At 71.0% G+C, this 57671-nt stretch carries 48 protein-coding genes; 21 read left to right on the forward strand and 27 right to left on the reverse strand.

All coding sequences use genetic code 11. From position 1 onward, the window contains the following. Positions 1-411: 411 nt before the first annotated feature. Positions 412-1419, reverse strand: a complete 1008-nt coding sequence (locus QQM72_RS35030; RefSeq protein WP_314224827.1) for a stage II sporulation protein M — start codon at positions 1417-1419, stop codon at positions 412-414. 130 nt (positions 1420-1549) lie between these two features. On the opposite strand from QQM72_RS35030, the gene QQM72_RS35035 reads away from it, so the two are divergent. Then, positions 1550-2647 carry an RDD family protein gene (locus tag QQM72_RS35035; RefSeq protein ID WP_314224828.1) on the forward strand — a complete coding sequence of 366 codons (1098 nt, stop codon included), beginning with the start codon at positions 1550-1552 and terminating at the stop codon, positions 2645-2647. Between the two features lie 36 nt (positions 2648-2683). On the opposite strand, the gene QQM72_RS35040 is transcribed toward QQM72_RS35035, so the two are convergent. The 7 genes from QQM72_RS35040 to QQM72_RS35070 all read right to left on the reverse strand — a co-directional run bounded on the left by QQM72_RS35040 (position 2684) and on the right by QQM72_RS35070 (position 9767). Continuing rightward, complete coding sequence (locus QQM72_RS35040) at positions 2684-3298, reverse strand: hypothetical protein (RefSeq protein ID WP_314224829.1); 615 nt, start codon at positions 3296-3298, stop codon at positions 2684-2686. 202 nt (positions 3299-3500) lie between these two features. Next, positions 3501-4958: an adenosylhomocysteinase gene (gene ahcY / locus QQM72_RS35045; RefSeq protein WP_314224830.1), complete on the reverse strand. Its 1458-nt coding sequence runs from the start codon at positions 4956-4958 to the stop codon at positions 3501-3503. Positions 4959-5306: 348 nt separating this feature from the next. Further along, positions 5307-6287: a cation diffusion facilitator family transporter gene (locus QQM72_RS35050; protein ID WP_314224831.1), complete on the reverse strand. Its 981-nt coding sequence runs from the start codon at positions 6285-6287 to the stop codon at positions 5307-5309. Between the two features lie 135 nt (positions 6288-6422). After that, entirely contained in the window at positions 6423-7574 is a 1152-nt protein-coding gene (gene manA, locus QQM72_RS35055; RefSeq protein ID WP_314224832.1) for a mannose-6-phosphate isomerase, class I, read from the reverse strand. Positions 7575-7713: 139 nt separating this feature from the next. After that, positions 7714-8847: an SIS domain-containing protein gene (locus tag QQM72_RS35060; RefSeq protein WP_314224833.1), complete on the reverse strand. Its 1134-nt coding sequence runs from the start codon at positions 8845-8847 to the stop codon at positions 7714-7716. Between the two features lie 195 nt (positions 8848-9042). Then, positions 9043-9216, reverse strand: a complete 174-nt coding sequence (locus QQM72_RS35065) for a Trm112 family protein (protein ID WP_314224834.1) — start codon at positions 9214-9216, stop codon at positions 9043-9045. Positions 9217-9362: 146 nt separating this feature from the next. Next, positions 9363-9767: a DUF3499 domain-containing protein gene (locus tag QQM72_RS35070; RefSeq protein WP_399079832.1), complete on the reverse strand. Its 405-nt coding sequence runs from the start codon at positions 9765-9767 to the stop codon at positions 9363-9365. 290 nt (positions 9768-10057) lie between these two features. Here QQM72_RS35070 and QQM72_RS35075 point away from each other — a divergent pair, with 290 nt between their 5' ends. Further along, complete coding sequence (locus QQM72_RS35075; RefSeq protein WP_314224836.1) at positions 10058-10516, forward strand: metallopeptidase family protein; 459 nt, start codon at positions 10058-10060, stop codon at positions 10514-10516. Positions 10517-10534: 18 nt separating this feature from the next. Here QQM72_RS35075 and QQM72_RS35080 read toward each other — a convergent pair whose 3' ends face one another. The 4 genes from QQM72_RS35080 to QQM72_RS35095 all read right to left on the reverse strand — a co-directional run bounded on the left by QQM72_RS35080 (position 10535) and on the right by QQM72_RS35095 (position 14593). Continuing rightward, positions 10535-10981 carry an NUDIX hydrolase gene (locus tag QQM72_RS35080; protein ID WP_314224837.1) on the reverse strand — a complete coding sequence of 149 codons (447 nt, stop codon included), beginning with the start codon at positions 10979-10981 and terminating at the stop codon, positions 10535-10537. Between the two features lie 115 nt (positions 10982-11096). Beyond that, the gene (locus QQM72_RS35085; RefSeq protein ID WP_314224838.1) at positions 11097-11876 is read right to left on the reverse strand and encodes an HAD-IIB family hydrolase; all 780 of its coding nucleotides are present in this window, start codon (positions 11874-11876) and stop codon (positions 11097-11099) included. A gap of 64 nt (positions 11877-11940) precedes the next feature. Then, on the reverse strand, positions 11941-13110 hold the full coding sequence (locus QQM72_RS35090; RefSeq protein WP_314224839.1) for a fructose-bisphosphatase class II: 1170 nt from the start codon (positions 13108-13110) through the stop codon (positions 11941-11943). A 79-nt stretch (positions 13111-13189) separates the two neighbouring features. Next, the gene (locus QQM72_RS35095; protein ID WP_314224840.1) at positions 13190-14593 is read right to left on the reverse strand and encodes a hypothetical protein; all 1404 of its coding nucleotides are present in this window, start codon (positions 14591-14593) and stop codon (positions 13190-13192) included. 218 nt (positions 14594-14811) lie between these two features. Between QQM72_RS35095 and QQM72_RS35100 the strand changes: the two genes are divergently transcribed. After that, a complete protein-coding gene (locus QQM72_RS35100) occupies positions 14812-15756 on the forward strand; it encodes a GDP-mannose 4,6-dehydratase (protein ID WP_314224841.1) in 945 nt (314 codons plus the stop codon). Between the two features lie 36 nt (positions 15757-15792). After that, complete coding sequence (locus QQM72_RS35105; RefSeq protein WP_314224842.1) at positions 15793-16851, forward strand: DegT/DnrJ/EryC1/StrS family aminotransferase; 1059 nt, start codon at positions 15793-15795, stop codon at positions 16849-16851. 15 nt (positions 16852-16866) lie between these two features. On the opposite strand, the gene QQM72_RS35110 is transcribed toward QQM72_RS35105, so the two are convergent. From QQM72_RS35110 to QQM72_RS35120, 3 genes are all read right to left on the reverse strand, one after another. Continuing rightward, positions 16867-18399: a DUF5719 family protein gene (locus QQM72_RS35110; RefSeq protein ID WP_314224843.1), complete on the reverse strand. Its 1533-nt coding sequence runs from the start codon at positions 18397-18399 to the stop codon at positions 16867-16869. Next, positions 18396-22115: a glycosyltransferase family 2 protein gene (locus QQM72_RS35115; protein WP_314224844.1), complete on the reverse strand. Its 3720-nt coding sequence runs from the start codon at positions 22113-22115 to the stop codon at positions 18396-18398. The genes QQM72_RS35110 and QQM72_RS35115 overlap by 4 nt, the downstream gene beginning before the upstream one ends. Positions 22116-22331: 216 nt before the next feature. After that, positions 22332-22601 (reverse strand): WhiB family transcriptional regulator, encoded by a 270-nt coding sequence (locus QQM72_RS35120; protein ID WP_020128551.1) that lies wholly within the window; start codon positions 22599-22601, stop codon positions 22332-22334. 735 nt (positions 22602-23336) lie between these two features. Between QQM72_RS35120 and QQM72_RS35125 the strand changes: the two genes are divergently transcribed. From QQM72_RS35125 to QQM72_RS35140, 4 genes are all read left to right on the forward strand, one after another. After that, a complete protein-coding gene (locus tag QQM72_RS35125; protein ID WP_314224845.1) occupies positions 23337-23876 on the forward strand; it encodes a cysteine dioxygenase in 540 nt (179 codons plus the stop codon). Between the two features lie 120 nt (positions 23877-23996). Further along, a complete protein-coding gene (gene cofD, locus QQM72_RS35130; RefSeq protein ID WP_314224846.1) occupies positions 23997-24956 on the forward strand; it encodes a 2-phospho-L-lactate transferase in 960 nt (319 codons plus the stop codon). Further along, positions 24953-26338 (forward strand): coenzyme F420-0:L-glutamate ligase, encoded by a 1386-nt coding sequence (locus tag QQM72_RS35135; RefSeq protein ID WP_314224847.1) that lies wholly within the window; start codon positions 24953-24955, stop codon positions 26336-26338. The genes cofD and QQM72_RS35135 overlap by 4 nt, the downstream gene beginning before the upstream one ends. 348 nt (positions 26339-26686) lie before the next feature. Further along, a complete protein-coding gene (locus QQM72_RS35140; RefSeq protein WP_314224848.1) occupies positions 26687-27691 on the forward strand; it encodes a DNA-3-methyladenine glycosylase family protein in 1005 nt (334 codons plus the stop codon). 167 nt (positions 27692-27858) lie between these two features. Here the strand turns inward: QQM72_RS35140 and QQM72_RS35145 are convergent, their stop codons facing one another. Together QQM72_RS35145 and QQM72_RS35150 are read right to left on the reverse strand one after the other, a co-directional pair. Beyond that, a complete protein-coding gene (locus tag QQM72_RS35145) occupies positions 27859-28941 on the reverse strand; it encodes a mannose-1-phosphate guanylyltransferase (RefSeq protein ID WP_314224849.1) in 1083 nt (360 codons plus the stop codon). A 230-nt stretch (positions 28942-29171) separates the two neighbouring features. Then, positions 29172-30845: a peptidoglycan recognition protein family protein gene (locus tag QQM72_RS35150; protein ID WP_314224850.1), complete on the reverse strand. Its 1674-nt coding sequence runs from the start codon at positions 30843-30845 to the stop codon at positions 29172-29174. Between the two features lie 139 nt (positions 30846-30984). On the opposite strand from QQM72_RS35150, the gene QQM72_RS35155 reads away from it, so the two are divergent. The 4 genes from QQM72_RS35155 to QQM72_RS35170 all read left to right on the forward strand — a co-directional run bounded on the left by QQM72_RS35155 (position 30985) and on the right by QQM72_RS35170 (position 37298). After that, the gene (locus QQM72_RS35155) at positions 30985-31743 is read left to right on the forward strand and encodes a TIGR03089 family protein (protein ID WP_314224851.1); all 759 of its coding nucleotides are present in this window, start codon (positions 30985-30987) and stop codon (positions 31741-31743) included. 583 nt (positions 31744-32326) lie between these two features. Then, entirely contained in the window at positions 32327-33556 is a 1230-nt protein-coding gene (locus QQM72_RS35160) for an LCP family protein (protein ID WP_314224852.1), read from the forward strand. A 241-nt stretch (positions 33557-33797) separates the two neighbouring features. Then, positions 33798-35582, forward strand: coding sequence for an LCP family protein (locus tag QQM72_RS35165; protein WP_314224853.1), 1785 nt, complete (start codon positions 33798-33800; stop codon positions 35580-35582). Positions 35583-35681: 99 nt separating this feature from the next. After that, positions 35682-37298: an LCP family glycopolymer transferase gene (locus QQM72_RS35170; RefSeq protein WP_399079792.1), complete on the forward strand. Its 1617-nt coding sequence runs from the start codon at positions 35682-35684 to the stop codon at positions 37296-37298. 97 nt (positions 37299-37395) lie between these two features. Here QQM72_RS35170 and QQM72_RS35175 read toward each other — a convergent pair whose 3' ends face one another. After that, complete coding sequence (locus QQM72_RS35175; RefSeq protein ID WP_314224854.1) at positions 37396-38439, reverse strand: glycosyltransferase family 2 protein; 1044 nt, start codon at positions 38437-38439, stop codon at positions 37396-37398. 133 nt (positions 38440-38572) lie between these two features. Between QQM72_RS35175 and QQM72_RS35180 the strand changes: the two genes are divergently transcribed. Together QQM72_RS35180 and QQM72_RS35185 are read left to right on the forward strand one after the other, a co-directional pair. After that, on the forward strand, positions 38573-40036 hold the full coding sequence (locus QQM72_RS35180) for an LCP family protein (RefSeq protein ID WP_314224855.1): 1464 nt from the start codon (positions 38573-38575) through the stop codon (positions 40034-40036). Positions 40037-40166: 130 nt separating this feature from the next. Then, entirely contained in the window at positions 40167-40529 is a 363-nt protein-coding gene (locus QQM72_RS35185) for a four-helix bundle copper-binding protein (protein ID WP_314224856.1), read from the forward strand. A gap of 69 nt (positions 40530-40598) precedes the next feature. On the opposite strand, the gene QQM72_RS35190 is transcribed toward QQM72_RS35185, so the two are convergent. Further along, complete coding sequence (locus QQM72_RS35190; RefSeq protein ID WP_314224857.1) at positions 40599-41879, reverse strand: LCP family protein; 1281 nt, start codon at positions 41877-41879, stop codon at positions 40599-40601. A 120-nt stretch (positions 41880-41999) separates the two neighbouring features. On the opposite strand from QQM72_RS35190, the gene QQM72_RS35195 reads away from it, so the two are divergent. Both QQM72_RS35195 and QQM72_RS35200 read left to right on the forward strand, forming a co-directional pair. After that, a complete protein-coding gene (locus QQM72_RS35195) occupies positions 42000-42560 on the forward strand; it encodes an acyl-CoA thioesterase (protein ID WP_314224858.1) in 561 nt (186 codons plus the stop codon). Between the two features lie 99 nt (positions 42561-42659). Continuing rightward, positions 42660-43964, forward strand: coding sequence for a M48 family metallopeptidase (locus QQM72_RS35200; protein ID WP_314224859.1), 1305 nt, complete (start codon positions 42660-42662; stop codon positions 43962-43964). Positions 43965-44123: 159 nt separating this feature from the next. On the opposite strand, the gene QQM72_RS35205 is transcribed toward QQM72_RS35200, so the two are convergent. Further along, entirely contained in the window at positions 44124-45281 is a 1158-nt protein-coding gene (locus QQM72_RS35205; RefSeq protein WP_314224860.1) for an acyl-CoA dehydrogenase family protein, read from the reverse strand. Between the two features lie 198 nt (positions 45282-45479). Between QQM72_RS35205 and QQM72_RS35210 the strand changes: the two genes are divergently transcribed. Beyond that, complete coding sequence (locus QQM72_RS35210; protein ID WP_314224861.1) at positions 45480-46823, forward strand: UDP-glucose dehydrogenase family protein; 1344 nt, start codon at positions 45480-45482, stop codon at positions 46821-46823. A 204-nt stretch (positions 46824-47027) separates the two neighbouring features. Here the strand turns inward: QQM72_RS35210 and QQM72_RS35215 are convergent, their stop codons facing one another. After that, positions 47028-47564 carry a CGNR zinc finger domain-containing protein gene (locus QQM72_RS35215; protein ID WP_314224862.1) on the reverse strand — a complete coding sequence of 179 codons (537 nt, stop codon included), beginning with the start codon at positions 47562-47564 and terminating at the stop codon, positions 47028-47030. 93 nt (positions 47565-47657) lie between these two features. On the opposite strand from QQM72_RS35215, the gene QQM72_RS35220 reads away from it, so the two are divergent. Both QQM72_RS35220 and QQM72_RS35225 read left to right on the forward strand, forming a co-directional pair. After that, positions 47658-48017, forward strand: a complete 360-nt coding sequence (locus QQM72_RS35220) for a VOC family protein (protein WP_314224863.1) — start codon at positions 47658-47660, stop codon at positions 48015-48017. 209 nt (positions 48018-48226) lie between these two features. Continuing rightward, positions 48227-48556 carry a VOC family protein gene (locus QQM72_RS35225; RefSeq protein WP_314224864.1) on the forward strand — a complete coding sequence of 110 codons (330 nt, stop codon included), beginning with the start codon at positions 48227-48229 and terminating at the stop codon, positions 48554-48556. On the opposite strand, the gene QQM72_RS35230 is transcribed toward QQM72_RS35225, so the two are convergent. Genes QQM72_RS35230 through QQM72_RS35240 form a run of 3 tightly spaced genes read right to left on the reverse strand, consistent with a single transcriptional unit; the run spans position 48505 to position 51379 of the window. After that, positions 48505-49683, reverse strand: coding sequence for a dipeptidase (locus tag QQM72_RS35230; protein ID WP_314224865.1), 1179 nt, complete (start codon positions 49681-49683; stop codon positions 48505-48507). The two genes, QQM72_RS35225 and QQM72_RS35230, sit on opposite strands and share 52 nt — an antisense overlap. Before the next feature lie 5 nt (positions 49684-49688). Beyond that, entirely contained in the window at positions 49689-50210 is a 522-nt protein-coding gene (purE, locus tag QQM72_RS35235; protein ID WP_078615627.1) for a 5-(carboxyamino)imidazole ribonucleotide mutase, read from the reverse strand. Then, positions 50207-51379, reverse strand: a complete 1173-nt coding sequence (locus tag QQM72_RS35240) for a 5-(carboxyamino)imidazole ribonucleotide synthase (protein ID WP_314224866.1) — start codon at positions 51377-51379, stop codon at positions 50207-50209. The genes purE and QQM72_RS35240 overlap by 4 nt, the downstream gene beginning before the upstream one ends. 198 nt (positions 51380-51577) lie before the next feature. Between QQM72_RS35240 and QQM72_RS35245 the strand changes: the two genes are divergently transcribed. Next, positions 51578-52093, forward strand: coding sequence for a GtrA family protein (locus QQM72_RS35245; protein WP_314224867.1), 516 nt, complete (start codon positions 51578-51580; stop codon positions 52091-52093). Between the two features lie 84 nt (positions 52094-52177). Here QQM72_RS35245 and QQM72_RS35250 read toward each other — a convergent pair whose 3' ends face one another. Together QQM72_RS35250 and QQM72_RS35255 are read right to left on the reverse strand one after the other, a co-directional pair. Further along, entirely contained in the window at positions 52178-53452 is a 1275-nt protein-coding gene (locus QQM72_RS35250) for an ATP-binding protein (protein ID WP_314224868.1), read from the reverse strand. A 139-nt stretch (positions 53453-53591) separates the two neighbouring features. Then, positions 53592-54269, reverse strand: a complete 678-nt coding sequence (locus QQM72_RS35255) for a response regulator transcription factor (protein ID WP_314224869.1) — start codon at positions 54267-54269, stop codon at positions 53592-53594. Positions 54270-54796: 527 nt separating this feature from the next. Here QQM72_RS35255 and QQM72_RS35260 point away from each other — a divergent pair. Beyond that, the gene (locus QQM72_RS35260) at positions 54797-56302 is read left to right on the forward strand and encodes a peptide MFS transporter (protein WP_314224870.1); all 1506 of its coding nucleotides are present in this window, start codon (positions 54797-54799) and stop codon (positions 56300-56302) included. A gap of 78 nt (positions 56303-56380) precedes the next feature. On the opposite strand, the gene QQM72_RS35265 is transcribed toward QQM72_RS35260, so the two are convergent. After that, the gene (locus QQM72_RS35265) at positions 56381-57652 is read right to left on the reverse strand and encodes a hypothetical protein (protein WP_314224913.1); all 1272 of its coding nucleotides are present in this window, start codon (positions 57650-57652) and stop codon (positions 56381-56383) included. Positions 57653-57671 lie beyond the last annotated feature (19 nt).

Consider the following 57671-nt stretch of genomic DNA (forward strand, 5'->3'; position numbering starts at 1 on the left):
GCTGTTGAGTTCTCAAGGAACGGACGCTTCCTTTGTACTCACCCGAGAGACTCTCTCAGGCTTTCCTCCGGGCGCTTCCCTTCGGTCTTGCGTTTCCGACTCTATCAGATCTTTTCTCGACCCGATTCCCTCGGTGCTTTCCAGGTTCCCGCTTTTGTTTCGCGGATTCCTTTCCGGCGGTTCCGACTTTATCAGAAGTTCCTGGCCGGTCTGACCGGCCATTCGTTTTCCGATTTATCGGGAGTGCCTCGGTGGAATCATCGATTCACGAGGCTGACAGATACTAACCGCTACCGACCGGACTCTGTCCAGTTCCAGGCAACTGTTCGAATCTACCTCCCCACGCGCTCCGTGTCAACGGTTTTTGTGGGGCGAAGAGGAGACTAGCAGGCCAGCGGGGCCCTCCGCACATCAGGCGGCCGTCGGCACCTCGGCGCTGCGCTCGGCAGACTCGAGGTCGCCCGTCTCCCCGGCACGGACGGCTCTGCCGCCCAGAACGTAGACGTATGCGAGGAAGGCCAGCTCGGCTGTGATGCCGATGGTGATGCGGGCCCATGTCGGTAGGCCCGACGGGGTGACGAAGCCTTCGATGGCGCCGGAGACGAAGAGGACCAGCGCGAGGCCGATCGCCATGCCGACCGCGGCTCGGCCCTCTTCTGCGAGGGCGGTGCGCCGGGTGCGTGGGCCCGGGTCGATCACTGTCCAGCCCAGGCGGAGCCCGGTGCCGGCCGCGACGAAGACCGCGGTCAGTTCGAGCAGGCCGTGCGGGAGGACGAGGCCGAGAAAGGTGTCGAGCCGGCCCGCCGAGGACATGAGGCCGGCCCCTATACCGAGGTTGAGCATGTTCTGGAAGAGGATCCAGAGGACCGGAAGGCCCAGGAAGACACCCAGGACCAGGCACATCGCTGCGGCCTGGGCGTTGTTCGTCCAGACCTGGGCGGCGAACGCCGCGGCCTGGTGGCTCGAGTAGTACGTCTCGTACAGGCCGCCGGGTCGGGTGAGCTCGCGCAGTTCGTCGGGGGCCGCTATGGAGGACTGGACTTCGGGGTGGGTGCCGATCCACCAGCCCAGGAGGGCGGCGACGGCGGTGGAGACGAGCGCCGTGGGCACCCACCAGTGGCGTGACCTGTACACCGCGGCGGGAAAGCCCTGTGTCAGGAAGCGCGTCACGTCGCGCCAAGAGGCGCGACGGGTTCCTGTCACCGCGCTACGCGCGCGTGCCACGAGCTGGGTGAGCCGACCGGTGAGCTGTGGATCGGGCGCGCTGGACTGGATCAGGGACAGGTGGGTGGCGGTGCGCTGGTAGAGGGTGACGAGTTCGTCGGTCTCGGCGCCGGTCAGGCTGCGCTGGCGGCGCAGGAGGGCGTCGAGGCGGTCCCATTCGGCTCGGTGGGCGGAGACGAAGACGTCGAGGTCCATCGGTGTGCCTGCTCCTCGGCTGTTCGTCGGCGGCCGGTGATGGATGTCAGCTTGTCGTACTGCGGCGCGATGTGCCCTCAGCTTGGCAGACTGGCCGTTCTCGGGGCGGGCCACGGAAGGGACGACGGGCGTGAGTGAGCTGGTGACGGGTGAGGCCGTGGCGTTGGAGCTGCGGCCCGCCAGGCTGCCCAGCCGAGCGCTGGCCACGCTGCTGGACCTGACCGTGGCCTTCGTGGTCTACGTCGTCGTGAGCATCGGTCTGGTGGCGGCGACGGCATCCCTGGACGAGGCGGCTCAGATCGCGCTGTCGATCGCGGCGTTTCTGCTGGTACTGGTGGGCGGGCCGATCGCGGTGGAGACGCTCAGCCACGGGCGGTCGCTCGGGAAGATGGCGTGCGGGCTGCGGGTGGTGCGGGACGACGGTGGGCCGATCCGGTTCCGGCACGCGTTGGTGCGGGGTGCGCTCGGGGTGGTGGAGATTCTGCTGACGATCGGGGTGGTCGCCTGTATCGCCTCGCTCGTGTCGGCGCGGGGGCGGCGGCTCGGGGATGTCTTCGCCGGGACACTGGTGGTGCGGGAGCGGGTGCCCGTGGCGCGCTCCGGCTTCGTGCCGCCGCCCCCGCCTTGGCTGGCGGGTCGGTTCCAGGCGGTTGATCTTTCGTCGGTACCGGACGGCTTGTGGCTGGCGGTTCGCCAGTACCTGGGGCGGATGAACCAGCTGGATCCGCAGGTCGGCTGGGCCATGGCGGAGCGGCTGGCCGGAGATCTCGCCGCGCGTACGGGGACGCCGATACCGCATGGGGTGCCGGGGGCGGCGTATCTGGCGGCGATGACGCAGGAGCGGCAGGTCCGGGAGGCACGGCGGGCCTTCGGAATCGGTCCGGTGGCGGGGTGGCCCGCGGGGCGGGGTGAGGCCGGAGGTATGGGCGGTGCGCCCGGGGCCTACGGGCCGCCGACGCCATACGGCCCGACGCCATACGGCCCGCCGGCATATGGGCCGCCCGCTCCATACGGGCCACCGACGCCGTACGCGCCACCGACGCCGCCGGTGCCTTACGCGCCGCCGTACGGGCCGTCTGTGGCGTACGGGCCTGCGGCGGGACAGTCGTCTGCTGCGGCTCCTGGGGTCCCGTCGGCAGGTGAGGGACGGCTCGGGGGGCCGCCTGTGGAGAAGTTGCCTGACGAACCGTCGCAGGGCCCGGCCACGGGGTTCGCGCCGCCGGCGTAGCGCCGGCCGGGGTGGCGCCGGCCGGGGGGGGTGGCTTCAGTCGAAGGTCGACGGGGGTGTTTCGAGGTCTTCCAGTTCGATGCCGGGGGCCGCGAGGACGACGTCACCGGCGATGTGCACCGCGTGCTGCTCCCCGGTGTCCAAAGCTGTGACCTGGTATTCGTCCACGGTCAGAGGGCCGTTGTCAGTGGCGTGTGTTTCTCTTCTGAGCAAGGCCCAGGACTGGTCCACGGTGCGCGGGGCGAGGACCGGATCGGTGAAGGCCACGAGGCGTACTCGGGTTGCCGAGGAGGAGGGGGTGAGGCGTAGGAGCCGCGTGGTGGCGACGAGGAATGCGGGGGATGTGCCGGTGAAGGCGTGGGCGGGGACATTGCCTTCCGTGGCCTGAGTGCCCGTGGGGTCGGTGCGGACCCAGGTGACGCCGTCGAGGGCCGCACCGCGGACCTGCCAGCTGCTCGCGTGGAGTTCGAGGCGGAGCGGGCGGCCGAGATCGTCGAGGGTGAGGTCGACGGAGCCGGTGTGGTCGCCGGTGGCAGTGGTCAGTCGGGAGACGTAGCGCCAGCCGGAGGGGCCGGGGGCGCATTGGAAGTGCTCGTGTGCGAGGGGGGTGTGATCGTGCGGATCGTGGAGCGAATATCGGCCGCGGGGCATCGGGGTCCTGGGGTGTGACGGGCCGGTCGGGTCCGTCTCGACGGGTCGGCCAGGCAGGCTGACGGCCGGTCCGGCCGTGGGCCGAAGGGGCAGGCCCCCGGCACGGGGGTGCGGGGGCCTGCCTCGGAGGACCTGCTGACCTACCTGGTGCCGAGAAGCGCGTCAGTGCACGGACGCGCTTTCAGCGGGTGGAGCTGCGGGCTCAGTAGCGGTAGTGGTCCGACTTGTAGGGGCCCTCGATGTCGACACCGATGTACGAGGCCTGTTCGGGGCGCAGGGTGGTGAGTTTGACGCCGAGTGCGTCCAGGTGGAGGCGGGCGACCTTCTCGTCGAGGTGCTTGGGCAGCACGTAGACGTCGACCGGGTACTCGTCGGGCTTGGTGAACAGCTCGATCTGGGCCAGGGTCTGGTCGGCGAAGGAGTTGGACATCACGAAGGACGGGTGGCCGGTGGCGTTGCCCAGGTTGAGCAGGCGGCCCTCCGACAGCACGATGAGGACCTTGCCGTCGGGGAAGGTCCAGGTGTGGACCTGCGGCTTGACCTCGTCCTTGACGATGCCCTCGATCTTCGCCAGGCCGGCCATGTCGATCTCGTTGTCGAAGTGGCCGATGTTCCCGACGATCGCCTGGTGCTTCATCCGGGCCATGTCCGCGGCCATGATGATGTCCTTGTTGCCGGTCGTGGTGACGAAGATGTCCGCCGTCTCGACGACCTCGTCGAGGGTGGTCACCTGGTAGCCGTCCATCGCCGCCTGCAGCGCGCAGATCGGGTCGATCTCGGTGACGATGACCCGGGCGCCCTGGCCGCGCAGCGACTCCGCGCAGCCCTTGCCGACGTCGCCGTAGCCGAAGACGACCGCGGTCTTGCCGCCGATCAGGACGTCGGTGGCGCGGTTGATGCCGTCGATCAGGGAGTGCCGGCAGCCGTACTTGTTGTCGAACTTCGACTTGGTGACCGCGTCGTTGACGTTGATCGCCGGGAACAGCAGGCTGCCGTCGCGGTGCATCTCGTACAGGCGGTGGACACCCGTCGTGGTCTCCTCGGTCACACCGCGGATCTCCGAGGCGAGCTGCGTCCACTTCCGCGAGCCCTCGGTGATCGTGCGGTTCAGCAGCTCGAGGACGACCCGGTGCTCGTCGTTCTCGGCCGTCTCGGCCGGCGGAACCTTGCCGGCCTTCTCGTACTCGACGCCCTTGTGGACCAGGAGCGTGGCGTCACCGCCGTCGTCCAGGATCATGTTCGGGCCGCCCGTCGGGCTGCCCGGCCAGGTCAGGGCCTGCTCCGTGCACCACCAGTACTCCTCCAGCGTCTCGCCCTTCCAGGCGAAGACCGGGACGCCCTGCGGGTCGTCGGGCGTGCCGTGCGGGCCCACCGCGATCGCGGCGGCCGCGTGGTCCTGCGTGGAGAAGATGTTGCAGGACACCCAGCGGACCTCGGCGCCCAGGGCGACCAGGGTCTCGATCAGCACGGCGGTCTGCACCGTCATGTGCAGCGAGCCCGTGATCCGGGCGCCGGCCAGCGGCTGGGTGGCGGCGAATTCCTTGCGGATCGCCATCAGGCCGGGCATCTCGTGCTCGGCGAGGGTGATCTCCTTGCGGCCGAAGGCGGCCAGGGAGAGATCGGCGACCTTGAAGTCCTGTCGGTTGTCGACAGTCGTCATGGTGAGCTGCTCCTCGGGGTTTTGGTCGAGAGAGTGGGTACGGCTGGTCTGCGCGGCGGCGGACACAGGGGTGCCCGATGAAGGGCATGGGCATGCCCAGGTGCGCGCAGCGCAGTCCGTCGGAGGCCCTCTCTCCCTCGGACGGTCCGCACTGGGACCGCCCGACCGCCATCAGCAGCGACGTCTGGCTTCCGTTCCAAGCTACACCGGAGTGGCGGGGCGGCCCCAGTCCACCTCCGATCAGATCGAGCCGATCACGATCGGAGATGGACCGGGCCGAAGGAGATGGGGGGTGGAACGGCGACAGGGCCCGCCTGGTGTGGGCGGGCCCTGTCGGGGTGGTGCGGGTCAGTGCTCGGCCGGGTGCTGGGAGGGGCCGCCCGGGGTCGCCTCGCGGTCGGATCCCTTGGCGGCCTCGGCCTCGCTGTAGACGTCGGGCTCGAGGTAGATGACGCGGGCGATGGGGACCGCGGTGCGGATGCGGGCCTCGGCGGCGTTGATGGCGGTGGCGATCTGGGCGGCGGTGTCGTCGTGCTGGACGGCGATCTTGGCGGCGACCAGGAGTTCCTCGGGGCCGAGGTGGAGGGTGCGCATGTGGATGACGCGGGTGACGGTGTCACCGTCGACGACCGCCGCCTCGATCTTCCGGAGGTCTTCGGCGGTCGCGGCCTCGCCGAGCAGGAGGGACTTGGTCTCGGCGGCCAGGACGAGCGCGATGAGGACCAGGAGGACACCGATGCAGAGCGTGCCGATGCCGTCCCAGACGCCGTCGTCGGTGAGCAGCGCGAGGCCGACGCCGCCGAGCGCGAGGATCAGGCCGACGAGGGCGCCGAGGTCCTCCAGGAGGACGACCGGGAGTTCGGGGGCCTTGGCGCGGCGGACGAACTCCGTCCAGGTGTGTTCGCCCCGCAGGGGGTTGGACTCCTTGATGGCCGTGCGGAACGAGAAGCCCTCGGCGATGATCGCGAAGACGAGGACTCCGACGGGCCAGTACCAGTGCTCGATCTGGTGCGGGTGCTTGATCTTCTCGTAGCCCTCGTAGATGGCGAACATGCCGCCGACCGAGAAGAGGACGATGGAGACGAGGAAGGCGTAGATGTAGCGCTCGCGGCCGTAGCCGAAGGGGTGTTGCGGGGTGGCCTCGCGCTGGGCCTTCTTGCCGCCTACGAGGAGCAGGGCCTGGTTGCCGGAGTCGGCGAGCGAGTGCACGCCTTCGGCGAGCATCGACGACGAGCCGCTGAACGCGAACGCCACGAACTTCGATGCCGCGATCGCGAGGTTGGCCCCCAGTGCCGCCACGATCGCCTTGCTGCCGCCTGACGCGCTCATGTTTTCGCGTTGTCCCTTCGCCTACGTGCGTACGCCGTGCAGGGCGGGGCCGACTTCGGCTTTGCCCCTCCTTTGCCGGGGGGCCATTCTTGCAGCCCTGTTCGGCAGCGGTGCGTCAGGTCGTCACGACAGGAGTCATACGACGACCGTGGCCCGGAAGACCGTACCCGCCCCCGCCACTTCGGCCTTGTGCCCAGCGGGGACGAAGACAGACGTGCCGGGTGTCAGCGCGTGCTCGCCCGCTCGGACGGTGCCCGCGGTGCAGAGCAGGATCTGCGGGGTGGGGAGGGTGAGGTCGTGGGCGGTGGCGCCCGGCGAGAGGACGTAGCGCGACAGGCGGAACTCGTCGATGGGGGTGTCGTAGACCTCTTCGCCGTCCGGGGCGGCTTCGGGGCGCAGGACGCCGGGGTCGGCGGGCTCGAAGCGGACGATGCGCAGGAGTTCGGGGACGTCGACGTGCTTGGGGGTGAGGCCGCAGCGCAGGACGTTGTCGGAGTTGGCCATGATCTCGACGCCGAGGCCGTCGAGGTAGGCGTGCGGGATGCCGGCGCCGAGGAACAGGGCCTCGCCGGGCTGGAGTCGCACGTGGTTCAGCAGCATCGCGGCGATGACGCCGGGGTCGCCGGGGTAGTGGTGGGCGATGCCGGCGTAGGGGGCGTAGTCGCCGCCGAGGCGGTCGCAGGCGGCCGCTGCCTGGGCGACGGTGTGGGCCATCTCCTCGCGGTCGGCGCTGAGGATCGCGGTGAGGACCTCGCGCAGGGCGGCTTCCTCCGGCTGGGCGTGCAGGAGGTCGACGTACGGCTTGAGGGAGTCGACGCCGAGGCCGTCCAGCAGGTCGGCCGCGTGTGCGGGGGCGCGGAAACCGCACAGGCCGTCGAACTCGGTGAGGGCACAGATGAGTTCGGGCTTGTGGTTGGCGTCCTTGTAGTTGCGGTGCGGTGCGTCGACGGGAATGCCTCGGCGTTCCTCGTCCTCGTATCCCTTCTGGGCCTGTTGCAGGTCGGGGTGGACCTGGAGGGAGAGGGGGGCGCCGGCGGCGAGGATCTTGAGGAGGAACGGGAGGCGGGGGCCGAACTTGGTGACCGTCGCCGCGCCGAGTTCCTGGTGCGGATCAGCCTCGATGATCTCGACGAGGGTGCCTCGGTCGGTGCGTGAGGGTGCGCCCGGGTGGGCGCCCATCCACATCTCGGCCTGCGGTTCGCCGGTCGGCTCGGTGCCGAGCAGGTGCGGGATCGCGGTGGGGGAACCCCAGGCGTAGGGGCGGATGGTGTTGTCGAGGCGGTCCATGCGGTTCTCTCTGCCTGCCGGTCTGCCGGTCTCTCGGTCTGTCGGTCTTCTGCCGTCCGTCGCGCGTCTTCTGCCGTCTGCCGTCGGCTGGTGTCCGCCGTCTGTGTCCGGTGACTCTCGGGTGACGGTCGGGGTCGGGTCAGGCTCCTGAGGCGAGGGCCAGGTAGACGGCGGCGAAATCCGTGGTGGCGATCAGTTCGGCGAGGGTGACGAGTTCGTCGCCTGCTTCGGGCTCGAGTTCGCTGATCGGCGTGTCGTGGCTGAGGGCCAGTTCGCGGGCGGCCGAGGCGGCGGTGAGGCCGCCGATCGGACGGTCGCGCAGCAGCACCACGCGTGCGTGCAGCGCGGGCGCTTCCTCGACGCGGTCGCGGAAGAAGTCGTCCGGGTCGGCGCCGGCGGCGAGGGGGCCGGCCAGGATCGCGTTGTGCTCGGCGAGGGCTTGGGGGAGTTCGGCCACCAGGGCGGGGCGGCCGGCGAGTTCGGCGAGGGCGGCGGCGAAGCGGCGGCCCGCGGGGCCGGCCGAGGTGCCTTCGGTCCAGATCACCGGGAGGGAGTCGGCGAGTTCGCCGGCCAGGGTCTTCGCCGGGTTGCTGTAGGTCGCGACGGCGGGGCCGCAGCGTTCGGCGACCTGGTCGAGCCGGTCGGCGACCCGTTCGAGTTCCTCGGGCGGGGCGGAGAGCAGGGCGACGCGGTCGAGGAGGGCGAGGAGGGGAGTGAGGAGGGCCCAGAGGATTCCGGGGGCGGAGGCCGCGTCCGGTACTCCCTCGTCCTGTTCGTACGGTGCGGTCGCGAGCGGCACGAACAGTCCGTGGGCGGCGCCGGCCGCTTCGGTGAGCGGGGAGTCGGCGGGGGCCACGGCGGCGACCGTGCAGCCGCGGCGGTAGGCCTGTTCGGCGAGGAGGGAGAGGCCGGGCTCGCTGCCGTCGGGGGTGGCGATGAGGAGAAGGTCCACGGAGCCCGCCCAGCCGGGGAGTTCCCAGCGCAGGGCGCCTGCGGCGGGGGCTACGCCGGTGGGTGTCAGGCGGATGACGGGGCAGGCGGCGCCTGCGAGCGTGCCGAGGAGGTCGGCGACGCAGGTGGCCGCCGCGCCGGGGCCCGCGATGAGGATCGCGCGGGGGCGGCCGTCCGGCTGGAGGTCGTGGACGCCGGCCTCGGCCGCGTACCGGGCGGCGGTGCGGACGCGGGCGCCGGCTTCGGCCGCGCCGCGCAGGAGGGCCCGGTGATCGGCCTCGTCCAGGGCCTCCGGCGTGTCGAGCAGCGAGTCGTCGAGCATGTCGGCAGTCTCCGATCGCCTGGGGCGTCGTCGGTGTGCGGGCCGGGTGGGATGTGGCGGGGCGTCGCCCGGCAGGCGTGGTGCTCGGCGCCGGGCGCGGCCGGGCGCCGGGGTGCTCGGGCGGGGGCGGCAGCCGGCCCGGGGGCGGCGCGGTGTGCGGTCGCGCGGCGCGGTGTGCGGTCGCGCGGAGCGCTGTTACGCGGGGCGGCGGGCCTCGTCGACGAGGAGGACGGGGATGCCGTCCCGGACGGGGTAGGCCAGGCCGCAGTCCTGGCCCGTGCAGATCAGCTCCGTGTCCTGCTCCTCCAGGGGGGAGTGACAGGCGGGGCAGGCGAGGATGTCCAGCAGGCTGGATTCGACGAGCGGCATCGTGGTGTGTCCTTCGCAGGTCAGACGCGGAGATTCGGCGGCTCTGATCAGCCTATAGCCGGGCGGCAAAATAACTCGCGCGGGGCATTGCCGAACCAGTCGCGGGCCTCCACGTGATCGGCCGGTGAAGCCGGTGCCGCAGTGGTCTACGGCTCGGGCGAGCGCAGGACGCGCAGATGGCCGCGCCGGGGGATTTCCCGGGATTTGACCTCCCGCTCCTCCCCGCGCTGCTGGGGGCGGGCAGCCTCCCGGACAGCGTTGGCCAGGGCTTCGAGGTCGTCGCCGGTGGGGCGAGCGGGGCCGACGTCGTTTGCCAGTCTGACGACCTCCCAACCGCGCGGGGCGGTCAGGCGCTCGGAGTGCTCGGCACACAGGTCGTAGCAGTGAGGTTCGGCGTAGGTGGCCAGAGGGCCGAGGACGGCGGTGGAGTCCGCGTAGACGTACGTCAGTGTCGCGACGGCAGGACGGCCACACGCGGTGCGCGAACAACGACGGACAGGACTCACGACGTTGGACCGTACCGCACTCTTGAGCGGGCCGCGACGACGCATCACGACGTCAGTCCGTCGTGTCGCCCGGTTCGCCGGGATGATCACATTTCCGTGTCCGAGGCCCGAACTACGGTAGGCCGAAAATGGCTTCTATCCCGCCGAGAGCAGAGCCGGACGAATAAGGGAAAAAAGCGATCACATTGCGAAATATAGACCGTTGAAACATAGAAGGCGGGCTTTTATGGACGATCACGGAGTGTGCACGGACGGTCGATGAGCGGGCGGACAGCCGCCACGCATTGCCGGACGGCACCACATGGCCGGGCGCCTCGACGGATACGCTCTGAGGGATGGACACCCCTACGCCGCCGCCCCAGCCCACGCAGCGCCAGCGCCGCCGCGATCGCCACGGCCGCGGCATGCGCGGCCCCATCGCGCCGCCCCAGGTGCCCCTGTCGCTGAGCCGGGCGGACGCCTTCGACGACCTCGTCCGCGACGCCGCCGAGCGTCTGGAGCGACGCTGGCCGCAACTGGCGGACGTGCAATTCGTCGTGCAAGAGGTACCCGATCATCTGGATGCGGCCGTGGCGGGCGGACCTGTGCCGGAGGACGGCGTGCCGCTGGGCAGGCTCGTGGCGGCGACCAAGGGCCTTCCGCCCCGCATCGTCGTCTACCGGCGTCCGGTGGAGATCCGCAGCAAGAACCGTGAGGAGCGTGCGCTGCTGGTGCACGACGTGCTCGTCGAGCAGGTCGCAGAGCTGCTGGGCCTGTCGCCGGAGAACGTCGACCCCCGCTACGGCGAGGAGTGACGGCTCGCGGCCGTGGCGTCACAGCAGACCGAGGGCGTCCAGTCCCAGGTAGGCAAGGTCCACGTCGGTGACATCACCGGAGCGAAGCAGCCGGCGCAGTTCGCCCGGCGAAACCTTCAGCACCTCGATGAACTCCGTGTCGTCGGGCTGAGGCGGCTGCCGAGGGCTGCACTGTCGGCCGATCACGCAGAATTTCGTGGATGAGCTGTACGAGTCGCCGAAGCACTTTCCCACCACCTCGAGGTCTCCGCCGTATCCCGTCTCCTCGAGCAGCTCACGCTCCGCGGCGGCCAGCGGGGTCTCCCCCTCGCCCACATAGCCCCCGGGCAGCTCGTACACGAGCTGCCCGGGGCCGGGCCGGAACTGCCGGGTGACGAGAACCTCGCCCGCCGCGGTAAGAGCGAGCACGGCGACGCTCGGCAGGTCCTCGCGGACGCTGAAGGTATCGATCTTGCCAGACGGCATGCGGTATCTGACCTCCACCACAGACCTGCCGTACGCCTCGTAGACCGTGGTCCTGGACAGCGTCTGCCAGTGCCTGTCGCGGTCCGCCGACGGGCTCACGAGTGACAGGGCCTGTTCATCTCAGGTCCAGCGGGGCCAGCAGCGGGGGTGCTGCCGGGGCCCCCTCCGGCGCCAGGAGGGCCTCGACGTAGTCGGCGGTCTGCTCCCACCCGGTGACGGCCACGCACGGCACACCCATCTGCCGGACCGGGTAGTCGTTGCCGCCCTCGTCGAGTCGGTCGCCGATGAAGAGCACGTCCTCCACGCGCAGGTCGAGGTACTCCAGCAGCCGCTGCATGCCGTAGGCCTTGTCGATGCCCTTCTTCGTGACATCGATGGAGGTCGAGCCGCCGCTGCGGACCTCCAGGTCGGGAAGTCGCGCCGCCGCGTACGCCCACAGAGCCCTGCGGCGGGAGCCGTCGGGGTCCCAGGCGACCTTCGCGTGGTGGGGAGCCTGCTGTCCCAGGGCGGAGAACGTGACCTGGCTTCCGCGATCTTCGATCACTTCGCCCCACGTGTTCTCGGCCCACAGCCCCAGGGACTTCGCGCCCTCGGTCAGGACACTGATGATGAGGGCCTTCTCCTCGTCGGCAAGGTTCTCGCAGTACACGTCCCGCCAACCGCTCGCATCCCATCTCAGGTAACGCGTACCGCAGGTCGGCATGAGGTGGAGGCGTTCGGCGAGTTCCGGAGTGAGCGGCAGTTCCTCCAGAACCTGAGTCTGGAACTGCTCATACCGGCCACCCGAGATGATGCAGACGTTCTTTTGGGAAAGAAGGCGCAGCAGGCACTGGGACATCCGAGGGGTGATCTTCGCCTTGGAGAGGGCGAGAGTGTCATCCAGATCGAACACCACTATGCGATTCGACAGTACCAATGCGCCATCCTTTGCTTCATCCAGCTCGTCGGCCGGGACAGGTTCATCTGCGGTAGCCAAGCCTGATTCTGCCGACCCTCGCCGATGGCTTGACCAGGAACCCCTCCACGTGAGCCACGCCCTCCCCCTCTGGTTCCGGTCCACGAATACCGAGAGCAGGGTTGTCCGTCACAGCGAACAGGGCCGCGGCCCTGCTGGTTCCCGGCCGGACCAGCTCCCCGCTCGTGTATTGGCGATCCTTGTCCCAGCCACTGAAACTCAGCGCAGCCTCCTCATCCTCGGAAAATTTGAACAGCGCGTCAAGGCGCGCCAGGTCCGGCTCGGCTCGTGGTCCCGACACGGAGGCCAGCCGAAACGCAAAGCCGAGCTCGGGTGCCACAAGGTCCACCAGACCAGCGGCGAACGCGAGTTCCGACAGGCCGATGGCCCCGATCATGCTGTCGATCCGGGGCTCGCTCAGGCCGACGAGCGACAGGAGATACGGCGGCTCCACGGTGACGCTCTCCGGGACGAGCACCGCGCGCACCCGGCCCCGCATGAGGTCGATCAGTGTGTGGTGCATCGGGTTGGAGGCGATCGAGTGTGTGGACACGGTCAAGTCGGCCGGGAGCTTCCCCACGGACGCGGCGATGCGTTCCAGCAGAGGAACGACGCCGTCCTCCGGCCTGGGCATCATGTCGAGGTCATGGAGCACCTCGACCGGGGCCAGAACGGCGTACGCCTGGAGGTCGGGGACCGGTCGGACGCCGATGCCGAAGCCGCCCAGAGTCAAGGCGCCCGGCTGAGCCGTCGCAGCCAGTTCCGTCCCGTCGACGTAGTCGAAGACGCCGTCGACGACACAGGAGGCCTCGCTCTCCGGCAGGCCGAGCCACTGTCCGCTGTGGGCTCCCGGGCTGTCGTCGCGTTCCCCTTCTCCCGCGGCGACACGGATTCCGAAGGGGGCTTGGCGCAGGATCTTCTCCGCTGCCTCGGTGGCCGCGCCGTCGACGGCGACCTTGCGGTCGTTCAACGTCATGCCGTCCGTGAAGCCCGTACGGGCCTGCGCGGCCGCGAGGGCGGCGGAGGCCATCGCGGCGACCAGAGTGGCGTCCTCGTCCGGGTTCGCGCCCCCCGCCGCGTCGCCGTCCGCGCCATCGTGCGATCCGGACGTGTCTAGCCAGGTGACGGAGACCTCGGTGATCCGGTCATCGACCGCCTTGATCGCGTTGCGCAAAATCTCGTTCATCTTCTCTCTCCAGTTGTCCCCGGGGCTCCAAGGAGAGCCTCCGGCGCGGCAGCGGTCGTGACCGACATCACCGTGACCTGCGGCGCCGCACGCGCAGGAGCACCGCGAGCGGCACGACGATCAGCAAGGCCGAGATGCCCAACAGCGCCCATCGGCGGCCGTCCAGCCAGCCGGCGACCTGGTCCACGAAATCGGGAATCTGCACGACGGCCAAAACGACTCCCATGACGGCGATCAAGGAGTCCCGCCGATTCTTCTCCTGGTCTTCGCGAACCCTGAGAAGGCTCAGCGAGACGGTTTCGCATTTCTCCATGTCCCGGTTGAGGGTGGCCATCACCTCTGCGGCAGGACGCTCCCTCACCGCCCATTCGTCCAGGCTCCGGTTCCTGCCCTCGATGAGCTTCTCCCGGAAGCCGACGCAGCGGTCTAGTAGCGCCGCGTGCTGGACCCTCCGGCGCGTCAGCTGCGACTGCTCCGCCGGGGATATCTCGTTCAGCATGGCAAGCGCCGCGAGCGCCGCCCGGTAGCGCGAGCCCAGATCGTCGTAGACGATCCTGCGCAGGATGCCCACCGTCCACACAAAGATGGACGAGGAATCGAATCCGTATTCCGACAGGCGGAATTGAGACCTGCCTCGCAGCCAGGCGGGCAGATGCGCCATCTCCAGGCAGCAGTCCGAGTTGACGAACACCATGTGATCGTCGAAGAACGCCATGCCGGTGCCCACATGGCCGAAGACGCTCTGCGGGCTGCGCCGCAACCACAGGCCGTCCTCCACAAGATGGTCCGTCGCGTAGGAGAGAAGGGCCGCTATCTCCCAGGCGTATCTGGCGGACTCGTCCACACCCGCGTAGAGGCTCGTGGTCGCGCGGTTCTGTGTGCCGTCGAGGTTCCATACCTGGACGGCGACGGATCCCTCCACGGCCCAGGTCTTCTCGATGTCCCCGGGCGCGATGCCGACGGTTCGTGCCAGTGCTCGGGCGCATTGCTCGGCGAGGGTGCGGGAGATCTCCGGAGCACCGAGCAAGGAGACGAAGCGCAGAAGCGTGTCGGTGGTCAGCGGAGTGGTCAGCTCGATCGCTGCGGTCTCGCGGGTGATCGGACCGGGGACGGACAGCAGAAGGGGCAGGGCGGTCAGCACATACTCTCCGCCGAGGGAGACCGCGGCCTGCCGCAGTCCGGCGGCGTGGTTGCTTCCCACTACGCGAGCAAGCGCGGCGGGCAGTGGGCCGGAGTCGAACAGTGCGGAGTACACGAGACCGGAACCGGGCCGCACTTTGGTCTGGTACGAGCGGTCGTCGTCGATCTCCGGCAGCCCGCCGGACGAGGACACGTGTGAGAAGTCGACGCCCTCCCGGAGGCGGTGGGCGAAGTGCACGACGACCGAACAGCCACTGATGCGCAGCCGCTCAGGTGCCGGGGGCTCAGGAACGTCGCTGAGGTCAGTGAGGACGGCGAACTGGTGGTCCACTTCTGTCTCCTCCGGCATCTGCGGCAGACGGGCAGTGGCCCCGTCCCGGGCCCGCGTCGAAGATATCTCTACCCGGGTGGACTGACGCGACGACTGACATTCCGTCACCCTCCTGATGTCAACGCCCTGTTGACCGATCACCGTGTCGACGTCCTATGATTCCAGCCCCACTCGACGGGCACGGGCTGGAGGGGCATGTTCTTTCCGAGTAGCTACCGATGAGGGTCGTCGTCACCGGGGCATCGGGATTCATCGGCTCCCAGCTCTGCGCCTTCCTCCGCTCCATGGGCGAGGACGTGACGGAGGTCGACCTCCCGTACTGCGACATCGGTGACACGGCGCGCCTGGCACGAGTGCTGGACAGGGCCCGCCCCGATCACATCTATCACCTGGCGGCCCAGGCCAGTGTCGGGCTGTCATGGCAGGACCCCGCCCACACGTGGCGCACGAACGCGCAGGGCACTCTCTCGCTCCTGAGAACCGTCCGCTCCGTGTTCCCCACCGCGAAGATCATCGTCATGAGCAGTGCCAGTGTGTTCGACGGCACCTGCTTCGACGTGCCCATCGAGGAGAGCAGGACGCCCGCCCCGATCTCGCCGTATGCGGCGAGCAAGCTGGCGGTCGAGTCGGCGGCCCGCCACTACCTCGCCGCGTACAACCTGCCGGTTGTCATCGTGCGGCCCTTCAACGTCATAGGTCCCTCCCAAGGTGGGGGGTATCTGGTCCCCTCGCTCTCCCGCCGTGTCGTCTCAGCGGCCCGAACCGGGCAGACCCGGATCACAGTCGGGAACCTCGAGGCACGCAGGGACTTCCTGGATGTGCGGGACGCGGTGGGCGGGCTGCGGCTGCTCATGACGGACGGACGGCCCGGCGAGGTCTACAACCTCTGCACCGGTCGCGGCGTCTCGGTCCGCACTCTGGTCGAGACGATGATCTCCCTCGTCGACGGTTCACTGGATTACCGCCAGGATCCCGCGCTGGTGCGCGGGGCGGACGCACGGAACCTGATCGGGGATCCGGGGAAGACACAGGCACAAACGGGGTGGCGGGCCGTCATCCCCCTCGCGACCAGCCTCGGCGACGTTCTCGCCGAAGCCCGCGCGCACGAGTCCGTGAGGCGAGAACTGCCGGTCACCTCCTCAGGTGACGCGACGCTGAACTGAAGCGCATGAACTGCGACGACAGCCTGCGAGGTGTGGATGAGGTTCCCGTTGTCCCGGCCGACCCTGGGCAGCCAGGAGTCCCGGAACGTACAGGACGCGATGGCGTCGGGCTGGATCTCCGGAACCGGCCCGTACGTCGGTGCATTGGAACGGGCTCTGGAACAACGAATCGGCAGGGCGTACGCGACGGCCGTCTCCAGTGGCACCACAGCTCTGGAGATCGTGTTGTCGGCGTTGGGTGTCGGCCCCGACGACGAGGTCATCCTCCCCGCGCTGACCTTCGCCGCGCCGGCGGCCGCGGTACTGACCGTGGGTGCCGTTCCGGTGCTGTGCGACATCGACGCCGCGAACTGGACCATCGACCCCAGCGCCGCCCGCGCGCTGCGCACACGGCGCACAAAGGCTGTCATAGCGGTCGATCTGATGGGGCATCCCTGTGACTATGAACGGCTCGCCGAGCTGGAGGTGCCGATCGTCGAAGACGCGGCGCAGGCCCATGGAGCGAGGACTGCCAAGGGTCAGGCCGGCGGTTTCGGTGTCGCGTCGATCTTCAGTTTCCATGTGAACAAGGCCATCACCTCAGGGGAGGGTGGGGCCGTCCTCACGGATGACGCGGAACTGGCCGCCAGGGTCCGGCTTCTTGCGCATCACGGCATGGAGACGGACCAGCCCTACCACCACACCGTGGCCGGCCGGAACGGAAGGATGACCAACCTGAGCGCGGCCGTCGGCACCGCCCAGACGGAGCGCTGGGAAGAACTGGTGGCCGGCCGTCTGGAAGCCGCGCGCCTCTACGACGTCCGTCTCGCGGGGCGAGGCTTCTCTCCGCGCCCGAAGGAACCGTGGGCCTCACCGTCCTGCTGGCTGTACTGCGCCACCACTCGCGAACGGGACGCCGTAGTGCGGCGGGCGCGACAAGCCGGGGTCGACGCCCGCGCCGTCTGGCCGGCTCTGAGTGACCTCGACCTGTACCGCCCGTACGCGCCCCGGCCCTGCGTGCACGCCTCCGAGGTTTCCAGGACGGCGATGTGGCTGCCGACCTGGTCGCACATGACCCCGGCCGAGATCGATGCGGTGGCCGAACATCTCGTGTGATCCGGCCGACCGTCGTCAGTTGAGGATCGACGGATCTTGCTCGGCCTCCGGGACGTCCACCGTGCCGCGGTCGTCCGGCAGGGTCTGGATCGTGAAGCCCGGGACGCCCTCCGTGGTGGCCGTCAGGGTGCGGGAGGCGTAGACCGGGGTGTCCGTGAGGGGTTCCACGGTCAGCGCGTAGGTGCCCTTCAGGCCTGCCGGTACCGGGAGTTCGACCTCCTGGGTGGTGCCGGCCTTGACCGTGTACGTCTGGGAGGCGGCCGTGCCGCCGCCGCTGCCTGCGGACGCGGTGACCTTGACCTTGGCGGTGCCCTTGGGGGCGGTCAGGGAGAGGGTGGCGCCCTTGGCGCTGTTGCCGACGGCGGACGCGCGCGTGCCGACCGGGGCGGTGGCGGTGATGAACGCCGACTCCTGCCGGTCGCCCTTGCCGCGCAGGACCCGGACGGCCGCGACGACGGGCACCGACTGGTCCGTCGGGGTCAGGACCAGCGAGCCCGCTTCCCCGCGCGTGACGTCACCCAGGTCGACCGAGGCCGTCATGCCCGCCTTGACGTGCAGCGTCTCGTGTCCGGCGGGGGTGATCAGGCCCGAGGGGGAGGCGAGTTGGACCTTCAGGTCGGCGTCCGCGTCACCCGGCGCGTAGGCGATGAGGCGGACGGCCGTGGCGTCCTTGGGGATGCCCGGGACGACCTGGGTGCCCGCCGGGTCGGTGGAGGCGGCCAGCCAGTCCCCGCCGAGCTTCTCGTCCAGGGCCTGGACGGCGGCCCCCACGCGGCCGCTGCGGACGTTGACGTGGACGGTGAGGTCCTCCTGCTTCTCGCCGGTGAGCGTGGACAGCAGGATCGGCTCGCTGGAGTGCGCCGGGATCGTGATGCCCTCCCCCACCGTGGTCTGGAGGGCGCCGTCCTTGCCGTAGAGCTCGATGTCGGCGACGGCGGCGGAGTCGTCCGGATTGGTGAGGTGGACGTAGTCCGTGCGGTCGGCGACGGTGCTTACGCCCGGGAACCAGAACTCCGTGTCCGGCGCGGTGCAGGTGACGCCCTGGAGGCCGCGGCCGCTGCCTGCGGTGACCTCGGTGGTCTCCTGGACGGTCCAGCCGGGCGCGAACTTCCCCTCGGCGGTGCCCACCAGCGCGGGCGCCTCGCCGCCGGAGGTCTCGCCGACGGCCGGGGTGCCGGGCGCCTTGGGCGCGACGACGGGCTTCGCCGCCTTCTTCTTGTCGCTGGCCTTGTCGCTGGCCTTGTCGGTCGTCTTGTCGGTCGTCTTGTCGGTCGTCGCGGCCGCCGACTCGGCGGTGGCCGCCACGAGTTCGGCCGTGCCGTCGCCGTCCGTGCCCTTGGTGACGGGCGTGAAGGACGTGTACGACGTGTCGGCGAGGTCGGACGTGCTGGGCGAGGGGCAGAGCAGGCTCGTGCGCTCCACGGGCAGTTCGGCGGCCGCCTGCGCGGTGTCGGCGGTGGACGCGTCCGGCTGGTTGAGCGTGGCGAACCCGGTGACCGCGGCGAGCGCGGCCGTGCCGGCGATCAGGGACAGGGTGGTGCGGTTCACTGCTGGCTCCCGTCGGGGCGCTCGCTGCCGGTGCCGTGGGGGTGCCGGTCCGGGTCGTAGGCGGGGTCGTAGCCGCTCTGGTCGTAGGCCGACGGGTCGTAGCCCTGCTGCTGCGGGTAGGTCTGCTCGTACGGCGCCTGCTGGGCCTGGCCGTCGTAGGCGTACGGGTCGTACTGGCCGGGCTGGTAGGGGTCGTAGGCCTGCTGGTCGTAGCCGCCCGCCGGGTACTGCTGGGTGCCCTGGTACTGCTCGCCCGCGTAACCGCCGTACTCGGCGTTCGCGTAGCTCGCCCGGTCCCCGCCCCAGTCCCCGCCCTGGCCGTCCGGGGCGACTCCCATGTCGTACGACTGCTGCGGGGGGACCGCGACCGGGGTCTCCCCCTGCGGCGGTGACGGGAATTCCTCGTGGTGGCCGGGCTCTTCGGCTTCGGCCTCGGCCTCGGCCTGGGCGCGCAGGCGGCGGGCGCGGCGGCCCTCGCCGTCGACCGCCTGGGCCGGGATCGGCTCCTCCTCGGGAAGGTCGTCGTCGACGTCGCGGCGGCGGCCGGGAAGGGCGAGGACGACGAGGACGAGAGCGAGGAAGCCCTGCGCCCACAGCCAGGCGGTGTGGGTGAAGGGGTCGTCGTAGGTGACGTCCAGCTTCCCGCCGGTGGCGGGGAGTTCGAAGCCCTGGGCCCAGCCGTCGACGGTGGTGGGGGTGAGGGGCTTGCCGTCGAGGGTGGCCGTCCAGCCTTCGGCGGCGGTGTCGGCCAGGCGCAGGACGCGGCTGCCGGAGCCGTCGGGGACGGTGGTGTGGATGTCGACGGGGCCCGCGGCGACCGGGGTCGCGGTGCCCTTGCCGGAGTCGGCGACGACGGCCGCGCGGGAGACCTCCTGGTCGACCCGCCACAGGGCGCTGCCGCCCTGCTGGCTGAGCCGCTTCAGGCCGGGGGTGGCGTCCAGGACGCGGGTGACGTCGCGGGGCGCGCCCTTGTGGACGAGGACGTAGCCCACGGCGAAGTTGCCGAGCTGGTCGGCCTGGTCGGCGCCGGAGCCGGCGACGAGATTGGCGACGACCTTGTCGAGCTGCTTGTTCTCGCCGTCGGCCGCGGCGAGTTCGGCGTCGCCGAGGCGGGCGCCGGAGCCGCGGACCAGCATGTAGGCGACGTGGGCGGCGGAGTCGCTGTCGAGGACGAGGGTGCGGGCCTGGTCGCGGTTTCCGGCCTCCTCGGCGACGAACGCGGGCACCTGTACGGGATCGCGGCGCTCCAGGGGGCCGTCGGCGCCGCCGATCATCCAGCCGGCGGCGACGAGCAGCGGGCCGGCGGCCGAGGCGAAGGCGATGAGGGCGGCCACCGGCTGGCGCCAGCCGAAGCTCTGCTCGGCGACACGCGTGCGTGCTCCGTCGGCGCCGATGACGGCGGCGGCGAGGAGGGCGATGCCGTAGACGAGGGTGGCGGGCCCGGCCCAGGTGGAGCTGTTGGACAGGATCGCGAAGACGAGGCCCACCAGGGCGACCGCCCAGGCCGCCCAGACGCCGAAGTGACGCTCGGAGCGCAGCAGCGCGGCCAGCGCGGCCAGCACGATGCCGATGAGCATCAGGCCGTCGACGGTGCCGGGGCCGCCGGGGCTGGCGCCGAGCAGGTCGAGCGCGGTGGCGGTCGACGCGCCGTAGTCGAGGCCGGCCTGGGTGAAGAAGCCGAACGGCAGCAGGGACAGCGACCAGGGCGCGAGGATCAGCAGGGGGGTGCCCAGCTGGGCCAGGAAGCGCAGGCCGTAGGCGGTGATCTCGCGGCGGCGGACGGCCAGGACCGCGATGCCGAGGACGAGCGCGAGGGGCCAGACGATCGGCGTGAAGGCGGTGGTGATCGTCAGCAGCAGCGCGTACGCCCAGGTGGCGCGCCAGCTGCCGCGGGCGCCCGATGCGTGCGTCAGGCCGCTCGCGGCGACGCCCGCGCGGGCGATGAGCGGCAGCAGGACGGCCAGGACCGCGGTGCCGACCCGGCCGCCGGCCAGGGCGCCGGTGGCGGCGGGCAGGAAGGCGTAGACGACGGCCGCCCAGGCGCGCAGGAGGCGTGACTCGACGAGCGGCCGGGAGGCGAAGTAGGCGGCGAGGCCGGCCAGCGGAACCGAGCAGACGAGCAGCACGGTGAGGGCGAGTCCGGTCGAGCCGAACAACAGGGTGGCAAGCGTCGCGATGATCGCGAGATAGGGCGGGGCGGACGGGGTGCCGCCCGCGCCGATCGGATGCCAGGCGTCCAGGTAGCGCGACCACAGTTCGGAGGCGTCGGCCGGGGCGGGCAGCAGGGCGCCGCCCGCGAGCGCGCCGCCGCCGAGGAGGTTGCGGCAGGCGACCAGGGAGACGAGCAGGAGGACCAGGAAGAGCACCGGGCCGGGCTTGCGCGCGATGCGCTTGAGCCGGGCGAACTGCTCGATCTCCAGGAAGTCGGCGTCGTCGCCGCCGGGTCCGGACTCGACGGCGCCGCCGTGCCGGCCCGCGCCGGACACGGCATCGGGGTCGGAGGAGCCGAAGAAGTCGCCGGCGACCTGTTCGACGGTGGCCCGCACGGTCGCGCCGGGTGGCGGGAACAGGGGGCGCAGTTCGTCCTTGTCGACCGCCGGCTTTCCGCGCCTGCGCCGCCCGGCGATGATCCGCTCGGGCCGCAGCAGGGTGCCCAGCAGACCGCGGATCTCGTCCACGGCCTGTCCGGGGACCTTGCCGACGAGGTAGGCGACGGTCCGTAGCAGGGTGCCGAGGACCAGGCGGACCAGGATCCAGGGCAGCAGGGCGGTGCGGCTGTTGACGAGGAGGGTGTAGACGGCGCCGGCCTTGTCGACCTTGTGCGGGGAGGCGCTGGTGCGGCCCGCGCAGTCGACGGTGCGGCGCTCGCGGGAGGCTGCCTCGGCGTGCCGCACGACGGCCTCGGGGGCGATGAGGACGCGGTGGCCGGCGGCCTGCGCGCGCCAGCACAGGTCGACGTCGTCGCGCATCAGGGGCAGGCGGCGGTCGAAGCCGCCGAGCTGTTCGAAGACGTCGCGGCGGATCAGCATGCCGGCGGTGGACACGGACAGCACGGACCGGACGTGGTCGTGCTGGCCCTGGTCCTGTTCGCGGCGGTCCAGGCCGGTCCAGCGGCGGCCGGAGCGGGCGATGGTGACGCCGACCTCGAGGAGCTGGCGGCGGTCGTACCAGCCGCGGAGCTTGGGGCCGACGACCGCTACGTCGTCCCGGCCCAGTTCGAGTTCGTTGTCGACCACGCGCAGGAGTTCGGCGAGGGCGTCCGGTTCCGGGGCGCAGTCGTCGTGCAGCAGCCACAGCCACTGGACGGGCTCTCCGTGCGGGAGCTCCGGCAGGTCGTAGGTGTCGTCGCGCCAGGTGCGTGTGACGGGGTCCCAGCCGCTGGGGCGCTTCAGGTACGGCAGTTCCTCGGGGGTGAGGACCGGAGCCGTCCGGTTGGCCTCCTCCACCGCCTGGCCGAACCCGGTGCGCCGGGCGAGGTGCAGGACGCGGTCGTCGCCGAGGGCCTCGGTGACCAGGCGCGCGGAGTCGTCCGAGCTGCCGGTGTCGGCGGCCATGACGGACTGGACGGGGCGCTCCTGGCCGAGCAGACCGGCGAGCGCGTCGGGCAGCCAGCGGGCGCCGTCGTGGGCGACGATCACCGCGGTCACTACATGACGCGGGAACTCAGGTGTGGCAGCGCGGTCTTGATGGGCTGCCGTGTGGCTGTGCACGGACATCGAGGTACGGGCCCCGGTTCGGTGGACTGCGGTGGACGCCTGCGCCGTGTGGTGCGGCCGGGCGTCTCGGACGAGCGCCCACACTATCGGCTGGGCAGGACGACGGCCCGCCGCCTGTGGACAACCCACGTGCGACGGGCCGTTCGGACCCTTGTCTGCGCTGTCTCCGCGTACCGCGATGCCGCGACGCCCTTGTGCCGTCGAACCGGACGGTTCTCAGACCGCCGCCTTCTTCAGCCGGCGGCGCTCCCGCTCCGACAGACCGCCCCAGATACCGAAGCGCTCGTCGTTGGCGAGGGCGTACTCAAGGCATTCGGAGCGGACCTCACAGGCGAGGCAGACCTTCTTCGCCTCGCGGGTGGAGCCGCCCTTCTCGGGGAAGAAGGACTCGGGATCGGTCTGGGCGCACAGCGCGCGCTCCTGCCAGCCGAGTTCCTCGTCCGCGTCGTCGACGTCGACCAGCAGTTGCTGCACCAGCTCGGTCATGTGCGCCCCTCGCTCTGTCTTTCGCGTCCCCGTGACCTGGCCGTTACCGATATCGGCTGAACGACACGAGTGAAATTACAAGTGTGCTGCTCCGGGCGAGTCAAGCCGAGATCTGCTATTGGGCCCCTTATTCACTCTGCGGAACCAAGGCCATGCAGTAAGTGTTCAAATCGCCATAAACCTTGACAAGCAGATGAAGCCCCGGGAGGGCCACCGGCCCCGCACAGCGCTTGTACGGGGAAGGACGCCCAAAGATGCGATCCCGTTGCGGCACGCGCGCGGAAGCGAACCTGATCACAGTCGGATCACGGGATCGCCACGAGGCTTGCGCGCCCGGCTTGTGCGCCATGTGTCCCGAAGGACGCGTGCACAAACCTTTCACCTCTCAGATGGACCGGATGAGGTGAACCCTGTCCCACATACCGGGCGTCGAGTTGACAGTGAAGGTGTGAACCGCTGTCCTTATGGGCATGCTCGCGAACTTGGCACTCACCTCGACCGGCTCCGCCGGGTCCCACGGTGCTGCCCGCGCTCGCTGTAGCTGTTGTCGTCGTTCCAGCTGTTGAGCCCAACGCGCTCCGGCTGCTCCTCCTGAGTCCACCGCGACTCGGCTGCTGTCTCCCATCGGCCCACACCAGGGCGCTCCTGCTCCACCCGTGATCCGGGCGGACGGTACGCGACACCCAGCAGGCCCCCCACTCTTCCGCCTCTTCCGCCGAGGAACCACCGCACCCCATGAACAGCGACAGCGACCTCCAGATCGCGGGCGACATCCTCGAAGTCCCGCACCTCCTCCAGGCACCGCGCGAGCACCCGGCCACCGTCGCCGAGTTCGTCGGCCTGGCCCGTTCGATCGCCGCGGACCGTGGCCGGTGGGAGCACCTGGTCCGCTACGACGCGACGACCCGCTGGTACCACCGGCTGCGCACCGGTCCCGGTTACGAGGTGTGGCTGTTGTCCTGGGTGCCCGGCCAGGGCAGCGGGCTGCACGACCACGGCGGCTCCTCCGGTGTGCTCACCGTCCTGGACGGCGAGCTGACCGAGCGCACGGAGCGCGGCAAGCGGGTGCTGGCGTCGGGTGTCCAGAGGGTGTTCGCGCCGGGGTACGCGCACGAGGTCGTCAACGACGCGCTGGAGCCCGCGGTGAGCCTGCACGTCTACTTCCCCGGACTGACGGACATGCCCATGCACACCCGGCTCCGCTCGGCCGAGGGGACCCCCGTCGCCTGCGCGGCGCCCACCCCATACGGACCCGTGGACACCGTCAGATCGTGATCCGCTCGTGAGCGGACGCCGTCGGCGGTCGGCACGTGCGGGTGGACCGGATATCCACAGGCGGGTGGTTGTCCACAACCGGCCGACGGGCTGTCGTGGCCGCCTGCGAGACTTGCCCTCATGCGCATTGTGGTTCTGGCAGGCGGCATCGGCGGTGCCCGGTTCCTGCGCGGTCTGAAGCAGGCCGTGCCGGACGCGGACATCACGGTCATCGGCAACACCGGCGACGACATCCACCTCTTCGGGCTGAAGGTCTGCCCCGACCTCGACACGGTGATGTACACGCTCGGCGGCGGCATCAACGAGGAGCAGGGCTGGGGGCGGGCCGACGAGACCTTCCACCTGAAGGAGGAGCTCGCCGCGTACGGCGCCGGGCCCGGGTGGTTCGGGCTGGGCGACCGGGACTTCGCCACGCACATCGTGCGGACGCAGATGATCGGCGCCGGGTACCCGCTCAGCGCGGTGACCGAGGCGCTCTGCGACCGGTGGCAGCCGGGCGTCCGGCTCATCCCGATGACCGACGACCGGGTGGAGACCCATGTCGCGGTCGAGGCGGACGGCGAGCGCAAGGCAGTGCACTTCCAGGAGTACTGGGTGCGGCTGCGGGCGTCGGTGCCGGCGGAGGCGGTCGTGCCGGTCGGCGCCGAGCAGGCGAAGCCGGCGCCGGGGGTGCTGGAGTCCATCGCGGCGGCGGACGTGATCCTCTTCCCGCCGTCCAACCCGGTCGTCTCGGTCGGCACGATCCTCGCCGTGCCGGGCATCCGCGAGGCGATCGCCGAGGCCGGGGTGCCGGTGGTGGGTCTGTCCCCCATCGTCGGGGACGCGCCCGTGCGCGGCATGGCCGACAAGGTGCTCGCGGCCGTCGGCGTGGAGTCGACGGCCGCGGCGGTGGCCGAGCACTACGGCTCGGGTCTCCTGGACGGCTGGCTCGTCGACACCGTGGACGCGGGCTCCGTGGAGCGGGTGGAGGCGGCCGGCATCCGCTGCCGGGCCGTCCCGCTGATGATGAGCGACCTCGACGCGACCGCACGGATGGCCCGGGAGGCGCTGGCACTGGCCGAGGAGGTGCGCGGGGCATGAGCGGTTCCTTCGACACCGGTTACCGGGTCTGGGCCGTGGACGGGCTGCCCGAGGTGCGGCCCGGGGACGACCTCGCGAAGCTGATCGCGGCCGCCGAGCCCGGCCTGGCCGACGGTGACGTCCTGCTCGTCACCTCGAAGATCGTGTCCAAGGCGGAGGGGCGGATCGTCCGGGCGGACGACCGGGAGGCCGCGATCGACGCCGAGACCGTACGGGTCGTGGCCCGGCGCGGGGCGCTGCGGATCGTCGAGAACCGGCAGGGGCTGATCATGGCCGCCGCCGGTGTCGATGCCTCCAACACCCCTGCGGGGACTGTGCTGTTGCTGCCCGAGGACCCGGACGCGTCGGCGCGGACGATCCGGGCCGGGCTGCGGGACGCGCTCGGTGTGGAGGTGGGGGTCGTCGTCACCGACACCTTCGGACGGCCCTGGCGCGCCGGGCTCACCGACGTGGCGATCGGCGCCGCCGGGGTGCGGGTGCTGGACGACCTGCGCGGGGGCGCCGACGCGCACGGCAATCCGCTGAGCGCGACGGTCGTCGCCACGGCGGACGAGCTGGCCGGCGCCGGGGATCTCGTCAAGGGGAAGGCCGCCGGGCTGCCCGTGGCCGTGGTGCGGGGGCTGGGACACGTCGTCGTGGCCGAGAACACCGAAAATACCGAGCACACCGGGAACACCGGGAGCGCACAGGCCCGCGGAAGCGAAGGCGCCGACGAGGGTGGGCTCGCCGGGGCGCGGGTCATGGTGCGCAGTGCGCGCGACGACATGTTCCGGCTCGGGACGTCCGAGGCGGTGCGGCTGGCGGTCACCCAGCGGCGGACGGTGCGGTCCTTCACCGACGAGCCGGTCGATCCCGGGGCGGTACGACGGGCGGTGGCGGCGGCGGTCACGGCGCCGGCGCCGCATCACACGACGCCGTGGCGGTTCGTGCTGCTGGAGTCGGCGGAGTCGAGGGTCCGGCTGCTGGACGCCATGCGGGACGCGTGGATCGCGGATCTGCGGCGGGACGGTAAGCCCGAGGAGTCCATCGCCAAGCGGGTGCGGCGGGGCGATGTCCTGCGCAACGCGCCCTATCTGGTGGTGCCGTGTCTGGTGATGGACGGGTCGCACACCTACGGCGACGCGCGGCGGGACGCGGCCGAGCGGGAGATGTTCGTGGTCGCGACCGGGGCCGGCGTACAGAACTTCCTGGTCGCGCTGGCCGGGGAGCGGCTGGGATCCGCGTGGGTGTCGTCGACGATGTTCTGCCGGGACGTGGTGCGGGAGGTGCTGGAGCTGCCGGAGAACTGGGACCCGATGGGGGCGGTGGCGGTCGGACACGCGGCTGAGGAGCCCCGGGCCCGTGGCGAGCGGGAGGTGGGGGACTTCGTCGAGGTGCGGTGAGGTGTGCGGCTCGGTGGGGTGGGGTGCGCGGCTCGGTGGGGTGCGCGGCTCGGTGGGGTGGGGTGCGCGGCTCGGTGCGGTGCGCGGCTCGGTGGGGTGGGGTGCGCGGCTCGGTGCGGTGCGCGGCTCGGTGGGGTGGGGTGCGCGGCTCGGTGCGGTGCGCGGCTCGGTGGGGTGGGGTGCGCGGTGATCTGCGCCGGGCAGTGTGTGCGCCGGACGGTGACATCCGCCGGACGGTGACGTTCGCCCGACGGTGAACTGCGCTCGGCGGTGAACTGCGCCCCGCGGCGATGTGGGGTGGGTGCGCCTACTCTCGTAGCGTCTCTCCTCCTCTCTCCGGGATTCTTCGTGTCAGGACGGTTCTCTCCCCGGCCCACCCGTACGACCGTGCGCGGTGGGCATGTCGGCGTGCCCTCCGGGGTGCCGCGGCAGGCCTCGGCGGCCGGGCGGGTGCGCAACTGGGTGCCGGAGGGGCCGATCGATCTCGGGCTGGTCCTCGGGCCCCTCCGGCGCGGACCGGGCGATCCGACGTTCCGCGCGACGCCGGACGGGTCGGTGTGGCGGGCCAGCCTCACCCCCGCCGGGCCGGGGACGCTGCGCGTCGCCGCGGCCGGCGGCACGGTGCGCGGGGAGGCGTGGGGGCCGGGCGCCGACTGGCTGTTGGACCGGCTGCCGGAGCTGCTCGGGGCGTCGGACGCGCCGGAGGCGTTCGTACCCCGGCACCGCGTGGTGGCGACGGCCCGGCATCGGCGGCCGGGCCTCAGGCTGACGCGGACCGGACTGGTGCTGGAGTCGTTGATCCCCTCCGTGCTGGAGCAGAAGGTCACCACCGACGAGGCGTATCGGGCGTGGCGCCTGCTGGTGCGCAAGTTCGGGGAGCCGGCGCCGGGGCCCGCGGCGGACGGGCGGCTCTGGGTGATGCCGGCGCCCCGGACGTGGGCGCTGATCCCGTCCTGGGAGTGGCATCGGGCGGGCGTCGACAACAAGCGGGCGTCGACGATCCTGCGGGCCGTCCGGGTCGCCGCGCGGATGGAGGAGGCGGTGCGGATGGCTCCGGCGGAGGCCCAGGCCCGGCTGGAGGTCGTGCCCGGGATCGGGCCGTGGACGTCCGCGGAGACCGTGCAGCGCAGTCATGGGGCGGCGGATGCGGTGACCGTGGGGGACCTGCATCTGCCGGGGATCGTGGGGTGGGCGTTGGCGGGGAATCGGGAAGCCGATGACCGCGTGATGCTGGAGTTGCTGGAACCGTATGCGGGGCAGCGGCACCGGGCGGCTCGGTTGATCCTGTTGAGTGGGCGGGTGCCGCCTCGGCGGGCGCCGAAGATGCCCCGGGGGGACATCGGGAAGTTGTGAGGGGGCGTCGTGCTGCGTGCGAGGGCTGGGCGGAGCGGACTTCCGCCTCCGCCGCCCCTACCCGTCCCCTTGTCACCAGGGGCGCTGCCCCTCGGGCCACCGTTTCGGCCTGAACGGCCTCGTCCTCGCCCGCCGGACGGACGGACCGAAAGTCCGAGCCCCGCGCGTTACCGGTCCGACGAGAAGCGGACCGCGCCCGCCGGGATTCTCGCGTCGCACCACACCCGCGCGCCGTCGCGCAGTTCGTTGTCGGGGCCGACGATCGCGCCGTCGCCGATGACCGTGCCCGTGAGCACGGAGCGTTCGCCCACGCGGGCCCGGGTGCCGATGAGGGAGTCGGTGATGACGGCGCCCGGTTCGATCACGGCGCCGGGGAGGATCGTCGAGCCGGAGACCCTCGCGCCCTGCGCCACGAAGGCGCCCTCGCCCACCACCGTGCCACCCGTCAGCTTCGCGTCGGGGGCGACCCTGGCCGTCGGGAGGACCAGACGGTCGCCGCAGCGGCCGGGGACGGCGGGCGACGGTGCCCGGCCGAGGACCAGGTCGGCCGAGCCCCGGACGAAGGCCGCCGGGGTGCCCAGGTCCAGCCAGTACGTCGAGTCGACCATGCCCTGCAGATGGGCTCCGGCCGAGAGGAGGTCGGGGAACGTCTCGCGCTCCACCGAGACCGGGCGGCCCTGCGGAATCGTGTCGATGACCGAGCGGCGGAAGACGTACGCGCCCGCGTTGATCTGGTCGGTGACGATCTCCTCCGCGGTCTGGGGCTTCTCCAGGAACGCCAGGACCCTGCCCGTCCCGTCGGTGGGGACCAGGCCGTAGGCCCTCGGGTCCGTCACCTTCGTCAGGTGCAGGGAGACGTCGGCCGCCGTCGCCTCGTGGGTGGCCACCAGCCTTCTGATGTCCAGGCCGGTGAGGATGTCGCCGTTGAAGATCAGGACCGGGTCGTCGGGGCCGGAGTGCAGCCGGGACGCCACGTTGCGGATCGCGCCGCCCGTGCCGAGGGGTTCGTCCTCCGTCACGTACTCGATGTGCAGGCCCAGTGCCGAGCCGTCGCCGAAGTACGGTTCGAAGACCTCCGCCAGATAGCTCGTCGCCAGGACGATGTGGTCCACACCCGCCGCTCTCGCCCGCGCCAGTTGATGCGTGAGGAACGGCACCCCCGCCGCCCTGACCATGGGTTTGGGCGTGTGCACCGTGAGTGGGCGCAGCCGGGTGCCCTTGCCGCCGACCAGGAGGATCGCTTCTGTCACCGTCGTCTCTGCTTCCTGCCGGGACCGGTCGAACCGTCATTCGACCGGCCAGTGTATGCAGACCGTTGCGTGGCGACTTCCAGGCCGTTGGTGTTCCGTCCCAGTCCCTGGAGACTGTCCCCCCGACGGGCTGAATGTGCCCCCATCTGGATGTGCGCTCCGGTCGTCCGGGGGCGTGCGGCCTCCGGGGCCTCCCCAGGCCCCGGGGCTCCCGAACCGGATCGCCCGCCTCAGCGCCCCTGGAAGCGCGCCGCGGTGGAGCGGGCCGAGCCGAGCTTGCCGTAGAGCTGCCTTCCTGGGCATTCCGTGGCGAACCCGTCCCGGTGACCCGAGATCACATTCAGTCGTACGTTCTTTCCCTTTCCGTAGAGATTGCCACCCCCGGACTTCAGGTATGTCTTCCCCTTCGGATCGGCCCCGAAGAGGCCGAGCTTCCATGCCGTCAGGCGCGCGACGGCGTCGACCGTGGCGGTGGTCGGCTTGGCGGAGGTGAAGGTGCCGAGGACGGCGATCCCCATGCTGTTGGTGTTGAAACCGAGGGTGTGGGCGCCGAGGACCGGCTTCGCCACTCCCCCGGCGCGGCCCTCGTAGATCTTTCCGCACTTGTCGACGAGGAAGTTGTAGCCGATGTCGCGCCAGCCCATGCTCTTCACGTGGTAGCGGTAGATGCCACGGATGACCGACGGGGCCTGTGAGCACTTGTAGCTGTTGCCCGAGGCGGTGTGGTGCACGAAGGCGGCCTTGACCTTCGTCGTGTAGCGGAAGCCGCTCTCCCGCAGCTTCTCGTCGGCGCCCCAGCCGCGCCGCGTGACGATGCTCGGCCGCGGGCCGATGTACGGCTTCGCCCGCTGGGCCGGCGTCAACTCGGCCCCGCGCAGGGCGAGGAGTTCGCGTTCGGTGCCCAGGCGGTCCAGGGCGGGGATCCGCGTGGCGCCGAGCGGGGCGAGGGGGGCGTTGGCGGCGGAGGCCACGGTCGCCTCGGTGGTCATGGCGGTCATGGCTGCGGGCTCGGCCCCGTCGGCCCCTTCGCCTGGTTCGGCTCCCTCGCCCGCCTCGGCCCCTTCGCCTGGTTCGGCTCCCTCGGCCTCATCGGCCGCGGTCGCGGTCTCGGCGGTCTTCTCGGTCGCCGCGTCGGGCGGGTCCAGTGCTTCCGGGGCGCCCGCCGGGCCGGACCCGGTGGTCAGTGTCCGGCTGCGCGGGGGGCCCGCGGGGACGTGCTCGGGGGGCACCGATCCCGGGTCGACGAGTTCCAGGCGCAGGCCGGAGGGGAGCAGGACTGAGTTCGCCGTCCCCTCCGTACGGCGTTCGGTGTCCGGATGGACCCGGATCTCGACGCCGTCGGAGTCACCGACCCACAGCGGGGCCGTGGCGCCGCGGACCCGGCCCGAGGCGCTCTCGGGTGTGCCGGGGTCGGCGCCGTGGTCGGCGTTGTGGGTCTCGACGTCCTGCCAGCCGGACCAGGCGCCGGTGTCGGACGTACGGGTACGGACCTGGACGCGGCCGTGGAGTTCGGCGGCCGGGTCGTCCCAGACGACGCCGAGAAGGGAGAAGTGGCGTACGTCCCGGCGGGGCAGGCCCTGGTCGGTGGCGGCTCCGCCGAGCGTCCGGTCGCGGGCGAGAGGGGTGAGGGGCAGCGACTGGGTGCCGCCCGGGAGGTCGGGAAGAGCCGAGTGAGCCGGGTGGTCGGTCAGGGATGGGTCGGAGAGGGATGGGTCGGAGAGGGATGGGTCGGAGAGGGATGAGGTGACGGGGGTGTCGGGGCTCGTGGCCCTGGCCGTCCCGCTGGGCGCCGCATCCGCGGCCGACGCCGGTCGCGCCGTCGCCGCGCTGGCGGGCGGCGTCAGCGGGAGGGCGAGTGCCGCCGCGCAGGTGACACCGATCGAGGTAGCAAGCAATCCGCGCATGCCAACGATCCTGGACATATCCATACATTTCTGTCCATCGGGGAATTGACGGGCCATCGGGTACGTTCGGCCGAACCGGTGGCTCCGGGAGGAACCGGCGACCGGTACGGCGCCCAGGGCGGCGCGTACGCTTGCGCGGGTGACTGCCACCGATCGCACCCCGGCCGACCTGCTGCGTTCCGCGCTGGCCGCGGACCCCGCGCGCCCCTTGGTGACCTTCTACGACGACGCCACGGGCGAGCGGGTCGAATTGTCCGTGGCCACCTTCGCCAACTGGGTGGCCAAAACCGCCAACCTCCTCCAGGACGGGCTGTCCGCCGAGCCCGGTGACCGGGTCGCGCTGCTGCTGCCCGCGCACTGGCAGACGGCGGTGTGGTTGCTGGCGTGTTCGTCGGTGGGCGTCGTCGCGGACGTGGCCGGGGATCCCGCGCGGGCGGACTTCGTCGTCGCCGGGCCCGGGTCGTTCGAGGCGGGGCTGGCGTGCCGGGGCGAGCGGTACGCGCTGTCGCTTGCGCCGCTCGGGCGGCGGTTCGTGCCGGGCCCGCCGGAGGGGTACGACGACTACGCCGTGAACGTCCCGACCTTCGGGGACCGTTTCGTGCCGTACGCCCCCGTCGACCCCGAGGAGCCCGCGCTGATCGTGGCCGGGGCCGAGTACACCGGGGCCGAGGTCGTGGAGCGGGCGCGGGCGGAGGCGTCGGGGCTTGGGCTGACGGGGCCCGGTTCCCGGCTGCTGTCGGGGCTGGCGTACGACACGTGGGAGGGGCTGAGCGCCGGGCTGTACGCGCCGCTGGCGAGCGGGGGGTCCGTGGTGCTGTGCGTGAACCTGGCGGAGGCCGGCGAGGAGGCCGTGGCTCGGCGGGTGGAGAGTGAGCGGGTGACGGCGACCGCGCGGTAGCCCTCCGGGCGGGCGGTAGCCCTCCGGGCGGGCGGTAGCCCTCCGGGCGGGCGGTAGCCCTCCGGGCGGGCGGTAGCCCTCCGGGCGGGCGGTAGCCCTCCGGGCGGGCGGTAGCCCTCCGGGCGCGCGGTAGCCCTCCGGGCGCGCGGTAGCCCTCCGGGCGGGCGGTAGCCCTCCGGGCGCGCGGTAGCCCTCCGGGCGCGCGGTAGCCCTCCGGGCGCGCGGTAGCCCTCCGGGCGCGCGGTAGCCCTCCGGGCGCGCGGGAGGTTCGGTGCCCGGCGTCGGCGTCGGCGTTGCCGGGGACTGCCGGCCCCAGGCCCCCGCTTCGGCCCTGAAGGGGCCTCGTCCTCAAACGCCGGACGGGCTGATTTTCCCGCACCCCAGCCCACACGGCGACCCCCGTTCACTCTGCGCCGGACAGACTGCGTCACCCACCCCCGCCCACGAGGCAGCCCCCGTCCGCCTCACCCGTTCGGCCCACCCCCGTCGCCCCTCGCGGGCCTCTTCGCGGCATCGTCGTAGGGACAGCTCTACACGCTCGTACGGCCGAAGCGGGTCCGGAGGCGGGAGGGGTGGATCGGACGTGAGGGAAGCGGCGGGTTCCGGTGGGCCTCTCGGGCCGGGGGCGGGGGCGTCCGCCGACGGGTGGGGGCTCATACGGCGGCGCCGGCGGCGGTGGGTGCGGTACGGGGCGCTCGCGGCGGGGGTGGCCGTCCTCGGGGTCGGGGTCGCGGGGTGGGTCGTCTACGCGAAGCTGGACGGGAACATCACGCCCGACGACGCGGCCGCGGCGGAGCTCGCCCGGTATGCGCGGGAGCGGCCGACATCGCTGGTGAAGGACGCGCAGAACATCCTGCTCATAGGGTCCGATTCGCGGTCGGGGGACGGGAACCGGAAGTACGGGCGGGACTCCGGGACCGAGCGGTCGGACACGACGATCCTGCTGCATCTGGCGGCCGGCCGGCGCAGCGCCACCGCAGTCTCCCTCCCGCGCGATCTGATGGTGGACGTGCCCGGCTGTCTGCGGCCGGACGGGAAGCGGACCGAGCCGATGTTCGCGATGTTCAACTACGCCTTCCAGACCGGGGGTTCGGCCTGCACGATCCGGACGGTGGAGAAGCTGACGGGCGTGCGGATCGATCACCACGTGGTCGTCGACTTCAGCGGGTTCAAGGAGATGGTCGACGCCGTGGACGGGGTCGAGGTGTGCCTGAAGGAGCCGATCGACGACAAGGCGGCCAAGCTGCGACTGCCCGCCGGGCGGGTCACGCTCGACGGGGAGCAGGCCCTCGGGTACGTGCGGGCCCGCAAGTCCCTCGGGAACGGCAGCGACACCGACCGGATGGACCGGCAGCAGCGGTTCCTCGGGGCGCTCGTCAACAAGGTGCAGAGCAACGACGTCCTGCTGAACCCCGTGAAGCTGTATCCGCTGCTGGACGCGGCCACGTCCTCGCTCACCACCGACCCGGATCTGGCGAGTCTGCGCGGACTGTACGAACTCGTGCGCGGCCTGCGGGACATTCCCACCGAACACGTGCAATTCCTGACTGTTCCGCGGGAGTCGTACGTCTACAACGCCAATCGCGACCAACTGGTGGAGCCGGAGGCGGAGAAACTCTTCGAACGGCTGCGAACGGACGAGCCGGTGGCGGTTTCTCAGGAAATTCCCACGAAGCCCGCCCCCACGGAGTCGGGCGACTACGGTCCGTTCGCGTTCCGAGCACCGGGACCTGCGGCTTCCGGGGCGGTTTCGCCCACTCCGCCCGCTCCCACGTTCCGCGGGAACACCGCGGCCGAGGACGGCTGCGGGTAAAGCGCTTGCCAAGCCGACCTCTTGCGGCGAACACAAGTTCAAAGAAATAGGGCGGATTGCCCACTTGTAGGGGCGTGGAATTTGTCACGGCCGTCGCTCGCCGCCGAACCTGGCGGATAGTGTGAGCGATCCGGTGCCCCCGGCCACGAGGTCTTCCTGGGGTCGCGCACCGAGTGACCGAGACCCGAGCGCCTTGAGGGGGAAAGGCGCCGCGTGGCCCCGACGGAGGATTCGGACAACCGTGGACGCGCAAGGCCGTGGGCGGGCGGACAACATCGACCCCGCAGACCAGTGGGTACTCAATCCGAACACCGGCGAATACGAACTGCGACTGACTCCTTCCGCACCGCAATCGGCGGTGCCGGGGCCTCGCAGATCCGACTCCGCTCGGACCGGTCGGACCGGCGACGGTGGAGGTCCGGCGCGCGGCCGTAAGGCGGCGCAGGGCCGGGAGTCGTCGTCGCCCGAGGAGACGCCGGACCCGGAGGTGCCTGCGCCCCGCCGTCGCCGCAGCGCAGCGCCGGAGGAACCGGCGGCGAACCGGCGTGGCCGCCGGCCGGTGAAGAAGAAGTCGAAGGCGAAGAAGATCCTGCTGTGGACCGGCGGGACCATGGCCTTCGTCCTGGTGGGTACGGCCGGTGCGGCCTATCTCTATCTCGAGCACCTCAACGACAACATCACGTCCGTCTCCGACGACGGCGCGAGCACCGGTGGCTTCAGCAAGGACAAGGCCATCAACCTGCTGGTGATCGGCACCGACAAGCGCACCGGTTCGGGCAACGAGGGCTACGGCGACTCCGGCAGCGTGGGCCACGCGGACACCACGATCCTGCTGCACGTCTCCAAGGACCGGACGAACGCGACCGCCCTCAGTATCCCGCGCGACCTGATCGTGGACGTCCCGGACTGCGAGACCAAGCAGGAGGACGGCTCCACCAAGGTCATCCCGGGCTCGGACAACGTCCGCTTCAACACCAGCCTCGGGCAGGACAACCGCACGCCGAGCTGCACCGTGCGCACGGTCACCGAGCTGACCGGGATCCAGGCGGACAATTTCATGGTGGCCGACTTCAACGCGGTCAAGACGCTGACCACGGCGGTCGGCGGCGTCGAGGTGTGCCTGGCGAAGGACATCGACGACGAGGACTCGCATCTGAAGCTGTCGAAGGGCACCCACACCATCGAGGGCGAGCAGGCGCTGGCCTTCGTGCGCACCCGGCACTCCGTCGGCTTCGGCGGCGACCTGAGCCGGATCGAGCTCCAGCAGCAGTTCCTCAGCGCGCTGATGCGCAAGCTGAAGTCGAACGACACGCTCACCAGCCCGACCAAGATGATCAAGCTGGCGGAGGCGGGCACCAAGGCGCTGACCGTCGACTCCCAGCTGGACACCATCGACAAGCTGAAGGACCTGGGCCTGGAGCTGGGCAAGCTCAACGTGAAGAACCTGACCTTCACCACCGTGCCGGTGGTCGACAACCCGGCCGAGAAGGTGGCGGCCACGGTCGTCGTGAACGCCTCGACGGCGCCCACCGTCTTCCAGATGATCAAGGATGATGTCTCCTTCACCGAGGTGAAGGAGCAGGCGGCGGCGTCGAAGAACGCGGCCGCCGCGGCCGCCGCGGCCCGCCTCAAGGGCACGCAGTCCGCCGCCTCCGCGGTGCGGGTGCAGGTCATGAACGGCGGCGCCCCGGCCGGCAGCGCACAGGAAACTCTTAACTGGCTGCAGAATGATGAGGGCGTGACGAAGTCCGAGAACGCGGGCAACGCGCCCGCGGCACTGAGCAAGACGACGCTCGAGTACGCGCCCGACCAGGCCGACCAGGCACGCAAGCTCGCCGCCATCATGGGGCTGCCCGGTACCGCTCTGAAGCCGGGCAAGAGTGTCGAGAACTCCCAGGGTCTGCCGACGATGACGCTGACGCTGGGCAAGGACTTCAAGGGCGCGGGCGTCTCGCTCACAGCTCCGACCACCGTGCCGGACACGGTCCAGAAGTCCACGGCGGACAAGGTCAAGTGCGCCAAGTAGGTAACCCTTCGGGCCCGTCGTGCGTCTGACTTGACGCGGGACGGGCCCGTGTCAGGCGCACGTCGGGGAGGGGCAGGGGAATTGGCGGGGAGCAGTGGGGTGCGGAGGGAGGTTCCCGCGGTCGAGGACACGGTGTCCCCGGCGGCGCGGGAACAACGGGACGAGACCGCGTCCGAGGGGGACGGCGGGGCCGGTGACGGGCGCGGCGCGGGCCGCAACACGGATCGCAGACGCCGACGTCGACGCGCGTTGCGCTGGTCGGCGACGGTGCTCGCGCTGGTCATACTCGGCGGCGCGGGGGCCGGATACCTCTACTACGAACACCTCAACGCGAACATCAAGAGCGACGACCTGAACATCGGCGACGCGAAGGACCGGGCGGCCGAGACGGAGGCCAACTCGGCCGGGCAGACGGCGCTGAACATCCTGCTGATCGGTTCGGACGCCCGTGACACGGCGGAGAACCAGAAGCTCGGCGGCGCCAAGGACACCTTCGACGGACCCCCGCTCGCGGACGTCCAGATGCTGCTGCACATATCGGCGGACCGCAGCAACATGTCGGTGGTGAGCATGCCGCGCGACACGCTGCTGGACATCCCCAAGTGCACGGACCCCGACGACGGGACCACCTACGGGGCGCTGACCGACGAGATGACGAACGTGTCGCTCGGTCGCGGCGGTCCGGGCTGCACGGTGGCCACCTGGGAGAAGCTCACCGACATCCACATCGACCACTTCATGATGATCGACTTCTCCGGTGTGGTGTCGATGGCGGACGCGATCGGCGGCGTCCCGGTCTGCGTGGACGCCAACGTCTACTCGCACACCAGCACCGGCAAGGGATCCGGTCTGAAGCTGGAGGAGGGCACGCACGCGGTCAAGGGCAAGCAGGCCCTCCAGTGGCTGCGCACCCGCTACGGCTTCGAGGACGACACCGACCTGGCCCGCGCCAAGGCCCAGCACATGTACATGAACTCGATGGTCCGTGAGCTGCGCGCCAACGCCAAGCTGACCAATCCCAACAAGCTGCGCAAGCTCGCCGAGGCGGCCACGAAGGCGATCACCGTCGACGACGGCCTCGACACCATCACGAAGATGTACGACCTGGCGGGCGAGCTGAAGAAGGTGCCCACCGAGCGCATCACGATGACGACGATGCCGAACCGCTACCAGGGCAGCCGGGTGGTGCCCACGGACGACGCCAAGCAGCTGTTCCGTCTGGTGCGCGAGGACATCGCCCTCGACGGCAAGGACGCCAAGAAGGCCACCGCCAGCCCGGCTCCGACGGTCACCGACCCGGCCGCCGCGCCCGGCGAGATCGCGGTGCAGGTGCACAACGGGACGTCCACGAGCACGCTGGCGGCGGTCCGCGGGCGGGCCACGGCGGTGAAGGAGCTGCTGAAGGGCAAGGGCTTCACCGAGGCCGTCGCGGACCCGTCGGCGGCCACCGCCGTGGCGGCCACGGTGGTCCGCTACCCGAGCGCCGATCTGGAGGGCGACGCCGAGGCGGTGGCCAAGGCCCTCGGCATCCCGACGGGTCAGGTGAAGAAGTCCACCGAGGTCTCCGGGATCACGGTCGTCGTGGGCGCGGACTGGCGCTCGGGGACGGCGTACAAGGCGCCGGTGAAGGACGACACGACGCCCGACACGGCCGGGGCGATCAACGCCTCGGACACCACGCAGTGCATGCACGTGGACCCGAACTACACCTGGTAGCCCGGGTCCTGTGGTGCCCTGAGGGCGCGCTCCGGAAGTGCTTCGTGAGCGCGCCCCTGCGTCGGTGGAGCGGTGCGGTGGAGCGGTGCGGTGGTGCTCAGTGCGTGTCGCTGAGCACCGCGGGGCGCCGCGAGGCGATGACCTTCCTGGCCAGTGCCTTCGGGCTGGTCAGGAAGCCGAAGCCCCACGACATGTGCATGGTGGCGAGGGCCACGGGGATCTGGAGCCGCGCCTTCACCGGCAGCCCCTTGCCGGCCGGCAGCGAACCGGCGACGATCGCCGCGAGATATCCGCCGGGGATCACGAAGCCGAGCGGGGTGAGCGCGGCGCCCACGACGATCCCGGCGGCTATCGCGCACACCGCGGTGGGCGGGGCGAGGTAGCGCAGGTTGATGGAGCCCTCGTGGTAGCGGGCGACGACGTGCCGCCAACGGCCGTAGTCCTTGTACTGCTTGGCGAGCGCCTTGACGCTGGGCCGCGGCCGGTACGACACCTTGAGCGCGGGCGAGAACCAGATGAGACCGCCGGCCTCCCTGATCCGGAAGTTCAGCTCCCAGTCCTGGGCGCGGATGAACTCCTCGTTGTAGCCGCCCTGTTGCTCCAGCGCGGCGCGCCGGAAGACGCCGAGATAGACGGTCTCCGCGGGGCCGGCCTGCCCTCCCGTGTGGAAGGCGGCGTTGCCGACCCCGATCTTCGAGGTCATGGCCGCGGCCACCGCGTGCTCCCAGTCGTTCTCGCCCTCGGCGTGCATGATCCCGCCGACGTTCTGCGCGCCGGTCTCCTCCAGGAGCCGTACGGCGGTGGCGATGTAGTCCGGGGAGAGCATGCCGTGCCCGTCGACGCGGACGACGATCGGATGGCGTGATGCCTTGATCGCGGCGTTCAGCGCGGCGGGCGTACGCCCTGAGGGATTGGGGACCGTGTGCACGCGCTTGTTGCCGGAGGCTGTCTCGGCGACGAGCTGGGCCGCGATCTCTTCCGTACGGTCCGTGGACGGACCGATGGCGATCACGACCTCCATCTCGCCGGCGTACTCCTGCGCGAGGATCGCTTGGACGGCTCCGCGCAGATGCCGCTCCTCGTCGAGGACGGGCATGATGACGGACACTGCGGGGAGCTGCACGTCGGGCTTGGCGTTCATAGGGGGCTCACGTTACCGCGAACGGGGGACACGGCCCGCCCCGCCGGGTGCGCTGCACCGGTCGGCCGATCGTATGGGCCTACCGTTCCAACGGCTTCCCCCGCCCACCGCCGCCGCCCGGAGGTGCCCCGTTATGCCCACCACACCGCCCCGGCCCCCGCGTCGACCCCACCCGCGGCGCCGCGCACCCCGTCCCTCCGCCCGGCGCGGACGCCCCCGCTGGGCCATGCGGGCGACGACCACGCTCTCGGTGGTGCTGCTCGCCGCCGCAGGGATCGGTCACTCGGTGGTCGCCGGCCTCGATGCGGACATCGCCCGCGTCGACCCCTTCAAGGACATGAAGAACCGCCCGCGGGCCGGCCACGGCATGAACGTCCTGCTGGTCGGCACCGACGGCCGCGACGACATCACGGAGACGGAGCGCCGCCGCTACCGCCTGGGCGGGGCCCCCTGTCACTGCACCGACACGATCATGATCGTGCACATCTCGGAGGACCGTGAGCGGGCCAGCGTCGTCAGTCTCCCGCGCGACTCCTACGCCGAGACGCCGCCGCACACCGACCAGGTCACCGGCAAGGAGCACAGCGGCCACCCGATCAAGATCAACTCGGCGTACGCGGAGGGCGGGCCGCAGCTCACCGTCCGCACGGTCGAGAACATGACCCACGTGAAGATCGACCACTACCTGGAGGTCGACTTCACCAGCTTCATGAAGACGGTGGACGTGCTGGGCGGCGTCCGGATCTGCACGGCGGAGCCCCTGAAGGACGCGTACACGGGCCTGGACCTGGCGCCGGGCACGCACACGCTCAAGGGCGGCCAGGCCCTGCAGTACGTCCGTTCCCGGCACACGGACGCCTCCTCCGACCTGGGCAGGATGAAGCGGCAGCAGCGCTTCCTGGCGGCCCTGGTGGACCGGGCCACCTCCTCCGGGGTGCTGCTGAACCCGCTGAGGTTCCGGGACGTGACGCGGGCGGTGCTCGGCTCGGTACGGGCCGACCGGGGCTTCGGCACGGACGAGCTCCTCGACCTCGGCCGGGCGATGCGCAGCTTCTCCCCCTCCTCCTCCGAGTTCACGACGGTCCCCATCGGCGAGATGGGATACGTCGTGAAGGGCCTCGGCTCGACGCTGAAGTGGGACACCGCGAAGGCGCGGCGCCTCTTCCGGGCCCTGCGCGACGACGAGCCCCTGGCCACCGCGGGAGCCCGGCCGCGCGACGGCGGAGCCGCCCGCGTGGACGTGGCCCCGCAGCAGATCCACGTCCAGGTCGAGAACGGCACCCGCACGGCGGGACTCGGCCGGCGGGTGGACGCGGCACTGGCGGCCACGGGCTTCCGTACGACCCGGCAGCCGGTCAGCGCGGACGGCCCCTCGGCCCGGCGCACGGTCGTCGCCTACGACCCCCGCTGGGACCGTTCCGCGAAGTCGCTCGCGACGGCCCTGCCGGGCAGTGAACTGCGGGCCGTGAAGGGCCTCGGGCCCACGCTGAAGGTCATCACGGGGACGGACTTCCACCAGGTCCGCAAGGTGCGGGCGGCCCAGGTGGAGCAGGGCGAGTCGGGCGTGCTGCGGGGGGACGAGGTGGGCTGTTCCTAGGCGGATGTGCGTTTCTGGTGCGAAACGTACGGAACGGAGCCGTCCGCCCGATGGCGCGGGGCGCGTGGGAGGCGTACGACGGAAGGGCACGCACGGGGCCCGCCGGGCCCCCTCACCCCCAGGAGGAGCCATGACCCAGCCCGGAACCATGACCGCCATGAGCAAGGAGATGCAGGACTGCGTCGAGGCGTGCATGGCCTGCCACAGCATGTGCGAGGAGACCATGAGCTCCTGCATGCAGATGGGCGGCCAGGCCCAGATGCAGATCATGCGCGCGCTCATGGACTGCTCGGAGACGACCCGCATGTGCGCCGACATGATGATGCGGCGCTCGCCCATGTCGGCCGAGATGTGCGCGATGTGCGCCAAGGCGTGCGACATGTGCGCCGAGGCGTGTATGGCCATGCCGGACGATCCGCAGATGATGCGCTGCGCGGAGTCCTGTCGCCGCTGCGCCGAGATGTGCCGCACGATGGCGGGCGCCACCATGTGACCGTCGCCATGACGCGACCCGGGGGCACCCTGTGCGGGTGCCCCCGGGTGATACCGCCGTGCGGCCGGCTCAGTTGCCCGAGACGGTGACCTTCTCGTCGTTCTTCAACTGGCTGACCAGCGTCTTCACCTTCGCCTTGTCCCAGACGAGGTTGCCGCCGGTGGAACCGGAGATGGGCATGTTCATCGACTTGCCGTCACCGCTGTTGACGCCCTTCATCGCGAAGAACATCGACCCCAGGTCGTACAGGCCCATGTCCTTGTCGACGATCAGGGTGTCCAGGCCCGCGCTCATGGTCGGGTAGAGCTTGAACGGGTTGAGGACGGTGCCCGGGGTGGCCACCTGGTTGGCGAGGGCCGCGAGGAACTTCTGCTGGTTCTTCGTGCGGTCCAGGTCGGAGCCCGCGAGCGCGTACCGGGTGCGGACGAACGCGAGGGCCTCCTCGCCGTTCAGGGTCTGCTTGCCCTTCTTGAAGTCGGCGCCCGACTTGGTGTCCTTGATGTCCTGCGGGATGTCGATCTCGACGCCGCCCACCGAGTCCACGATGTTCGCGAAGCCGGCGAAGCCGATCTCCACGTAGTGGTCGATGCGCAGGCCGGTGTTGAACTCGACCGTGCGCACCAGCAGCTCCGGCCCGTCCTCGGCGTAGGCGGCGTTCAGCTTCACGTGCCGGCCGGTGCCCTTGTAGGTCTTGCCGGACTCGGAACCGACGAACGTCGGTATCTCCACGTCGGAGTCGCGCGGGAGCGAGATCAGCGTGTCGCCGTTGGACCCGGTGTGCAGGATCATCATCGAGTCCGTGCGCTTGCCCTCGGCGGAACCGGTGTGCAGTTCCTTCTTCTCCTCGGCGGACATGCCCTCACGGCTGTCGGAGCCGACGATCAGGTAGTTCGTGCCCTCGCCCGCCTCGGGCCGGTCGATGACCTTCGACAGGTCGACCTCGCGGTTCAGCTTGCCGTCGGCCCAGAAGTAGGTGCCCACCGACGTCACGACCAGCACCGTCAGGACGGTGATCGCCGTCCACTTGATGCGGCGGCGCCAGTTCGGCGCGGGACGCGGAGCGCGGGTGCCGAGGCCCCCCGGGCCGCCGGAGTCGCCGCCGCCCCCGTAGACCTCGCCCGAGCTGTAGCCGCTGTCGTATCCGGTGTTCTGGGCGTTCGTGTAGTCGCCGTGTCCCTGGCCGTTGACGTACGACGGCTGCGGCGGGACTCCGGCGCCCTGCGGCGGCGCGGCGGGGCCGCGGCGGACCTGCCGCATGACACGCGGGCTCTCGGGCTGCGCGTTCGCGCTGCCGCCGCCGTACCGGTTGCCGCGGTCACTGTCGGACCACCCCTCGGGCCAATCGTTCATGCGGACCAGTGTGCAGGGCAGGGCTGTGTGCCGTACAAGGGCCGTCGGAGAATCAGGGCCCCGCTGTTGCCAAGCTGACACAAAGTCCCGGGTTGTCCCCGTCGGCATAAGGTGGAGGACATGACAGACCAGGTCACCGCGGCGGAGTCGGGCAGCACCCAGGACATCCCGGGCAAGCCCACCTCCGCCTCCCGCACCACCCTCAGCCACATCATGAGCCACAACGACACCAACCTGCTGGGGACGGTGCACGGCGGCGTGATCATGAAACTCGTCGACGACGCGGCGGGAGCGGTGGCCGGACGGCACTCCGGCGGCCCCGCCGTCACCGCGTCCATGGACGAGATGGCGTTCCTGGAGCCGGTCCGCGTCGGTGACCTCGTCCATGTGAAGGCGCAGGTCAACTGGACCGGCCGGACGTCGATGGAGGTCGGCGTCCGGGTCCTGGCCGAACGCTGGAACGAGTCCGCTCCGCCCACCCAGGTCGGCTCGGCCTATCTGGTCTTCGCCGCCGTCGACGCCGACGGCAAGCCGCGCGCGGTCCCCCCGGTCCTCCCGGAGACGGAACGCGACAAGAGGCGGTACCAGGAGGCCCAGATCCGCCGCACCCACCGCCTGGCCCGACGCCGGGCGATCAGGGAACTGCGCGAGCGCCGGGTCGCGGAGGGCCTCGAGGACTGAGCAGGCGCTTTACCTGCCCCGCCTCGGCATGATCAGCTTCCGCCTGTCACGTGAGGGACGGCCTCTGGGGAGGGGTCGTGGGGGAGGGAGTCCGCGTCGATGAGCGTAGGCACACAGGAGACGACCAGACCGTGCCCGCGGTGCGGGGCCGGGATCGGCGGGGACGCGCGCTTCACCGTCTGGTGCGCGGCGTGCGACTGGAACGTCGACCCGGAAGGCCCGCGGAAGGAACCGGGCCGGCTGGAACGGACGCGGCGCGCGCTGGCCCGTCGGCACGGTGAGAAACTGCACGCCGACGTCGTCTCCGGCGGGGACCTGCGCGCCCGCAGGGACGCCTCCGCAGTCCTGGCCCTCGTGATCGCGCTGGCCGTGCACGGCGTGACGGCGGCGGTGGTGGCCGGTGGAGTCTGGTGCCTCGTCGACGGCCGGGGCGGCTGGCTGATGCTGCCCGGCCTGCTCCTGTTGCTGCTCGCCTGGATCCTCCGGCCGCGGACGGCCAGGCTCCCCGACAACGTGCCGGTGCTGTACCGCGACGATGCCCCCACCCTGTTCGCGCTGGTCGACGAGGTGGCCGGCGTGGCAGGCACCCGGGGCGTGGACGCCATCGTGATCAACGACGTGGTCAACGCGGGCGTCCAGGCGTACGGAGTGCGCGGACGCCGGATGCTGGTGCTGGGGATGCCGTACTGGGAGATCCTCACCCCCCAGCAGCGCGTCGCCCTGCTGGGTCACGAACTCGGCCACTACAGCAACGGCGACGTCCGCCATCACACGGTCCTGGGCAGCGCCTACGCGTCCCTGACCACCTGGGCGTACTGCTTCTCGCCCGACGACGATCCCGATCCCGCCGACTCGGCCCTGCGGCTGCTCACCAACCTGCTCCTCCTCGCCCCCTACTGGCTCGTGACCGGTGTACTGCTCCTGCTCGACCGGCTGACGCTGCGCGCGTCCCAGCGCGCCGAGTACCTCGCCGACCGGATGTCCGCCCAGGTCGGCTCCACCGAAGCCGCCCTGGGGCTCACGGACCGCATGCTGGTGACCGACTCGGTCGAAGGCGTCCTGCTCCGGGAGGCGAACCGGGCCGCGCTGACCGGCCCGAGCGGCTACCGCGGCGCCGAGGACCGGGCGGACGAGCTGTGGGAGCGGCTGACGGCGCACATGGCGTCCGTCCCGGACTCCGAGTACGAACGTCAGCGACGGGTGGCCGCCCTGCGCGGCCACAGCGTGGACGCGACCCACCCGCCGACCCACCTCAGGCGCGCCGGCCTGGCCGCCGGCGAGCGGCTGCCCGCGGCCGTGGCGGTGGACGGCGACCGGGCCGACCGCATCGCCGCGGAACTCGCCGAGGCCCGTCGGTGGCTGGGCCGCCGAATCATCCGGGACGGGCCGTCCTTCGAGGACTGACACCGAGGACCGACAGCGAGGAGCGACGGCGAGGAGCGACGGCGAGGAGCGACGGCGGTCAGGACGGACGGCGGTCAGGGCCGACGGCGGGGACCGGAAACGGCGAAGGGCGCCCGGTTCCCCCCGGGCACCCTTCGCTTCCGTCGGCTCGGTGGCCGGTTACGGCAGGTTTCGCGCCATGACGATCCGCTGGACCTGGTTCGTGCCCTCATAAATCTGGGTGATCTTCGCGTCGCGCATCATGCGCTCCACCGGGTAGTCCCGGGTGTAGCCGTAGCCGCCGAGGAGCTGGACCGCGTCCGTGGTGACCTCCATCGCCACGTCCGAGGCGAAGCACTTCGCGGCCGCGCCCTGGAAGGTGAGGTCGGCGTCCAGTCGCTCGGACTTGGCCGCCGCCGCGTACGTCAGCTGACGGGCGGCCTCGATCTTCATGGCCATGTCGGCGAGCATGAACTGGATGCCCTGGAAGTCGGCGATCGCCTTGCCGAACTGCTTGCGCTCCTGGACGTAGCCCTTGGCGTAGTCGAAGGCGCCCTGGGCGACACCCAGCGCCTGCGCGGCGATCGTGATGCGGGTGTGGTCCAGGGTCTTCATCGCGGTCAGGAAGCCCGTGCCCTCCTCGCCGATCATGCGGTCGGCGGGAATGCGGACGTTGTCGAAATAGACCTCGCGGGTCGGGGAGCCCTTGATGCCCAGCTTCTTCTCCGGGGCGCCGAAGGAGACACCCGGGTCGGACTTCTCCACGACGAAGGCCGAGATGCCCTTCGAGCGCTTCGTCGGGTCCGTCACGGCCATCACCGTGTAGTACTCGGAGACGCCCGCGTTGGTGATCCAGCGCTTCACGCCGTTCAGGATCCAGTGGTCGCCGTCCCGGACCGCCTTGGTCTTCATACCGGCCGCGTCCGAGCCCGCGTCCGGCTCGGAGAGGGCGTACGAGAACATCGCGTCGCCCTTGGCGAGCGGCGTCAGGTACCTCTTCTTCAGGTCCTCGGAGCCCGACAGGATCACCGGCAGCGAACCCAGCTTGTTCACCGCGGGGATCAGCGAGGAGGACACACAGACCCGCGCCACCTCCTCGATCACGATCACCGTGGCGAGGGCGTCCGCCCCCGCGCCGCCGTACGACTCGGGCACGTGCACCGCGTGCAGGTCGCTCGCCACCAGCGCGTCCAGCGCCTCCTGCGGGAAGCGGGCCTCCTCGTCCACCGCGGCGGCGTACGGCGCGATCTTCGCCTCGGACAGCGAGCGGATGGCGTCGCGGAGCATGTCGTGCTCCTCGGACGGGCGGTACAGGTCGAAGTCAGCCGATCCGGCCAAGGTGTCTCACGCTCCAAAACGCTACGGTCACCGACGCTAATTACCGTTAAGTAACTCAAATTTTAGAGGTCCACCCACCCGAGTGATACGTGAGTTTGGCGACAGGGTGCCTTCTTGTGACAACTGCCCGGTGAGGGGAGCCGACATGCCCCGACTATGCTCGGGCGCGCAGCGACGGCATCCCCACCTGGAGCATTCATGGCCCTCAAGATCACCGTGATCGGCACCGGCTATCTCGGCGCGACGCACGCCGCGGCCATGGCCGAGCTGGGTTTCGAGGTGCTCGCTCTCGATGTCGTGCGCGAGAAGATCGAGATGCTGGAACGCGGCGAGACCCCCATGTACGAGCCGGGGCTCGAGGAGCTGCTGCGCCGGCACGTCCCCGGGTTCGAGGGATCCAGCGGACGGCTGCGCTTCACCCAGGACTGGGCCGAGGTGGGTGCGTTCGGCGACGTCCACTTCGTGTGCGTCAACACCCCGCAGAAGCACGGTGAGTACGCGTGCGACATGTCGTACGTCGAGTCCGCCATGGGCTCCCTCGCGCCGCATCTGGCGCGGCCCGCGCTCGTCGTCGGCAAGTCCACCGTGCCGGTGGGTTCCGCCGACCGGCTGGCCCGGACGATCGCCGAGCTGGCGCCCGCCGGTGCGGACGCCGAGCTCGCCTGGAACCCGGAGTTCCTGCGCGAGGGGTTCGCGGTCCAGGACACCCTGCACCCGGACCGCATCGTCGTCGGGGTGCGCAGCGAGCGGGCCGAGGCGCTGCTGCGGCAGGTGTACGAGACGCCGATCGGCGAGGGCTCGCCGTTCGTCGTCACCGACTTCCCCACCGCCGAGCTGGTGAAGACCTCCGCGAACTCCTTCCTCGCCACCAAGATCTCCTTCATCAACGCCATGGCGGAGGTGTGCGAGGCCGCCGACGGCGACGTCGCCAAGCTGGCCGAGGCCATCGGCTACGACGACCGGATCGGGAAGAAGTTCCTGCGGGCGGGGATCGGGTTCGGCGGCGGCTGCCTGCCCAAGGACATCCGGGCCTTCATGGCCCGTGCCGGTGAGCTCGGCGCCGACCAGGCGCTGACCTTCCTGCGCGAGATCGACTCCATCAACATGCGTCAGCGCGGACAGATGGTCGAGCTGGCCCGGCAGGCGCTGGGCGGCGGGTCCTTCCTGGGCAAGCGGATCGCCGTGCTCGGCGCCACCTTCAAGCCCGACTCCGACGACGTACGGGACTCGCCCGCCCTCAATGTCGCCGGTCAGATCCATCTCCAGGGCGGGCAGGTCACGGTGTACGACCCGAAGGGCATGGCCAACGCCCGCCGGGTCTTCCCGACGCTCGCGTACGCGGACTCGGCCCTGGAGGCCGTCCGGGGCGCCGACGCCGTACTGCACCTCACCGAGTGGCAGGAGTTCCGCGAGCTCGACCCGGCGCGGCTCGCGGAGGTCGCGACGACCCGGCTGGTCCTCGACGGGCGCAACGCGCTCGACCCGGTCCTGTGGCGCAAGGCCGGATGGACGTACCGGGCGATGGGCCGCCCGACCGCATAAGCACCGGAACAGGCAGCGCCCGCACCGGCACCGGAACAAGCACGGGCACGGCGCGGGGCGCATGCGCCGGCACAAGCACGGGCACCGCCACGCGCGAGGCGCGGGCAGAGGTCTACGGAGCGACGCCGGTTCGGCCGAGGCTCAGTCGGCCGAACCGGCGTCTTGCTGCATTCTGCACCACCGGCCTGTGCCCCGGCCGGTGAACTACTTCGCCCGGTACCGGCGCATCTTCGCGCGCGCCCCGCACACCTGCATCGAGCACCAGCGCCCGCGCCCCGCCGGACTGCGGTCGTAGTACGCCCAGTGGCAGGTGACGGCCTCGCAGGCCTTCAGCCGGGTCCAGGTGCCGGCGATCAGCGCCTCCGCCACCGCGGCGGCCGTACGGGAGAGCAGCGAGGCCGCGCCGGCGGCGGCCAGGCGGGCGGAGCCGTCGTGTTCGTCGATCGTCACCAGCAGGGGCGCCGACGCCAGCAGCTCGCCCAGCGGGGTCACCTCGCGGTGCGGCGGATGGCCCGCGTGGGCCAGCAGGGCCGCGCGCAGCGACTCGCGCAGCTCGCGGGCGCGCGCCACCTCGCCCACGCCATCCCCGGCGGCGCCGGTGTTCTCAGGGTTTTCCGGCAGCCCGAATCGGGCCCGGCCCTCCGCCGTGTCCAGCGCGTCCGCGCCCGACTCGAGGTCCAGCGTGTTCACCAGGGACTCGACCAGGGCCAGGCTCCCGGGTGCCGCCGATCGGTCATTCATGCTTGCGACGTTACCGCCAATGCGGGAGCATGCAGTAACCGTTACTGGTTACCCGTCTCTAGGGGTAACCCATCCGATCGCCAGGAGGAAGTCATGGCTCTCGCCAAGCTGGGTGTCGTCGTTCTGGACTGTCCCGACCCGGGCGCACTGGCCGGTTTCTACGCCGAGGTGCTGGGCGGCACCGTCGAGGGCGAGGGGGACTGGGTCGACGTGAAGGTGCCCGGCGGTCAGTCGCTGGCCTTCCAGGCCGCCGCCGGGTTCGTAGCGCCCGCGTGGCCCGCGCCCGAGCACTCGCAGCAGTTCCATCTGGACCTGACCGTCGACGACCTGGACGCGGCCGAGCGGGGCGTGCTGGCGCTGGGCGCGAAACCGCTGGACGCGGAGGACCGCTCGCGCGGCTGGCGTGTGTACGCGGATCCGGCCGGGCACCCGTTCTGCCTGTGCAGCTGCTGAGGCCCGCACGACCACCGGAACCCGCACGACCGATCAGGCCGCACGAGCGATCAGGCCGCACGAGCGATCAGGCCGCACGGCCGATGAGGCGGCACAGCCGCTGAAGCCGCACGACCGCTGAAGCCGCACGACCGCTGAAGCCGTACGTCTGCCGAAGCCCCCCGTACGACCGTCGAAGTCCCGTATCGCGTTCGAGCCAGGAGGATTCCATGCCGCCCGTCGCCCGTTTCCGTTCCGTCGTCCTCGACTGTCCCGACCCGCGCGCGCTCGCCGACTTCTACGCGGCGGTCCTGGGCGGTACGCCCGAGGCCGAGGACGGTGCGGACGACTGGATCGTCCTGCGCGTCCCCGGCGGTCCCCGGGTCGCGTTCCAGCAGGTCGAGGGGTACACCCCGCCGGAGTGGCCGCGCGCCGACCGCAATCCGCAGCAGTTCCACCTCGATCTCGACGGCTACACCGACTACCCCGCCCTGTCCGACGGACCCGCTCAGCCGTCCAGCGACTCGATCGTCGCGTGGGACGGCGACCGGGTCGCCTGAAGGCCGCGGGCCACGTCCTCCGCCGCGCCGAGTACGCGTACCGCGTTCTGCCAGGTCAGCTTGGCGAGGTCCGGCCTGGACCAGCCGCGGTCGAGGAGCTCCGCGATCAGGTTCGGGTAGCCGGAGACGTCGTCGAGGCCGTCGGGCGTGAAGGCGGTGCCGTCGTAGTCGCCGCCGATGCCGAGGTGGTCGATGCCGGCCACCTCGCGCATGTGGTCGAGGTGGTCGGCGACCGTGGCGACGGTGGCGATCGGGCGGGGGTTCGTCTCCTCGAAGACCCGGTGGACCTTCATCGCCTCGGCCGTGGTGGCGAGGTGGTGGAAGCCGTTCGCGCGCATGTTGTCGTCGGCGGCGGCCGTCCAGTCGACAGCCGCCTGGAGGACGAACTTCGGCACGAAGGTCACCATCGCCATGCCGCCGTTGGCGGGGAGGCGTCCGAGGACGTCGTCCGGGATGTTGCGGGGGTGGTCGCACACCGCTCGCGCCGAGGAGTGCGAGAAGATCACCGGCGCGGCCGTCGCGTCGAGCGCATCCCTCATGGTCGTCGCCGCCACGTGCGAGAGGTCGACCAGCATGCCCTCGCGGTTCATCTCGCGCACGACCTCGCGGCCGAACGCGGTCAGGCCGCCGGCCTTGGGCTCGTCGGTCGCGGAGTCCGCCCAGTCCACGTTGTCGTTGTGGGTGAGCGTCATGTAGCGCACGCCGAGCGCGTACAGGCCGCGCAGGGTGCCGAGCGAGTTGGCGATGGAGTGGCCGCCCTCCGCCCCCATGAGCGAGGCGATCCGGCCCTCCGTGCGCGCCGTCTCCATGTCCGCGGCCGTCAGCGCGGCACGCAGGTCCCGCGGGTGGCGGGCGATGAGCCGCCGTACGCAGTCGATCTGCTCCAGCGTCGCCGGGACCGCGTCGGGCAGGTCCGCGCGCACGTACACCGACCAGTACTGCGCGCCGACCCCGCCCGCGCGCAGCCGGGGGATGTCGGTGTGCAGGTGGGCGTGCTGGTGGCCGGCGATGTCACGGGCGTCGAGGTCGTAGCGGACCTGCTCGCGCAGCGCCCAGGGCAGGTCGTTGTGGCCGTCGACGACGGGGAACTCGCGCAGGAGCTCGCGGGCCGCGTCCAGTGAGGTCATCTGCGTCACTTTCCGAAACCGAAGCCGTTCGAGCCCTCGACCTTGGCGCGCAGGCGCTTGCCCTTCTCGGTGGCCTGGTCGTTCAGCTCCTGCTGGAAGTCCCGCATGCGGGCGAGCAGCTCCTCGTCCTGGGTGGCGAGGATGCGGGCGGCCAGCAGCCCGGCGTTGCGGGCGCCGCCCACGGAGACCGTGGCGACCGGGACACCGGCCGGCATCTGCACGATCGACAGCAGGCTGTCCATGCCGTCCAGGTACTTCAGGGGCACGGGTACGCCGATCACCGGCAGCGGGGTGACGGAGGCGAGCATGCCCGGGAGGTGGGCGGCGCCGCCGGCGCCCGCGATGATCACCTTGAGCCCGCGCCCGTCCGCCTGCTCGCCGTACGCGACCATCTCGCGCGGCATGCGGTGCGCGGAGACGACGTCGACCTCGTACGCGATCTCGAACTCGTCGAGGACCTGGGCTGCGGCCTCCATGACCGGCCAGTCGCTGTCCGACCCCATGACGATGCCTACAACTGGGCTCATTCGGTGATCGTGCCTCTCAGGTAACCGGCTGCGTGACGTGCGCGTTCGAGGACGTCGTCCAGGTCGTCGCCGTAGGTGTTGACGTGTCCGACCTTGCGGCCGGGCTTCACGTCCTTGCCGTACATGTGGATCTTCAGCTGGGGGTCGCGGGCCATGCAGTGCAGGTACGCGGAGTACATGTCCGGGTAGTCGCCGCCGAGGACGTTGACCATGACCGTCCACCCGGCGCGCGGACGCGGGTCGCCGAGGGGGAGGTCGAGGACGGCGCGGACGTGGTTGGCGAACTGCGAGGTGATCGCGCCGTCCATCGACCAGTGGCCCGAGTTGTGCGGGCGCATCGCCAGTTCGTTGACCAGGACCCCGGCAGACCCGTCGGGGTGACGGATCTCGAAGAGCTCGACCGCGAGGTGGCCGACCACGTCGAGTTCCTTGGCGATGCGCAGGGCCATCTCCTCGGCGCGCAGGGCGAGGGACCCGTCCAGACCGGGCGCGGGCGCGATCACCGTGTCGCAGACGCCGCCCACCTGCTGCGACTCGACGACCGGGTACGCGACCGCCTGCCCGTGCGGGGAGCGCACGACGTTGGCGGCGAGCTCGCGGACGTAGTCGACCTTCTCCTCCGCGAGGACGGGGACGCCGGCCCGGAAGGGGTCCGCCGCCTCCTCGACCGAGTCGACGACCCACACGCCCTTGCCGTCGTAGCCGCCGCGGACGGTCTTGAGGACCACCGGGAAGCCGTCGCCCTCGGCGCCCTCGGCCAGGCCTTCGGCGGCGAACGCGGCGACGTCGGCCGGGTCGGTCACGATCCTGTGCCGGGGGCACGGGACGCCGATCGCGTCGAGCCGCGCGCGCATCACCCCCTTGTCCTGGGCGTGCACCAGCGCGTCGGGGCCAGGGCGGACGGGGATGCCGTCCGCCTGGAGCGCCCTGAGGTGCTCGGTGGGTACGTGCTCGTGATCGAAGGTGATCACATCGCACCCCCGCGCGAACTCACGGAGCGTGTCGAGATCGCGATAGTCGCCGATGACGACATCGCTCACGACCTGCGCCGCGGAATCCAGTGGGGTGTCACTGAGGAGCTTGAATCTGATGCCGAGCGGGATGCCCGCCTCGTGTGTCATACGAGCGAGCTGGCCCCCGCCGACCATGCCGACTACCGGGAACGTCACGACCCCAGGGTATCGGCCACGCCACCGCGGCCGAATTCCGTGCCTCTTACCGGGCCCTTCCCCGTCTCATACCGACCGTTTCCCCGCTTCTTCCCCCCTGGTCACGGGCCCGTGAGCCGGACCACAGGAAACCGACAAGAGTGGTGGTTAGCATGGCTGGGTTGACGAAACCGAACCCGGACGGGGGCCTGTACGACCATGGCGCATGGTTCCTCGGGGCTGAGGAGGGTCGTCCGCGAGCTCGCGAAGTTCGGAGCCGTGGGCGGCGCGGGGCTGCTCGTCAACCTCGGAGTCTTCAACCTCGTCCGGCATCTCACCGACCTTCAGGTGGTGCGGGCCAGCGTCATAGCGACGGTCGTGGCCATCGCCTTCAACTACGTGGGGTTCCGCTACTTCACCTACCGTGACCGCGACAAGAGCCGGCGGACGAAGGAACTGACGCTGTTCCTGCTGTTCAGCGTGGTGGGACTGGTGATCGAGAACGGTCTGCTGTTCGCGGCCACGTACGGGTTCGGCTGGGACAGCCCGATCCAGAGCAACGTGTTCAAGTTCGTCGGCATCGGGATCGCGACGCTGTTCCGGTTCTGGTCGTACCGGACGTGGGTGTTCCGGACGCTGCCCGCGAAGGAGGCCGTGGCCGACGCCGAATCGTTCCTGACGGTGACCGGGCAGTCCCGGGGGCCCGAGCCGAGGGCCGGGCAGCGGGTCGGCTGACCCGGGTCCGAGCAGAGGGGCCGGGCAGCGGGTCGGCTGACCGTCGTACCCGACCGCCCTACCTGACCGTCGTACCCGACCGTCCTACCTGACCGTCGGCTCGCCGTCCTGCGCGGTCCGCTTCTGCGGGGGCGTACTGGACAGGAACAGCCCGAAGATCGGGGGCTGGGCCTGGAGCATCTCCAGGCGGCCGCCGTCGGCCTCCGCCAGGTCACGGGCCACCGCCAGGCCGATGCCCGTGGAGTTGCGGCCGCTGATGGCCCGCTCGAAGATGCGGGCGCCCAGATCGGCGGGGACGCCGGGACCCTCGTCGGTGACCTCGACCACGGACTGGTTGCCGGTGACACGGGTGCGCAGCGCCACCGTGCCGCCGCCGTGCATGAGGGAGTTCTCGATCAGGGCTGCCAGGACCTGGGCGACCGCGCCGGGCGTGCCCACCGCCCGCAGATGGCGCTTTCCGGAGCTGACGATGGCCCGGCCCACGCCGCGGTAGGCGGGGCGCCACTCGGCGAGCTGCTGCTGGATGACCTCGTCGAGGTCGAAGGTGACCGCCGAGCCGGTGCGGGGGTCCCGGGCGTTGGTCAGCAGGCGTTCGACCACGTCCGTCAGGCGCTCCACCTGCGTCAGGGCGATCGTCGCCTCCTCCTTCACGGTGTCCGGGTCGTCGGTGAGGGTGATCTCCTCCAGGCGCATCGAGAGGGCCGTCAGCGGCGTGCGCAGCTGGTGGGAGGCGTCCGCCGCGAGGCGGCGCTCGGCGGTCAGCATGCGGGCGATGCGCTCGGCGGAGGCGTCGAGGACGTCGGCGACCCGGTCGAGCTCGGGAACGGCGTACCGCTTGTGCCGGGGCCGCGGGTCGCCCGAGCCCAGCCGCTCCGCCGTCTCGGCGAGGTCGGTCAGGGGGGAGGCGAGCCGGTTGGCCTGGCGGATGGCCAGCAGCACCGCCGCGATCACCGCGAGCAGCGCCACCAGGCCGATGATGAGCAGCGTGCGGCCTACCTCCCGGGTGACCGTGGAGCGCGGCTCCTGCACGAGGACGGTCTCACCCTCCTCACCCCGGGCCGTCGCCTTGATCACATCGCCCTGGGGCTCGGTGCCGACCTGGATGACCGGCCGGCCGGGGATCCGGATCTCGGCGTAGCGGTCCTGCGTGACCTGGTCGCGCAGTATCTCGGCGGTGACGTTCTCCGAGCCCACCAGCCGGCTGTCCACGATGCTGGCCAGCCGCAGCGCCTCGGAGTCCACCCGTTCCTGGGCGCTGTTGCTGATCGTGCGGGTCTCGACGATGACGAGGGACACCCCGAAGACGGCGATGACGACGAGCACCACGGCAAGGGTGGACTGAATGAGACGGCGACGCACGGTGCCCTCCGGAGGGTGACTTCACAAGACCGGTGCGGGAAACCGGCTCAGGGGCACGGGGAACTGCGCGGCCGGCCCCCACCGACCCGCACCCGACCACGCGACGCGCATGGTCGGGCCGCCCCGCGGAGCGCTCGGCTCAGCTCTTCTCGAAGCGGAAGCCGACGCCCCGCACGGTGGCGATGTAACGGGGGTTCGCCGCGTCGTCGCCGAGCTTCTTGCGCAGCCAGGAGATGTGCATGTCGAGGGTCTTGGTCGACGACCACCAGGTGGTGTCCCAGACCTCGCGCATCAGCTGGTCACGGGTGACGACCCGGCCCGCGTCCCGGACGAGGACCCGCAGCAGGTCGAACTCCTTGGCCGTGAGCTGGAGTTCCTCCTCGCCCATCCAGGCGCGGTGCGACTCCACGTCGATGCGGACGCCGTGCGTGGCGGGCGGCTGCTGGGGCTCGGTCGCGCCGCGCCGCAGCAGGGCCCGGACCCGGGCCAGCAGCTCGGCGAGCCGGAAGGGCTTGGTGACGTAGTCGTCGGCGCCCGCGTCCAGACCGACGACGGTGTCCACCTCGTCGGCGCGCGCGGTCAGGATGAGGATCGGGATGGCGTGGCCCTCCGAGCGCAGTCGGCGGGCCACCTCCAGACCGTCCATGCCGGGCAGCCCGAGGTCGAGCACGACCAGGTCGACGCCGCCCTGCATTCCGGCGTCGAGCGCGGTGGGGCCGTCCTCACGCACCTCGACCTCGTAACCTTCCCGGCGCAGGGCGCGGGCCAGCGGCTCCGAGATGGACGCGTCGTCCTCGGCGAGCAGTACACGGGTCATGAGCTGATGGTAGTCCGCGCCGGGCGGCGGCCGAAGTGTGATCGCCCGGCCGTTTCTTACTCACGGACATGCCGGACAGACGGCATGCCGAGCGACCGGCCCTCCCCCCGTCGATCTTGGTACGGACCTACGGTCGGTGGATGGCATCCTGGTGGAGACCTTCAAATCCTCGCCCACGGCTCCTTGATCACCTGTGATCCGTGTCTCAAGTCCTTCCATATCAGGCGTTGTGCTGCCGTATGGTGAGGTAACGCCTGTAGCACGCACGGACCTTCGGCGGTCGGCTAGACGTCGAGGGTCTCCTTCGTGTGCGGGCCGGTCCCCGCCGGCCTCCAAAGGAATGACCTGTGGCCGGGCCCCCGACTCGAGGGGGCGTGGATCCCGGTGGTCGCCGTCCGCCGCTCCGAGACCCGGAGCGGACTCCCCCGGGGCGTGGGGGTGGACGACGCGCTCCGCCGGTGCCGGCCGCCCCCCACCGGGCGCGCAAGGCTCCACTGCGGCGCGCGTCCCGAGCAGCAAGGAACGACATGGCGTCCAGCCTGACGAAGGACTCGGTCCGCCCGGGCACACCCGGCTCCGGGAAGACCTTCTTCGGCCACCCCCGCGGACTGGCCACTCTCTTCATGACCGAGATGTGGGAGCGTTTCTCCTACTACGGCATGAAGGCCCTGCTCCCGCTGTACCTCGTGGCTCCGACGGGCCTGCACCTCGACACCGCGACCGCGATCACCATCGCTTCGGTGTACGTGTCCCTGGTGTACCTGCTCGCCCTCCCCGGCGGCTGGTTCGCGGACCGCGTCCTCGGCCCCCGCAAGACGGTCGCCCTCGCCGGCCTGATCATCATGCTGGGCCACCTGACTCTCGCGGTGCCCGTGGCCGGCGTCTTCTACGTCGGCCTCGCCCTCGTGGCGCTCGGCTCGGGGCTGCTGAAGGCCAACATCTCCACGATGGTCGGCCACCTCTACGACGGCCCGAACGACCCCCGCCGCGACGGTGGCTTCACCGTCTTCTACGTCGGTATCAACACCGGCGCCTTCGCCGCGCCGCTGATCATCGGCACCGTCGGCGAGAAGGTCGACTGGCACCTCGGCTTCGCGCTGGCCGCGCTCGGCATGGCGCTGGGCCTGGCCCAGTTCCTGCTCGGCACCCGCCACCTGAGCTCGCGCAGCGACATCGTGCCGACCCCGATGTCCGCCGCCGAGAAGACGTCCACCCTGCGCAAGGGCCTGTTCTGGCTGGCCGCCGCCGCGGTCTTCTACGGCGCCGTCGGCCTCTCCGGCCACTTCACGCTCAACTGGGCCATGATCCCGCTCACCGTCATCGGGCTGATCGTCCCGGTCTGGGTGATCGCCCGCATAAGGCGGGACAAGGCGCTGGACCCCACCGAGCAGTCGCGGGTGTCGGCGTACGTCTGGTTCTTCGTGGCCGCCGCCGTGTTCTGGATGATCTACGACCAGGGCGCCACCACGCTGTCGATCTTCGCCGACTCCTCGGCCGACAACAGCGTGTTCGGCTGGGAGTTCCCGGTCTCCTGGTACCAGTCGGTCAACCCGGTCATGATCATGGCCGCGGCCCCGGTCTTCGCCTGGCTGTGGCTGTGGCTGAACCGGCGCGGCAAGGAGCCGAGCACGGTCGTGAAGTTCGCCTCCGGTCTCATCCTGGTCGGCGCGTCGTTCTTCGTCTTCCTCATCCCGCTGTCGATCGCCGACGGCGGCCACAAGGCCGCGGCGCTGTGGATCGTCGCGATCTACTTCATCCAGACGATCGGTGAGCTGACCCTCTCCCCGGTCGGCCTGTCGGTCACCACGAAGATGGCTCCCGCGAAGTACGCCTCGCAGATGATGGGTGTCTGGTTCCTCGCGGTCACCGCGGGCGACTCGTTCACCGCCCTGCTCTCCAACCCGGCCGTCGGCGGGGTCAACCTGGACAAGATGGGCTTCGTGGCGTTGGAAGCCGTCCTCGCCGTGCTCGCCGGCGTCGCGGTGTGGATGTACCGCGGCAAGGTCAAGCGACTGATGGGCGACGTCCACTGACGTCCGCTCCCGCGCATGCCGGAGGGCCGCCGTACCCACGTGGGTACGGCGGCCCTCCGTCGTTGCGCCCCGCGCGGCTCAGTTCGCCCTTCTCCTGGGCATGAACGTGAACACCGCGCCGCCCAGCAGGATCGCCGTGCCCGCGACCAGGCCCAGCGCCTTCAGGGTGCCGTGGTCGCCGGAGCCCGTCTCCGCGAGGCCGCCGCTCGTCGACGTGGACCCGCCCGAGGACGACGACGAGCCGCTGCCGCCGGACGCGCCGCTCGCCTGTTCCGCGGTGTTCAGCGTGAGGGAGACGGCCGTGCTGTCCGGAGTGCAGGTGGTGGTCGTGCCCATGGCCTCGATCGTGAGGACGCCCGGGGAGAGCGTGGACTCACCGGTCGCGCCGGGCTTGTAGACGCCGGTGAGGTCCGGGATCTCGATCGGGTCGTTCTGCGGGATCGGCGCGGGGTTCAGCGGGCCCTCCACCGTGACCGAGCCCTCGTCCGCGCCGCCCAGCACGATCTGCATGGCCGGCTTCACCTTGCCGGCCGGGATGTCGATCGGGCTGTCCATGACCGACTTCTTGAACTGCACGGTGAGGTCGTAACTCCCGCCGTTCTTCTTGGCGTTGATCTGGATCGGCGAGGTCGCCTTCTTCTCGCCGATCGGTGACTGGCAGGTGTAGGGGATGTCGACGACCTTGCCGGTGAAGTCGGTCCGGCCGTTGTCACCGCCGCTCTCGGACGCCGAAGGGGAGGTGCTGGGTGTGCCGGACGCGCTCGCCGAGGGTGACTGGCTCTGGCTCTGCGAGGGGTCGGGCGACGTACTCGGCGAGGCCGAGCCCGAGCCGGAACCCGAACTCCCCTCGCCCGCCGTCACGGTGATGGTCGCCGCCGGCTGGACGGCCTCCGTCGGCGCGCACTTGGTGTCCGTGGAGAGCGCGTTGACGACGTACGCGTCCGGGGTCAGCGTCACCTGTCCGGCCGCCGTCAGCTTCAGCGTGCCCTTCATGTCGGACAGCGTCATCGCGCCGCCCTTGGGGATCGCCGGGTTCTCGCGCGGGCCCTGCATCGCGATGTCGGCGGTCTGCGCGCCGGCCGCCTTGAGGGTGCCGGAGGGCTGGACCGAGTTCGCGGGCAGGTCGATGATGTCGGGGTTCTTCGACGCGGCCTGGGTGAACTTCCACACGACGTCGACGGTGTCGCCGACCTTCGCCGTCGCCGGTGCGGTGATCTCGACCTTGGTGGTGCCGTTGACGTCGGGCAGACCGATGCCCGAGGGCGGAACGCACTTGGTGGCGTAGGCCACCTCGGCGGCCTGGGCCTGCCCGGCGCTCACGCCCAGCAGGACGGCCGCCCCGGTCAACAGGACGGCGGCGCCCGCCGCT

It is taken from the genome of Streptomyces zaehneri, from assembly GCF_032248645.1.
GTDB lineage: Bacteria > Actinomycetota > Actinomycetes > Streptomycetales > Streptomycetaceae > Streptomyces > Streptomyces coriariae.

Bases quoted from the DNA above. Each gene is read 5' to 3' on its own strand.
- QQM72_RS35175 (WP_314224854.1), bottom strand. From the start codon at position 38,439: ATGAACGCCAAGCCCGACGTGCAGCTCCCCGCAGTGTCCGTCATCATG.
- cofD (WP_314224846.1), top strand. From the start codon at position 23,997: ATGCGCATTGTGGTTCTGGCAGGCGGCATCGGCGGTGCCCGGTTCCTG.
- QQM72_RS35040 (WP_314224829.1), bottom strand. From the start codon at position 3,298: ATGCCCCGCGGCCGATATTCGCTCCACGATCCGCACGATCACACCCCC.
- QQM72_RS35030 (WP_314224827.1), bottom strand. From the start codon at position 1,419: ATGGACCTCGACGTCTTCGTCTCCGCCCACCGAGCCGAATGGGACCGC.
- QQM72_RS35230 (WP_314224865.1), bottom strand. From the start codon at position 49,683: ATGACCTCACTGGACGCGGCCCGCGAGCTCCTGCGCGAGTTCCCCGTC.
- QQM72_RS35245 (WP_314224867.1), top strand. From the start codon at position 51,578: ATGGCGCATGGTTCCTCGGGGCTGAGGAGGGTCGTCCGCGAGCTCGCG.
- QQM72_RS35260 (WP_314224870.1), top strand. From the start codon at position 54,797: ATGGCGTCCAGCCTGACGAAGGACTCGGTCCGCCCGGGCACACCCGGC.
- QQM72_RS35050 (WP_314224831.1), bottom strand. From the start codon at position 6,287: ATGAGCGCGTCAGGCGGCAGCAAGGCGATCGTGGCGGCACTGGGGGCC.
- QQM72_RS35210 (WP_314224861.1), top strand. From the start codon at position 45,480: ATGGCCCTCAAGATCACCGTGATCGGCACCGGCTATCTCGGCGCGACG.
- QQM72_RS35135 (WP_314224847.1), top strand. From the start codon at position 24,953: ATGAGCGGTTCCTTCGACACCGGTTACCGGGTCTGGGCCGTGGACGGG.
- QQM72_RS35120 (WP_020128551.1), bottom strand. From the start codon at position 22,601: ATGACCGAGCTGGTGCAGCAACTGCTGGTCGACGTCGACGACGCGGAC.
- QQM72_RS35075 (WP_314224836.1), top strand. From the start codon at position 10,058: ATGGACACCCCTACGCCGCCGCCCCAGCCCACGCAGCGCCAGCGCCGC.
- QQM72_RS35200 (WP_314224859.1), top strand. From the start codon at position 42,660: ATGAGCGTAGGCACACAGGAGACGACCAGACCGTGCCCGCGGTGCGGG.
- QQM72_RS35225 (WP_314224864.1), top strand. From the start codon at position 48,227: ATGCCGCCCGTCGCCCGTTTCCGTTCCGTCGTCCTCGACTGTCCCGAC.
- QQM72_RS35220 (WP_314224863.1), top strand. From the start codon at position 47,658: ATGGCTCTCGCCAAGCTGGGTGTCGTCGTTCTGGACTGTCCCGACCCG.
- QQM72_RS35195 (WP_314224858.1), top strand. From the start codon at position 42,000: ATGACAGACCAGGTCACCGCGGCGGAGTCGGGCAGCACCCAGGACATC.
- QQM72_RS35105 (WP_314224842.1), top strand. From the start codon at position 15,793: ATGAGGTTCCCGTTGTCCCGGCCGACCCTGGGCAGCCAGGAGTCCCGG.
- QQM72_RS35070 (WP_399079832.1), bottom strand. From the start codon at position 9,767: ATGCGTCGTCGCGGCCCGCTCAAGAGTGCGGTACGGTCCAACGTCGTG.
- manA (WP_314224832.1), bottom strand. From the start codon at position 7,574: ATGGACCGCCTCGACAACACCATCCGCCCCTACGCCTGGGGTTCCCCC.
- QQM72_RS35180 (WP_314224855.1), top strand. From the start codon at position 38,573: ATGCCCACCACACCGCCCCGGCCCCCGCGTCGACCCCACCCGCGGCGC.
- QQM72_RS35185 (WP_314224856.1), top strand. From the start codon at position 40,167: ATGACCCAGCCCGGAACCATGACCGCCATGAGCAAGGAGATGCAGGAC.
- QQM72_RS35080 (WP_314224837.1), bottom strand. From the start codon at position 10,981: ATGCCGTCTGGCAAGATCGATACCTTCAGCGTCCGCGAGGACCTGCCG.
- QQM72_RS35255 (WP_314224869.1), bottom strand. From the start codon at position 54,269: ATGACCCGTGTACTGCTCGCCGAGGACGACGCGTCCATCTCGGAGCCG.
- QQM72_RS35150 (WP_314224850.1), bottom strand. From the start codon at position 30,845: ATGCGCGGATTGCTTGCTACCTCGATCGGTGTCACCTGCGCGGCGGCA.
- QQM72_RS35125 (WP_314224845.1), top strand. From the start codon at position 23,337: ATGAACAGCGACAGCGACCTCCAGATCGCGGGCGACATCCTCGAAGTC.
- QQM72_RS35115 (WP_314224844.1), bottom strand. From the start codon at position 22,115: ATGTCCGTGCACAGCCACACGGCAGCCCATCAAGACCGCGCTGCCACA.
- QQM72_RS35190 (WP_314224857.1), bottom strand. From the start codon at position 41,879: ATGAACGATTGGCCCGAGGGGTGGTCCGACAGTGACCGCGGCAACCGG.
- purE (WP_078615627.1), bottom strand. From the start codon at position 50,210: ATGAGCCCAGTTGTAGGCATCGTCATGGGGTCGGACAGCGACTGGCCG.
- ahcY (WP_314224830.1), bottom strand. From the start codon at position 4,958: ATGACGACTGTCGACAACCGACAGGACTTCAAGGTCGCCGATCTCTCC.
- QQM72_RS35215 (WP_314224862.1), bottom strand. From the start codon at position 47,564: ATGAATGACCGATCGGCGGCACCCGGGAGCCTGGCCCTGGTCGAGTCC.
- QQM72_RS35060 (WP_314224833.1), bottom strand. From the start codon at position 8,847: ATGCTCGACGACTCGCTGCTCGACACGCCGGAGGCCCTGGACGAGGCC.
- QQM72_RS35100 (WP_314224841.1), top strand. From the start codon at position 14,812: ATGAGGGTCGTCGTCACCGGGGCATCGGGATTCATCGGCTCCCAGCTC.
- QQM72_RS35065 (WP_314224834.1), bottom strand. From the start codon at position 9,216: ATGCCGCTCGTCGAATCCAGCCTGCTGGACATCCTCGCCTGCCCCGCC.